Source organism: Cupriavidus sp. USMAHM13, assembly GCF_001854285.1.
Lineage (GTDB): Bacteria > Pseudomonadota > Gammaproteobacteria > Burkholderiales > Burkholderiaceae > Cupriavidus > Cupriavidus malaysiensis.
Window position 1 is genome coordinate 2,544,642 of the sequence record NZ_CP017751.1, and the last position, 57,671, is coordinate 2,602,312.

Genomic DNA, 57,671 nt, shown 5'->3' on the forward strand with positions numbered 1-57,671 from the left:
GCGCGGGAAATGCACGTTGAGGGCGCCGGCGCGCGGGTCCTGGCGCCGCAGCGTCACCATGCGGTCGTCCAGGGACACCAGCGTGCCGGACACCGGATCGCGCGCATAGTCGGTCGGCGTGACGCAGACGCCGTCGCCGACCGCAAACCCGCTGTCGGCCGAGGCCTGCGCCGTCAGCGGCTGCGGCACCGCGGCCTGCGCGGCGGCCAGGGCCGTGGCGCTGTCGATGACACGCACCTCGCCATGACCGAAGGCCTGCATGCGCGCATACCAGGACTGGATGGCCGGATAGCCTTCCAGCCAGGCCGTCTGCACCGGCGCGCGCTTGAGAAACCAGAGGTTGTGATAGAGCGAGAAGTCCGCCAGCGACAGAGCCGCGCCGGCCACGTGCGGCACGCCGCCGGCCATCTGCACTTCGAGCCGGGCCAGGGTGTCGCGCAGCAGCGCGGCGGCCTCGCCCAGCGGCACGCCGAGCGCATTGCCGTCGCCGCGCATGGCCTTGCGGTCGGCGCGGAAGGCCTGGATCTGCTCGGGCGTCATGCGGCCCAGGATCTCCTGCGCGCCGCCGGTCTGGAACAGGTAGGACGCCACCGCGCCGAACAGGACCGTATCGAACCAGCTGGCGAGCAGGCGCGCGGCGCCCGCCTGGGCTGGCGGGTACAGCGGCGCCGGGGACGGCGCCAGCGCGTCGATCACGTCGCAGATCAGCGCCGTGTCGCAATAGACGTCGGCACCGATCTGCAGCACCGGCGTGCGGCGGTAGCCGCCGGTCAGCGCGATCACGTCAGGCTTGGGCAGGATGGGCGGGATCTCGACCGCCTGCCAGGCCAGGCCCTTGGCGCCCAGCAGCAGCCGGACCTTCTCGGAAAACGGGGATGTCGCGTATTGATGCAGGATCAGCTCAGCCATGTCCTCTTCTCGTTGTTTCTTCATCCGCTCGCGCCGGGCCGCGCGTGCCAACCGGCGGCACCCGCCGCCGGCGGGTGCCGCCCTCCTTGTTGCTAACGTCCTGCCTGCTTGAGCGCGCGCAGGGCCATGCGGTCGACCAGCCCCGGCGCCAGCAGCTTGAGCCAGAGCCCGAGCCGCCCTTTCGCCGTCATCACCAGCTCGCGCCGGCGCGCGGCCATGGCGGCCAGCATCTGGCGCGCGCACTCCTGCGCGCTCATGGCATCGTCCTCGCGCAGCCGGCTCTCGCCCAGCGGCCGGCCGTCGGGCCCGAAGCCCGCCACCCGCGTGGCCGTGGCCACCACGCCGGGAAAGACCACGCAGACGTCCACCCCGCTGCCCTGCAATTCGCAGCGCAGCGCCTCGCAGAAACCCGCCAGCGCGAACTTGCTGGCCGAGTAGGCGGTGCGGCCCGGTACGCCGACCTTGCCGGCCAGGCTCGATACCGCCACCACCAGGCCGCGGCGCTGGCGCAGGTGGGGCAGCGCCTCGCGCGTGCACCACATGGCGCCGAAGTAGTTCACGCGCATCACGGTCTCGTAGTAGGCGAAGTCGGAGACCTGCTCGAAGTAGCCATGCGCCGAGACGCCGGCATTGTTGACCAGCACGTCGATGCCGCCGAAGTGCGCGGCGACCTCGGCCACCAGTTGCCGGCAGGCGTCCTCGCTCGACACATCGGTCCGCCAGGCCACCGCGTCGGCGGCGGGATGCTCGCGGCGGATGCGCGCCACCAGCTCGTCCAGGCGCTCCAGCCGCCGGGCCGCCAGCGCCAGCCGCGCGCCCTGCTGCGCCAGCAGCAGGGCCAGTTCCGCGCCGATGCCGTCGGAGGCGCCGGTGATCAGCACCACCTTTCCGGTGAAGGGCGCCACGGCTCAGTCCAGCAGGTCCGGTTGTTCCTTGACGATGCGCGCATAGAGCGGCTGGAACTGGAACCAGCCCGCCTGCGACGTGCCGACGATGGAGTAGGCCTGGCGCGCGGCCGCGTCCGAGATCACCTTGAGCGGTGCATTGGTGCGCGCCGCGGCGGCCTCGGCCAGCAGCTGCACCTGGCAGGAGCGCTCCATGGTGATGAACCACCAGGCCGCCTCGTCGACCGTCTTGCCGACGGTCAGCAGGCCGTGGTTCTGCAGGATCGCGGCCTTGTTCTGGCCGAGCGCGTTGGCGATGCGCTGGCCTTCGTCCAGTTCCACCACCACGCCGCCGAAATCGTCGTAGACGGCGTGGTCGTTGTAGAAGGCGCACACGTCCTGCGTGAGTGCGTCGAGCGGACGCCCCAGGGTGGACCAGGCGCGCCCGTAGGTGCTGTGCGAATGCGCGGCAGCCACCGCATCGGAGCGGGTCTGGTGCACACGCGAATGGATGGCGAAGGCGGCCGCGTTGACCGGGTAATCGCCCTCCACCACATTGCCGTGGTGATCGCAGCGGATCAGGTTGGAGACCTTGACCTGGCTGAAGTGCACGCCGAAGGGATTGACCCAGAACGTGTCGGTGAACTCGGGATCGCGCGCGGTGATGTGGCCGGCCACGCCCTCGTCGAAGCCGAAGCGCGAGAACAGCCGGAAAGCCGCCGCCAGGCGCTGCTTGCGGTGCAGGCGTTCCTCGGCAGCGGTGGCGAACTGCGGCGGGCGCGGCAGCATGCGGTAGCGCGCCTTGATCTCTTCCGACAGGCCGGCGGCCATCTCATCATCCCTGGCGGGCATGGCAGGTGCATTCATAGGGTGTCTCCTCTTGTTGTCCGGGCCGCGTACGCGGCCTCCTGTGCCTGGCATGCGGGGCGGCGCGGCCGCCCCGGCGCGCCGGCTTACACCAGCTTGACCAGCTGCTTGCCGAAGTTCTTGCCCTTGAGCAGGCCCATGAAGGCCTCCGGCGCGCTGGCCAGGCCCTGCGCCACGGTCTCGCGGAACTTGATCTTGCCCTGGGCCACGCCCGCGCCCAATTCCTGCAGCGCCTGCGGCCAGAACTCCATGTGCTCGGAGACGATGAAACCCTCCACCGTCAGGCGCGAGACCAGGATCAGCTGCGGATTCTTCAGCGGCAGCGGCTGGCCGTCATAGCCGGCGATCATGCCGCACACGGCGATTCGGCCGAACGGGTTCATGCGCGACAGCACCACGTCGAGCACGTCGCCGCCGACGTTCTCGAAGTAGCCGTCGATGCCGTCGGGCGTGGCCTCCTTCAGCATCATGTACAGCTCCTTGGCATCCTTCGCCGCCTTGTAGTCGACGCAGGCATCGAAGCCGAGTTCATTGACCACGTAGTCGCACTTGTCCTTGCCGCCCGCCACGCCGACCGCGCGGCAGCCCTTGAGCTTGGCCAGCTGGCCGACCACGCTGCCGACCGCGCCCGAGGCGGCGCTGACCACCACGGTCTGGCCGGCCTTGGGCTTGATGATCTGGTTGAGGCCGTACCAGCCGGTGACGCCGGGCATGCCCACCGAGCCGAGGTAGGCCGACAGCGGGATGTGGGTGGTGTCGACCTTCTGGATGCCGGTGCCGTCGCTGACGCCCATTTCCTGCCAGCCGAACATGCCCACCACCTTGTCGCCGGCGCTGAACTTCGGGTTCTTGCTGGCCACCACTTCGCCCACCGTGCCGCCGATCATCACTTCGCCGAGCGGCTGCGGCACCGCATAGGACTTGCTCTCGTTCATGCGCCCGCGCATGTACGGATCCAGCGACAGATAGTGGTTGCGCACCAGCACCTGGCCGTCGGCCAGCTCGGGCACCGGCACGGTCTCTAGGCGGAAGTTGTCCGGCGTCACCGCGCCGGTCGGTCGGGAAGCCAGCACGATGCGTTGGTAGGTCTGCGACATATTCATTTCCTTTCAGGGGAATAGACAGGATAGGACAACGACGGGCCGCCGCGTCCGTCTCCTGCCGCCATTTCACTGCTGCTTCATCAGTTCTTGTGCCAGCGCGCGGAAGGCCGGCAGCGTGACCGGGTCGTTGGCGCCATTGGCCGCGATCGGGTGCGAGGCATAGCGCACAATCGTCATCTGCGCCTTGGGATCGACGTAGATGGCCTGGCCGTGGATGCCGCGCGCCTCGAACGCGCCGTGGTCGTCGTTGGCCACCCACCACATATTGCGGTAGCTCCAGCCCGGCAGCGTGGCATAGCCTGCCTTGGCGAACTTGGCCGGATCGCCGCCGCGGCGGATATCCGCCACCACCGCGGCCGGGATGATCTGGCGGCCGTTGAAGCGGCCGTCGTTGCGCATGGTCTCGCCGAAGCGGGCCAGGTCGCGCAGCGCCGTGTTCAGGCCGCCGCCGCCGGATTCATTGCCGATGCTGTCGACGATGAAATAGGCATCCTGCTCGGCGCCCATCGGTTGCCAGATGCGCTCCGACAGCACGGTCGAGAGGTTCTGTCCGCTCACCCGCTTGACGATCCACGCCAGCAGCTCGGCATTGACCGTCTTGTAGGCGAAGGCGGTGTCATGCTCGCCGTCCTTCTGCAGCGTCTTCAGGAAGGCATAAAAATCCTTCGGGCCGGCGTAGTCGGCCGGGCGCGGGATCATGCCGCCTGCGCGCGAGTAATCCCAGATCTCGGCCTTGGGATCGGCGTAGTTTTCCGAGTACTTGACGCCGACGGTCATGTCCATGACCTCGCGCACCGTGGCATCGCCATAGGCGGTGCCCGCCATCTCCGGCAGGTAGCGCGTGACCGGCGCCGACGGATCGAGCTTGCCTTCGGCGGCCAGCATCGCCGCCAGCGTGCCGACGAAGGACTTGGTGACCGACATGGCGATGTGCTGCGTGTGGTCGTCCAGCGCGCCGAAGTACTTTTCGTAGATGACCTTGCCCTTGTGCATCACCAGGATGCCGTCGGTATAGGTCAGCGCCAGCATCTCTGCGAAGGTGTGGCGCTGCCCGTTGGCATCGGTGTACGGCACCTGACCGATATCGCGCGGCGCGTGCGGCAGCGCGCTGGGCGCGCCGCGCCCGCGCCAGACCGCCGCGGTCGGCATCAGCTGGCGCACATGGGAGAAGGTCCAGCGGGTGACCGGGAAGCGGTTGCTGGCCAGGTCGAAGCGGATGATCTTGTCCGGCGCCGGCGGAAAGCCCTGCATCCAGCCCAGCGCGAGCGGATCGCTGTCGGCCGCGCTGGCGAAGGTCGGTGCGGCCGGCGCGGTGGCGGCGGAGGCGGGTTGGGCAGCGGTCTGCGCCTGCGCCGGATGGTTCATGGCAATCACTCCCGCGCCAGCCAGTGCCAGCGTGCTCAAGGTATGCGAAAAACGACCGCCGCGGCGCTTGCCGCGCTGGCTGCTCGTCATCTTGTCTCCTCCGTGCGTGTGCAATCGGATCGCTGTGTTTGTTGTACCGCTTGTTTTTATTGTGCTGCTGCTGGTGGTGCTGCTGGTGCGTGCCGGACTGCCGGTGGCGGCCCTGCTTGTCCCGCAGGTGCCGCCCGTCCTCCCCGCCCGGCGTCAGCCGTCGCCGCCCGGCTCCTCGGCACGCGGGCGCTGCGGCGGCTTGCGCTTGACATACTTGAAGGTGCCCGAGCCGCGCGACACCGTCTTGCCTTCGCCGTCGACGATCTCCGCCTCGCAGAAGGCCATGGTCGCGGTGCGGTGCACGCACAGGCCGCGCGCGGTCAGCTTGCCGCGCCCCGGCGCCATGAAGCTGGTCTTCATCTCGATGGTCACGACGCCGCGGTCCTCGCTGTCGGCCGAGCGGCCGGCCATCGCCATGGCGACGTCCAGCAACGTCATCAGCACGCCGCCGTGGGCCATCTCGAGGCTGTTCTCGTGGTGGGGGCGCAGGTCGAGTTCGATCTCGCTGCGTCCCTCGCCGAACTGGTTGCACAGTACGCCGAGGGAGGCGAGGAAGGGAATCTGGATGGGAAAGCCGTTCTTCTGGGTCATGGTCCTACGTGTGGCGAAAAACAGGGGGGCGCCTTGGCGCACCACCGCTATTAGAACCCATTCCGGTGGCGCAAAGCGCGATCAGACCGCGCTCAGACCGCGCTGACGCCGCCATCCACCGCCAGGATCTGCCCGGTGATGTGCTTGCCCGCCTGGCTGGCGAACAGCACGGCCGCGCCCTTCAGGTCCTCGTCGTCGCCGAGCCGGTGCAGCGGCACGCCGGCGCACATGGCGTCGACGCCCAGCCGCTCCAGCGAGCCCTTGGTCATCTTGGAGGGGAAGAAGCCCGGCGCCAGCGCGTTGACGGTGATGTTGTGCTCGCCCCACTCGCCGGCCAGGGTGCGCGTGAAGTTGACCACCGCGCCCTTGGAGGTGTTGTAGGCGATGGTCTCCATCGAGCCCGGCGGGTTGCCGGCCAGGCCGGCGATCGAGGCCACGTTGATGATGCGGCCATGGCGGCGCGGGATCATCGACAGCTTGCCGATGCGCTGGGTCAGCAGAAACAGGCCGCGGATATTCAGGTTCATCACCTTGTCCCAGGCCTCGACGGGATGGTCTTCGGCCGGTGCGCCCCAGGTCGCGCCGGCATTGTTGACCAGGATGTCGACGTGGCCCAGGCGGCCCAGCGCTTCGTCGGCCAGGCGCGCGATCTCGGCTTCCTGCGCGCCGTCGGCGGCGATCCAGTCGGCCTCGATGCCGCGTGCCTTCAGGTGGGCCTGTGCCGCCTGCAGTTCATCGGTCTTGCGTGCCGACAGCACCACGCGGGCGCCCTGCTCGCCCAGTGCCTCGGCGATCTGCAGGCCCAGGCCGCGCGAGCCGCCGGTGATCAGGGCGGTACGCCCGCTGAGGTCGAACAGTTCCTTCACGGTACTCATGGTCTTGTCTCCGCTGCTTGCTCAGGCGCGCTCCGGCGCGCCGTGTGGTTCGTCTTGAGTTCGTGTGGGGGGCTCGTATGCCGCCCCGGCCCGGTCCGCTCAGAACCAGGCGTCCTGCATGTCGAGCGTGGTGCGGTCCAGCGAGGCCAGCAGGTCGAGCTGCGGCCCTACCTTGGGCAGTTCCCATTGGAAGAAGTAGGCGGCCGCGGCCAGCTTGCCGCGGTAGAAGTCCTGCTCCTGCGCGCTGGCGCCTGCGGCCAGGGCCGCCTGGGCGATCAGCGCTTGCTCCAGCCAGATCCAGGCCACCACTACGTGGCCGAAGGCCTCCAGGTAGACCGAGGCATTGGCCAGCGTCACGTTGGGATCGCCCGCCGCCCACAGGGCCTGCGTGACCTCCGCCAGGCGCGCGGCAGCCTTGCCCAGCGCCTTCCCCTGCGCCGCCAGCGCGGCGTCGCCGCTGGCCTGCGCGCGGCCGATGGTGGCCGCCAGTTCCTGGGCCAGCGTCTTGAAGGCGGCGCCGTCCTTCATCACCACCTTGCGGCCCAGCAGGTCCAGGCCCTGGATGCCGTGCGTGCCCTCGTGGATCGGATTGAGGCGGTTGTCGCGGTAGAACTGCTCGACGTTGTATTCGCGCGTGTAGCCGTAGCCGCCGTGCACCTGGATGGCCAGGCTGTTGGCTTCCAGGCACCATTGCGAGGGCCAGCTCTTGGCGATCGGCGTGAGGATGTCCAGCAGCAGCGCCAGGCGTCCGTGCGCGGCGGCGTCGCCGGCCGCGGCGGCGGCACGCTCGCGGTCGACCAGCTGCGCGCAGTACAGGTTCAGCGCCAGGCCGCCTTCCACGTAGCTCTTCTGCGCCAGCAGCATGCGGCGGATGTCGGCATGCTCGACCAGGCGCACCTGCGGGCTGGCCGGATCCTTGCCGCCGGGGCCGACGGGGCGGCCTTGCGGGCGGTTGCGGGCATAGTCCAGCGCATGCAGGTAGCCGGTGTAGCCCAGCATCACCGCGCCCAGGCCGACGCCGATGCGGGCCTCGTTCATCATGTGGAACATGCAGGCCAGGCCCTGGTGGGGCTCGCCGACCAGGTAGCCGATGGCGCCGGCCTTGCCGGCCGGGCGGTAGCGGGTGCCTTCGCCGAAGTTGAGCAGGCAGTTGGTGGTGCCGCGGTAGCCCATCTTGTGGTTCAGGCCGGCCAGCGCCACGTCGTTGCGCTCGCCAAGCGAACCGTCGGGGTTGACCAGGTACTTCGGCACGATGAACAGCGAGATGCCCTTGACGCCGGGGATCAGCTTGCCGTCCGGGCCCGGGATCTTGGCCAGCACCAGGTGCACGATGTTGTCGGACAGTTCGTGCTCGCCGGCCGAGATCCACATCTTGTTGCCGCGCAGGCGGTACTGCGCGCCCAGCGGCGACTCGCCCTCATAGTCGGCACGCGTGGTGATGTCGGACAGCGAGGAACCGGCCTGCGGTTCGGACAGGCACATGGTGCCGAAGAAGCGCCCGTCCAGTTCCGGCTTGACGAAGGTGTCGATCTGCGCCGGCGTGCCGTGCGCCATCAGCAGGTTGGCGTTGCCGATGGTCAGGAAAGGATAGGAGCTGGTGCCGACGTTGGCGCCCTTGAAGTAGGCGAAACCGGCCTTCTCCACCACCACCGGCAGCTGCATGCCGCCCAGTTCGAAGTCCTGTCCGGCGGCCATCAGGCCGGCCTCGCAGAAGGCCTTCAGCGCGGTCGAGACCTCGGGAATGATGGTGACCTTGTCGCCGTCGAACTCGGGCTCGTGCTGGTCGTTCTTCTTGTTGTGCGGCGCGAACAGGTCGGTGGCGATCTTCTCGCAGGTGTCGAGCGCGGCGTCGAAGGTCTCGCGGCTGTGCTCGGCATAGCGGGGAATGCGGGACAGTTCCTCGACCCGCAGCCATTCATACAGCAGGAAATTCAGGTCTCGGCGGGATAGGATCAGCGACATGGCAGGATACGGCTCCCAGACGGATGGGTGGGAAATACGAATGCGCGCGGCGCACGGGGCACCGCGCCAGTCTCCGGACCGGCGCGCCGGGATGGCTGGCCGGTTCTCTGTATTGGATCGTTGCCGGACCGGGCTTTGCCCGGTTCAGCGGGTCTGCAGTGGAAAAAAGGCGCTTGCGCGCCCTTCGTCCGTGTCGATCAAGCCGCCTCGCCCAGCCTGGCGATGGTGCCCTGCGCCACCGCGCAGAGCTTCTCCTCGCCATCCTTGACGACGAACACGTCGCAGCGCACCACCGCCTGCTGGCGGCCGTGGCTGACGCATTCGGCGCGCGCGACCAGCAAATCGCCGATCGCGGGACGTACGTAATTGATCTTGAACTCCGAGGTCACCACGGGCGCCGCCATGGCCGCGCCGCCCGCATAGGTCAGCGCGTTGTCGGCCAGGTAGCTGACCACGCCACCGTGGGCGAAGCCGTGCTGCTGGCGCAGCGCCTGCCGCAGCGGCAGGCGCAGCTCGGCCCGCCCCGGCGACATCGCCGCCAGCTCGGCCCCCAGCAGCACCGAGAAGGGCTGGTCCGCCAGCACCTCCCGGCCCCAGGCCAGCATCGCGTCCGCGGTGGCCGGCGCTCCCATCAGAGCACTTCGAACAGCCCGGCCGCGCCCTGGCCGCCGCCGATGCACATGGTCACCACCACGTACTTGACGCCACGGCGCTTGCCTTCGATCAGCGCGTGGCCGACCAGGCGGGCGCCCGACACGCCGTAGGGGTGGCCCACCGCGATGGCGCCGCCGTTGACGTTCAGGCGGTCCATCGGGATGCCCAGCGTGTCGGCGCAGTACAGCACCTGCACGGCGAAGGCTTCGTTCAGCTCCCACAGGCCGATGTCGTCGACCTTCAGGCCAGCCTTCTTCAGCAGCTTGGGCACCGCGAAGACCGGGCCGATGCCCATTTCATCGGGCTCGCAGCCAGCCACGGCGAAGCCGCGGAACACGCCCAGCGGCTGCAGGCCCTTGGCCGCCGCCACGCGGGCATTCATCACCACCGCCGCCGAGGCGCCGTCGGAGAACTGCGAGGCGTTGCCGGCGGTGACCACGCCACCGGGCACGGCGGTGCGGATCTTGGCCACGCCTTCCAGCGTGGTGTCGCCGCGGATGCCCTCGTCGGCCGAGATGGTGACTTCCTTGGTGACGAGCTGGCCGGTGGCCTTGTCGGCCACGCCGGCGAGCACGGTCATCGGCACGATCTCATCCAGGAACTTGCCGGCTTCCAGCGCCGCGAAGGCGCGCTGCTGGCTGCGCACGCCGTACTCGTCCTGGCGCTCCTTCGAAATGTTGTAGCGCTTGGCCACGTTCTCGGCGGTCTGCAGCATGTTCCAGTAGATTTCCGGCTTGTTCTTCGTCAGCCAGCTTTCCTGGACCATGTGGCGGTTCATTTCCTGCTGCACGCAGGAGATGCTCTCCACGCCGCCGGCGACGAAGATGTCACCCTCATCGGCGATCACGCGCTGCGCGGCCATGGCGATGGTCTGCAGGCCGGACGAGCAGAAGCGGTTGACGGTGGCACCGGGCACGGTCACCGGGCAGCCGGCGCGCAGCGCGATCTGGCGGGCGATGTTGGCGCCGGTGGCGCCTTCCGGGTTGGCGCAGCCCATCAGGATGTCTTCCACCTCGCCCGCCTCGATCTTGGCGCGCTCGATGGCGTGCTTGACGGCGTGGCCGCCCAGGGTGGCGCCGTGGGTCATGTTGAAAGCACCCTTCCAGCTCTTGGCCAGGCCGGTCCGTGCGGTCGAAACGATCACTGCCTCGTTCATGTCTTGCTCCTCGGTATCTCTTGGTGTCTTGCGGTATGCGGTTGGCGCGTCGGTTTGCGCATCGGTCTATGCATCAATGGGCCGGACCGGGCCGGGCTGGCTGCGGCAAGGCATCGGACTGGGCGCGCACCACGCCGGCCGCCGCCATCTGCTGCCAGGCGCTCGCCAGCGAGCCCTGCAGGTCGATGGCACGGCAGGCATCCTCGACGACAACCGCCTCGAAACCGGCGGCACGCGCATCGAGCGCGCTCCAGGCCACGCAGAAGTCCGTGGCCAGCCCCACGCAGAACACGCGGCTCACGCCCTGCTCGCGCAGGTAGCCGGCCAGGCCGGTGCGGGTGGCACGGTCCGCCTCCAGGAAGGCGGAGTAGCTGTCCACCTGCCGCTGGCAGCCCTTGCGGACCACCAGCCGTGCGTGCGGTATCGCCAGTCCTGCGTGCAGCGCGGCGCCCGGCGTGTCCTGCACGCAGTGCACCGGCCACAGCACCTGCTCGCCATATGGCAGCGGCAGCGTCTGGAACGGCTGGGCGCCGGCGTGGTTGGCGGCGAACGACACATGGTCGCCCGGATGCCAGTCCTGCGTCAGCACCACCTGCGCGAAGCGGCGCGCCAGCCGGTTGACCACGGGCACGACCTCGTCGCCATGCGGCACGGCAAGCGCGCCGCCCGGCATGAAGTCGTTCTGCACGTCGATCACCAGCAGGCAATCACCGGGGCCGTATTCGAAGCCGTCTTCGAATACATTGCCGGAGCCCTTCGCGGTATCCATCTCGCTGCCCTTCCTTGCCGCCGGCCGCCCGGCGCGCGGAGAGTCCCCGCACGCGCCCGGACGCGCCAGCCGCGCTCAGTCGTTAAAGCCCTTGCCTTCGGCCGCCAGCTTCTTCAGCAGCGGCGCTGCCTGCCACGCTTCGCCGTGATAGCCCTTGGCATAGCGGGCCATCGCCAGCGCGACGTTGTACAGGCCGACCTGGTCGGCGTACAGCATCGGGCCGCCGCGGAACAGCGGGAAGCCGTAGCCGGTCAGGTAGACCATGTCGATGTCCGAGGCCTTGGAAGCGATACCCTCTTCCAGGATCTTGGCGCCCTCGTTGACCAGCGCGAACACCAGGCGCTCGACGATCTCCTCGTCGGAGATCTTGCGGCGGGTGATACCCAGGTCCTTGGAGTGCTGCACGATCATGTCGTTGACCTGCTGGTTCGGGTACGGCTTGCGGTCGCCCGCCTTGTAGTCGTACCAGCCCGCGCCGGTCTTCTGGCCGAAGCGCCCCATCTCGCACAGCAGGTCGGCGGTCTTCGAGTACTGGATGTCCGGCTTGTCCACGGCGCGGCGCTTGCGGATGGCCCAGCCGATGTCGTTGCCGGCCAGGTCGCCCATGCGGAACGGGCCCATGGCGAAGCCGAACTTCTCGATGGCCTTGTCGACCTGCTCGGGCAGCGCACCCTCGTCGAGCAGGTAGCCGGCCTGGCGGCTGTATTGCTCGATCATGCGGTTGCCGATGAAGCCGTCGCACACGCCCGACACCACCGCGGTCTTCTTGATCTTCTTGGCGACCTGCATGACCGTGGCCAGCACGTCCTTGGCGGTCTTGGCACCGCGCACCACTTCCAGCAGCTTCATCACGTTGGCCGGGCTGAAGAAGTGCATGCCGACCACGTCCTGCGGGCGCTTGGTGAAGGATGCGATCTTGTCGACGTCCAGCGTCGAGGTGTTCGAGGCCAGGATGGCGCCCTGCTTGACGACTTCATCCAGCTTCTTGAACACGGTTTCCTTGACGCCCATCTCTTCGAACACGGCCTCGATCACGAGGTCAGCGTCCTTGATGTCGTCATAGGTCAGGGTGGTGGTCAGCAGGCCCATGCGCTGCTCGACCTTCTCCTGCGTCAGCTTGCCCTTCTTGGCGCTGTTCTCGTAGTTGCGGCGGATGGTGGCCACACCACGCTCCAGCGCGTCAGCCTTCATTTCCAGCATCGTGACGGGGATGCCGGCGTTCAGGAAGTTCATGGTGATGCCGCCGCCCATGGTACCGGCGCCGATCACCGCGACCTTCTCGATCTTGCGGATCGGCGTGTCGGACGGCACATCGGGGATCTTGCTGGCGGCACGCTCGCCGAAGAAGGCATGGCGCAGCGCGCGCGACTCCGGCGTGCCGACCAGGAACATGAAGCCTTCGCGCTCGGCCTTCAGGCCTGCCTCGAAGGGCTTGAGCGAGGCCGCCACGGCTTCCAGGCACTTGACCGGCGCCGGGAAGTTCTTGGCCATCGCGGTGACGGTGTTGCGGGCGAAGCCCAGGTAGCCTTCCGGGTTCTCGTGCTTGACCTTCAGGTCGCGCACCTTCGGGTAGGGGCCGGGCGCGGCCGCGGCGTTCCTGGCGAACTGGACGGCGGCGGGCAGGACATCCCCTTCCACGATCTCGTCGAACAGCTTGGTGCCGGCGAACTTCTCGCTGGGCACGGCAGCGCCCGAGACGATCATATTGGCGGCGGCCTCCAGGCCGATCACGCGCGGCAGGCGCTGCGTGCCGCCGGCGCCGGGCAGCAGGCCCAGCTTGACTTCCGGCAGCGCAATCTGCGCGCCCTTCGAGGCCACGCGGTAGTTACAGCCCAGCGCCAGTTCCAGGCCGCCGCCCATGGCGACGGAGTGGACAGCGGCGACCACCGGCTTGGTCGAACCCTCGATCACGCGGATCACCGAATGCAGGGTCGGCTCCTGGGTCGCCTTCGGCGTATTGAACTCGCGGATGTCCGCACCGCCCGAGAAAGCCTTGCCGGCGCCAGTGATGACGATGGCCTTGACGGCCGCATCATCCAGCGCACGGGTCATGCCTTCGACGATACCGAGCCGGGTGCTGTAACCCAGGCCATTGACGGGGGGATTGTCGAGCGTGATGACGGCTACGCCGTCCTGAACCTGATACTGCGCTGTCATGCTGGTTCCTTTGGTGTCTTGAAGGTTGTCTCGGGATTCGAATTCTCGAATTATTGTTTTGCCGCCTGCCGCCCCAACGGTGGCGCGTCCTGCCATCCGTTCCCGGCGCGCTGCGCGCATGCCTCGCAGAGGCGCCGCCGGGCGGCCTCCCATCGTCCCTCAGGGCGACGAGCGAGACAAGCATACACAAAATAGCACGGTCGTTCAATTTCATTTTCTGCGGCCTGGAAGCCGCTATTCGCGGAGTTCATGGCCGCCTGCGGCGCCGTGCATGCGGCGGCGGGAAAGCCGCCTGGAACTGTGGCCACGATGTCCTATCGGGCACTTCCTGCGCCCCCGGATCGCATTCGAGGCCGCCCTCTAGTCTCCGTGGCCCGATATTTGCCGGGTTGGCGGGCCCGCCCTCGCCCAAGGACTCCAGGACAGGGTAGACTCGCGCCTTTCCGAATCGACGCCCCACCCGCGCGCCAGCCCACGAAGCCGGCCCGACCGGCCGGGGCCGCCACTTGATGTCGTCCCGCCGTTCTTTCCCCTCCGCACCCGACGCCACCGCCTCGGCCCCCGCATCCCTTGCCCCGGCCACCGGCCTGGCCGGCACTCAGGCCGAAGACCTGCACCGCACCCTCAAGGCCCGCCACCTGACCATGATCGCCCTGGGCGGCGCCATCGGCACCGGCCTGTTCGTCGCCTCCGGCGCTTCGATCGCCCAGGCCGGGCCGGGCGGCGCCCTGCTGATGTACGCCCTGATCGGGCTGATGGTCTACTGCCTGATGACCAGTCTCGGCGAGATGGCGGTCCACATGCCGGTGGCCGGCTCCTTCGTCACCTACAGCGGGCTCTATGTCGAGGAAGGCTTCGCCTTCGCGCTGGGCTGGAGCTACTGGTTCAACCTCGCCGTCACCATCGCGGTGGAGCTGGCCGCCGCCCAGATGGTCATGCTGTACTGGTTCCCCGACGTACCGGGCGTGGCCTGGAGCGCCGGCTTCCTGGTCCTGATGCTTGCGATCAACGCTTTCTCGGCGCGCGGCTTCGGCGAGTCCGAATACTGGTTCGCCCTGATCAAGGTGGCCACCGTGGTGATCTTCCTCGCGATCGGCTCGCTGATGATCTTCGGCATCCTGCACGGCGGCCCGCAGTCGGGATGGCACAACTTCACCGTGGGCGAGGCGCCCTTCGTCGGCGGCCTGCCGGCGATGTTCGGCGTGGCCATGATCGCCGGCTTCTCTTTCCAGGGCACCGAGACGGTGGCGGTCGCCGCCGGCGAGGCGGCCGATCCGGCCCGCACCATCCCGCGCGCGATCCGGCAGACCTTCTGGCGCATCCTGCTGTTCTATGTGCTGGCCATCCTGATCATCGGCGTGCTGATTCCCTACACCGACCCCAACCTGCTGCGCAACGACGTCACCGACGTCGGCGTCAGCCCCTTCGCGCTGGTGTTCGGCCGCGCCGGGCTGGCCTTTGCCGCCGGGGTGATGAATGCCGTGGTGCTGACCGCGCTGCTGTCGGCCGGCACCTCCAGCATGTACGCCTCCACCCGCATCCTGTACGGCATGGCGGTCAGCGGCCGCGCCCCGCGCGCCTTCGCCCGCCTGACGCCGCACGGCGTGCCGCGCAATGCCCTGCTCGCCACCACGGCGGTGGGCGCGCTGTGCTTCCTCAGCTCGCTGTTCGGCGACAAGGTCGTCTATATGTGGTTGCTGAACACCTCGGGCATGACCGGCTTCTTCGCCTGGCTGGGCATCGCCGTGAGCCACTACCGCTTCCGCCGCGGACTGGTGCGGCAGGGCTACGACCTGGGCCGGCTGGCCTACCGTTCGCCGCTGTTCCCGTTCGGCCCGCTGTTCGCCGGCGCGCTGTGCCTGGTGATCGTACTGGGACAGAACTACCAGGCCTTCTCCGACGTGCGCGCGCACTGGGGCGAGATCCTGGCCACCTATATCGGCGTACCGGTGTTCCTGGCGCTGTGGCTGGGCTACCGTGCCGTGCGCAAGACCCGGCTGGTGGCCTATGGCGACATGCGCTTCCACCTGCCGCCGCCGGCCACCGCGGCAGGCGCGAAGGCGGGCGGCAGCGAAGCCCTGGCGGCAGCCGAGTAGGCCCGAGGGCGAGCGCGCACAGGCGGACCGGGCGCCGGGCGCAGATGCGGAGCCGGCGGATGTCATGCACGCGTCACACGGCTCGGGCATCGTGTGCGCCTCTCCATTGCCACGATCCCGCCCATGCGCCTGCTTCCGCTCGCCGCCGCCATCGCGCTGACCGCCTCGGCCTGGTCCGCGGCCGCCCAGACCCCGGCACCCGCCTATCCCGCCACCCTCGCCGGCCACGCCGTGCTGCCGGCGCAGAGCTACATCCCCGCCCCCAAGGATGCGCCGGCCGACCTGCAGGTCAGCGGCAAGTTCACCACCGGCAGCCGCGTGGAAAAGGTCGGCAGCGTGGAGGGCCAGTCCAACGGCCGACCGACCGGCATTTCCCTGCCGTTCCAGGGCCAGCCGCTGCAAGGCCATTCGGGCATCAAGCACATGGCCGACGGCACCTTCTGGGTGCTGACCGACAACGGCGCGGGCAGCAAGGCCAACTCGCCGGACTTCATGCTCTACCTGAACCACTACAAGGTCGACTTCCAGAGCGGCAAGTTCCAGCGCCTGGCCACCGTCTTCCTGCATGATCCCGACAAGAAGGTGCCCTTCCGCATCGTCCACGAAGGCACCAGGCAGCGCTACCTGACCGGCTCGGACTTCGACACCGAGAGCTTCCAGTTCGCCGGCGGCTCACTGTGGATCGGCGACGAGTTCGGGCCCTTCCTGATCCAGGCCGACCTCAAGGGCAAGGTGCTGACGGTCTACGACACCCTGGTCGACGGCAAGGCGGTGCGCTCGCCCGACCACCCCGCCGTCACCACGCCGGGCGTACCCGGCGGCACGGTCGATTTCCAGGTCAAGCGTTCCAAGGGCTTCGAAGGCATGGCCTCGTCGCCCGACGGCAGCCGCCTGTACGCGCTGCTGGAAGGGCCGCTGTGGAAGGCCGACGCCAAGGACTATGAGCGCCTCGACGGCAAGGAAGCGCTGCGCATCCTGGAATTCGACACCCAGGCGCGCAATTGGACCGGCCGCTCCTGGCTGTATCCGCTGGAAGCCAACGGCAACGCCATCGGCGACTTCAATATGATCGATGCCGGCACCGGCATGATCATCGAGCGCGACAATGGTGAAGGCACCGCCGACAAGGCCTGCCCGCAAGGCCAGAAACGCAACGACTGCTTCGCCGACATCGCCCGCTTCAAGCGCGTCTACAAGATCGCGCTGGACGACAGCAACGCCGGCGGCGCCGTGCGCAAGATCGGCTACATCGACCTGCTGAACATCGCCGACCCCGGCAAGCTGGCGCGCAAGCCCCTCAACGAGGGCGTGCTCAAGTTCCCCTTCTTCACCATCGAGAATGTCGATGTGGTCGACGCCAGCCACATCGTGGTCGGCAACGACAACAACATGCCGTTCTCCAGCAGCCGCGAGCCGAACAAGGCGGACGACAACGAGCTGGTGCTGCTGGAAGCCGGGGAATTCCTGAAGGCGAAGTAAGGAAGCCGGCTGCGCCAACCCCGATCGCCAAGCACACGGTCTTGGCTCCCTCTCCCCGCACGGAGAGGGTTGGGGAGAGGGGTGGTCTAGCAAGGCGCCACGCACGAACGAAGCCGTCTGTGTCGTCCAGCACGTCGCCGTTCGCCAGCGCCTGCCCTCTCCCCCAGCCCCTCTCCCGCAAGCGGGAGAGGGGAGCAAACCAGCGGGAGCAATCCCGCGCGGCGCGAAGCCGATCGCGCCGCAGCCCCCTTCCCTTACACCTCCAGCCACTCCTTGCGCACCTGCGCATTGGCCTTCAACTCGGCGGGCGAGCCCTCGAACACGATGTGGCCGTGGCCCATCACGTAGACGCGCTGCGAGATGTCCAGCGCGATGGCCAGCTTCTGCTCGATCAGCAGCACCGAGATGCCGCGCTCCTTGAGCGCCTTCAGGTACTCGCCCACCAGCGCTACGATCATCGGCGCCAGCCCCTCGGTCGGCTCATCGATCAGCACCAGGTCGGGGTCGCCCATCAGCGTGCGGCACAGCGTCAGCATCTGCTGCTCGCCGCCGGACAGCACGCCGGCGGCGGTGTGCTCGCGCTCCTTCAGGCGCGGGAACAGCCGGTACATGTCCTCGACAGTCCAGCGCGGCTTGGCCTGGCGCGGGTTGCGCTTCTCGCCCAGCAGCAGGTTCTGCCGCACCGTCAGCGTCGGGAAGATGTCGCGGTTCTCCGGCACGTAGCCCACGCCCAGGTGGGCGATCTCGAAGGTCCGCCGGCCGAGGATCTCCTCGTCGCGGAAACGCACCGAGCCTTCGGCCCGCACCATGCCCAGGATGGCCTTGGCCAGGGTCGAGCGGCCCACGCCGTTGCGGCCCAGCAGCGCCACGATCTCGCCTTCCTCCACGTGCAGGTCGACGCCATGCAGGATGTGGCTCTTGCCGTAGTAGGCGTGCAGGCCCTGCACGTTCAGCATGCGCTTGGCCATCAGTGCGCTCCTTCGGTGGCGGGTTCGTCCAGCGTCGTGCCCAGGTAGGCTTCCTTGACCTTGCGGTTGTTGCGGATGGCTTCCGGCGTATCGGTGGCGATCACCTCGCCGTAGACCAGCACCGAGATGCGGTCGGCCAGGCCGAACACCACGCTCATGTCGTGCTCCACCATCACCAGTGTCTTGCCCACGGTGACCTTGCGGATCAGCTCGACCGCGTGGTCGGACTCGGAGCGGCTCATGCCGGCGGTCGGCTCGTCGAGCAGGATCACCTCGGCGCCGCCGGCGATGGTGATGCCGATCTCCAGCGCGCGCTGCTCGGCATAGGTCAGCAGGCCGGCCTGGGTGTCGCGGCGGTGATGCAGGCCGATCAGCTCCAGCACCTCCTCGGCCCGCACGCGCGCGTCGCGCAGTTCCGACAGCCGGTGCCAGAACGAGTACTTGTAGCCGAGCGACCACAGCACGGCGCAGCGCAGGTTCTCGAACACCGACAGGCGGTGGAAGATATTGGTGATCTGGAAGCTGCGCGACAGCCCCATGCGGTTGATGACGAAGGGCTGCAGGCCGCCGATCTCCTGGCCGTTGAGCTGGACCGAGCCCGAGCTCGGGGCGAAGCGGCCCGAGATCAGGTTGAAGGTGGTCGACTTGCCGGCCCCGTTGGGGCCGATCAGCGCGTGCCGCTCGCCCTTCGGGATGCTCAGGTTGACGCCGCGGATGATCTCCGTCTGGCCGAATTTCTTGCGCACATCGCGCAGCTCGAGTGCCGCCGTCATGCCTTGCCTCCCGCGATTTCCATCTGCACCTTGTCCCACGCCGCGCGCACCTTGCCCGTCGCCACCCGCCACGCGAGCGCACCCACCAGCCAGATCGCGGCCGCCACCGCCCAGGGCGTGAAGGTGGCGGCATCGAAGCCGATGCCCGCCAGCGTCATGTCGGTCCCGTTGGCGCTGTCGACCTGCAGCTTGTAGACCAGCTCCACCGTCAGGATCAGCGCGCACAGCAGCACCAGGCTGGCGGCGCCGGCCGCCGCGTACGACGGCAGCATGCGGCGCAGCTTGCCCTTGGCCAGCAGCGGCACCTGCATCGTCAGCAGGCTGGCGATGCCGCCCGGCACGAACATCACCATCAGCACGAAGAACAGGCCCAGGTAGAGCAGCCAGGCCTTGGTCAGGTCCGACAGCGCCACCGCGAACAGCACGAACACCACGGCGCCGATGACCGGCCCGAAGAAGACGCCCGCGCCGCCGATGAAGGCCGCCAGCAGCACGCCGCCGGAGCGCACCGCGCTGACGTTCTCGGCCGAGACGATCTCGAAGTTGATCACCGACAGGCCGCCGGCGATGCCGGCGAAGAAGGCCGACAGGATCACCACCAGGTAGCGCACGCGCTGCGTGTTGTAGCCGATGAACTCGACCCGCTCCGGGTTGTCGCGCACCGCGTTGGCGATGCGCCCCAGCGGGGTCTGCGTCCACGCGTACATGGCGGCCATCGACAGCAGGCACCACACCGCGATCAGGTAGTAGACCTGCCGCGCCGGGCCGTAGGTGATGCCCAGCACCGCGTCGCCGACCATGCGGTTGGTGGAGATGCCGCCCTCGCCGCCGAAGAAATCAGGGAACATCAGCGAGCTGGCGAACACCATCTCGCCGATGCCCATGGTGATCATGGCGAAGGTGGTGCCCGACTTCTTGGTGGTGACGTAGCCGAACAGCACGCCGAAGAAGGCGCCCGCCACGCCGCCCACCAGGGGCAGCAGCGAGACCGGCACCCACAGCTTGCCGGCGCCCGCCATATTGAGCACGTGCACGGCGATGAAGGCGCCCAGGCCCGAATACACGGCGTGGCCGAAGGACAGCATGCCGGTCTGGCCGAGCAGCATGTTGTACGACAGCGCGAAGATGATCATGATCCCCATCTGCGACAGCAGCGTGATGGCGAAGCCGCCGGGGAACAGCAGCGGCAGCACCGCCATCAGCAGCGCGGTCACGCCCCAGAGGATCCAGCGCGCCAGGTTCAGGGGGCGATAGCGCATGGTACGGCCGGTCCTGGCCGGCTCGCGGGGTTGTTGCATCGTCGACTCCATGGCTCAGCTCTCCCGGGTACCCATCAGGCCGCGCGGGCGCACGATGAGCATCAGCACCAGCAATACATAGGGCAGCACCGGCGCCACCTGCGACACCGTCAGCTTCCACAGCGAATAGAACGGCGTGCTGCTGGTCACCTCCACCCCGAACGAGGCGAACAGGCCGGCCAGCGAGCCGTCGAGGGTGACCGCGAAGGTCTGCAGCAGGCCGATCAGGATGGAGGCGATAAAGGCCCCCACCAGCGATCCCATGCCGCCCACCACCGCCACCACGAAGACGATGGACCCCACCGCCGCCGCCATCGACGGCTCGGTGACGAAGGCATTGCCGCCGATCACGCCGGCCAGCCCGGCCAGCGCGGCGCCCCCGCCGAACACCATCATGAACACGCGCGGCACGTTGTGGCCCAGCGCCTCGACCATGTCGGGGTGGGTCAGCGCCGCCTGGATCACCAGGCCGATGCGCGTGCGCGTCAGCACCAGGTAGATCGCCACCAGCATCGCCAGCGACACCAGCATCATGAAGGCGCGGTACTTGGGGAAGGCGGAGGTGAACACCATGAACAGCGGCCCGTCCAGCTCGGCCGGGATGCGGTAGGGCACGGCCGCCAGCCCCCACACCAGCTTGACGCCTTCCTCGATCAGGTAGGCCAGGCCGAAGGTGAACAGCAGCTCGGCGACGTGGCCGTACTTGTGCACCGTGCGCAGGCCGAAGCGCTCGACCAGCGCGCCGGCGCCCGCCACCAGCAGCGGCGCCAGGATCAGCGCCGGCCAGAAGCCCACCTTGCTCGCGATGGTGTAGGCGAAATAGGCGCCCAGCATGTAGAAGCTGGCGTGCGCGAAATTGAGCACGCCCATCATGCTGAAGATCAGGGTCAGCCCCGACGACAGCATGAACAGCAGCAGCCCGTAGCTGATGCCGTTCAACAGGGAAATGATGAAGAATTCCACAACCAGTCCTTCCGTCTTGCGCCGCCGGCACGCGGGGAGCCGCACGGCGATGGGGATACGGGCAATGCCGGCGGGCGAGCGCCGCCGCGCGGGCCGCCGGCAGGGGTCGGCAGGCCCGCGTTTCCAGATCCGCAGTATGCAGGAAGGAAGCGGCGCCGCGCGGCACCGCCTCCTATGCCACCTCCTGCGCCGTCTTCAAGGACGCTTCATCTGGCAGGAAGTCGGCTGCGCCGCCACGTACTGGTCCAGCAGGGCATCGGTCTTCCAGCCGTAGCCGGTGTTCTCCTGGTCGAAGCGGATGTCCTTGCCGTTGGTCTTGGTCCAGGTGGCGACCACCAGTTGCTGCTGGGCCTGGTGATCGGAGGCGCGCATTTCCACCGAGCCGTTCAGGCTGTCGACCTTCATGCCCTCCATGGCCTTGGCCACCTTCACCGGATCGGTGCTGCCGGTGTCCTTGAAGGCCTTGCCCAGCATGGCGATGCCGGTGTAGGCCGCCATCACGTAGAAGTCGTCGTTGTACTTCTTCTTGAAGCCCTCGATGACGTCCGCGCCCTTGAAGCCCTGGTTGTTGGTGTTGTAGTAGCCGACGTACTTGACGTGCTCGGCGCCGGCGGCGCCCATCGCGGTCGGCACGCCGGTGGTCGAGGCGTAGTAGGTGTAGTAGTTGACGTTGAGGCCGGCGTCCTTGCCCGCCTTGATCAGCAGGGCCAGGTCGCTGCCCCAGTTGCCGGTGATCACGGTGTCGGCGCCCGAGGCCTTGATCTTGGCCACGTAGGGCGCGAAATCCTTGACCTGGGCCAGCGGGTGCAGGTCGTCGCCGACGATCTGGATGTCAGGACGCTTGCGCTTCAGGTAATCCTTGGCGGCGCGCGCCACCTGATGGCCGAAGGAGTAGTTCTGGTTGATCAGGTAGACCTTCTTGACGTTCGGGTCCTTGGCCAGGTAGGTCGTCAGCGCCTCCATCTTCATGTCGGAGTTGGCGTCGAGACGGAAATGCCAGTAGTTGCACTTGCTGTTGGTCATGTCCGGGTCCACCGCCGCGTAGTTCAGGTAGACGATCTCCTTGCCCGGATTGCGCGCATTGTGCTTGGCCACCGCGTCCTCCAGCGCCAGGCCGACGGAGGAGCCGTTGCCCTGCACGATGTAGCGGATGCCCTGGTCGATGGCCTGGTTCAGGATGGTCAGGCTTTCCTGCGGAGACAGCTTGTTGTCGAAGCCGACCACCTCGAACTTGTGCGGCCCGCCCCAGCCCTTCTGGTTGGCCACGTCGGCAACGAACTGCCAGCTCTTGAGCTGGTTCTGGCCGACCGGCGCCATCAGCCCGGAAAGCGGATCGATGAAGGCGATCTTCACCGTATCCGCGCCTGCCGCGCCGGACCCCAGGGCGGCGAACAAGGCGGTGGCGGCCACCAGCGGACGCATCTTGATCATATCTGTCTCCTTTGTCTTTTTTCGTTGGCTTACCTGGTCCTGACGGCCGGCGGCAGCCACCCGCCCGCACCGGTGCCGGCCCGCGCCGCGGGCCGGCGGGAATACCCTGCCACCGCGGCCTCAGGCCGACGGCAACCGGTAGTCCTTGAACTGCTCGCGCAGCTTCAGCTTCTGCATCTTGCCGGTGGCCGTCAGCGGGATCTCCGTGGTGAACACCACGTCGTCCGGAATCCACCACTTGGCCACCTTGCCTTCGAAGAAGGCCAGCAGTTCCTCGCGCGTCACCTCGGCGCCCGGCTTCTTGACCACCACCAGCAGCGGGCGCTCATCCCACTTCGGATGGAAGGCGGAGATGCAGGCCGCCATGTGCACCGCCGGGTGGGCGGCCGCGACGTTCTCGATATCGATCGACGAGATCCATTCCCCGCCCGACTTGATCACGTCCTTGCTGCGGTCCGTGATCTGCATATAGCCATCCGCGTCGATGGTGGCCACGTCCCCTGTGGGGAACCAGCCATCCACCAGTGGCGAGGCATCGACACGGAAGTAGTGGTCGATGACCCAGGGCCCGCGCACATGCAGGTCGCCGAAGGCCTTGCCGTCCCACGGCAGTTCCTCGCCATCGCCGTCGACGATCTTCATGTCCACGCCGAACACCACGCGCCCCTGCTTCTCCAGGATCAGGTGCTTCTCGTCGTCCGGCAGCGCATCGTGCTTGGCCATCAGCGTCCCGGCCGTGCCGAGCGGCGACATCTCGGTCATGCCCCAGGCGTGCACCACGTCGACGCCGAGTGCCTCCAGCGCGCGGATCATGGCCGGCGGCGCGGCCGAACCGCCGATCACGGTGCGGTGGAAGCTGGAGAATTTCAGGCCATTGCCCTGCACGTGCTGCAACAGGCCGAGCCAGACGGTCGGTACGCCGGCCGAGAAGGTGACCTGTTCCTGCTCGAACAACTCATAGAGCGAAGCGCCGTCCAGCTTGGCCCCGGGGAACACCAGCTTGGCGCCCACCAGCGGCACCGAGTACGGCAGGCCCCAGGCATTGACGTGGAACATCGGCACCACCGGCAGGATCACGTCGCGCGCCGAGCAGTTCAGCACGTCCGGCAGCGCCGAACCGTAGGAATGCAGCACGGTGGAGCGGTGCGAGTAGAGCGCGCCCTTGGGATTGCCGGTGGTACCCGAGGTGTAGCACAGGCTGGAGGCGGTGTTCTCGTCGAAGGTCGGCCACGTGTAGCCGCCGTCCTGCCCGTCGATCAGGTCCTCGTAGCACAGCAGCGGCACCTTGGACTCGGCCGGCATGTGGGCACGGTCGCTCATCAGCACCCAGCCCTTGACCTTCGGGCAATGCGCGGCCACGCCTTCGACCAGCGGCAGGAAGGTCAGGTCGAAGAAGACATAGCCGTCCTCGGCGTGATTGATGATGTAGGCGATCTGCTCGGGGAACAGCCGCGGGTTGATGGTGTGGCAGACCGCCCCCATGCCCGACACCCCGTAGTAGATCTCCAGGTGGCGGTAGCCGTTCCAGGCCAGTGTGCCGATGCGATCGCCCTGCTGCACGCCGAGCGCGGCCAGGGCCTGGGCCAGCTTGCGCGAGCGCAGTTCGCACTCGCGGTAGTTGTAGCGGTGGATGTCGCCTTCGGTGCGCCGCGAGACGATTTCGGTGTCACCGTAATAGCGTGCAGCGTGCTTGATGATGGAGGAAATGAGCAGCGGTGCGCTCATCATTTGACCCATCAATGCCATGAACTCGTCTCCTGTCTTCTCATTGGTTGCCGGGCACCCGTCAAAAAAGCGAACAATCGTGCTATTTTTTTGCGATTCTTCCCATCCGTTGCATCAACGTCAACGGGATCCCTGGAATGGTGATGCGACTGCCGCCGCCGCTCTCACCTCCACGCTGGCTCCTCGCCAGCCCCTCCCACCGATCACATCAGGCATCGACGGGGACCGGGCGGTGAGCTTTCCGTGAAGGCTGTCAGACAAGAGCCGGTTTTCGGCGTCCAAGTACAATACTGCGTGGCATGTTGCGCCTCAACATGTCGTTTTCCCTAGCCTGCAAGCGCACTTGCAGACAATGCACGGCCCCGCGCCGCTGCGCCGCCCCCAAGAGAGACCATGGCCACGGACCTGAGCGCCCCTCCCACCGAACCCGCAGGCAGCGACTTTGCGCCGCTGCACACCGAGGACGGCTTCGCCGCGCTCGGGCCGCAGTTCTTCACCCGCCTCGCGCCCACGCCGCTGCCCTCGCCTTACCTGGTAGGGGTAGCGCCGGCCGCCGCCGCCCTGCTCGGCTGGGATGCCGACATCGCACGCCAGCCCGGCTTCGTCGAGACCTTCGTCGGCAACCGCGTGCCGGACTGGGCCGACCCGCTGGCCTCGGTCTACTCGGGCCACCAGTTCGGCGTCTGGGCCGGCCAGCTCGGCGACGGGCGCGCCATCCGGCTGGCCGAGGCGGCCACTGCGGCGGGCCCGCTCGAGATCCAGCTCAAGGGCGCCGGCATGACACCGTACTCGCGCATGGCCGACGGCCGCGCCGTGCTGCGCTCGTCGATCCGCGAGTACCTGTGCTCGGAAGCCATGGCTGCACTGGGCATCCCGACCACGCGCGCGCTGGCCATCGTCGGCTCCGACGCCCCGGTGCGGCGCGAGACCATCGAAACGGCGGCGGTCGTGACCCGGTTGGCGCCGACCTTCATCCGCTTCGGCCACTTCGAGCATTTCGCCGCCCACGACGACGTGGCCTCGCTGCGCGCGCTCGCCGACTTCGTCATCGACCGCTTCCTGCCGGCCTGCCGCGACGATGCCCAGCCCTACCAGGCCCTGTTGCGCGAGGTGACCCTGCGCACTGCCGACCTGGTCGCCCAGTGGCAGGCCGTGGGCTTCTGCCACGGCGTGATGAACACCGACAATATGTCCATCCTGGGGCTGACCATCGACTACGGCCCCTTCGGTTTCCTCGACGCCTTCGACGCCAACCACATCTGCAACCACTCGGACAACCAGGGCCGCTACGCCTACAGCCAGCAGCCGCAGGTCGCCTTCTGGAACCTGCACTGCCTGGCCCAGGCCCTGCTGCCGCTGTGGCGCGACCCGCAAGCCGGGGAAGCCGGCAAGGAAGCCGCCATCGCGGCCGCCCGCGCGGCCCTGGACCCGTTCCGCGAACGCTACGCCAGCGCCTTCTTCCGCCTCTACCGCGCCAAGCTGGGCCTGCGCCGGCTGGGCGAGCGCGACGAAGACGACGAACCGCTGCTGACCAGCCTGTTCCAGCTGCTGCACGGGCAACGCGTCGACTACACGCTGTTCTGGCGCCACCTGAGCCGCATCTCGTCGGCCGACGGCAGCCGGGACGCGCCGGTGCGGGATCTCTTCCTGGACCGTGCCGCCTGGGATGCCTGGGCCGATCAGTACCGGGCGCGCCTGCGTGCCGAACAGTCCGACGATGCCGCGCGCGCCGCGGCCATGCTGGCGGTCAACCCCAAGTACGTGCTGCGCAACCACCTGGCCGAGACCGCCATCCGGCACGCGCGCGACAAGGATTTCAGCGAGGTGGAGCGCCTGCTCGCCGTGCTGTCGCGTCCCTTCGACGAGCAGCCCGAGGCCGAGGCCTACGCCGCGCTGCCGCCCGACTGGGCGGCCGGACTGGAGGTAAGCTGCTCCTCCTGAACCCGTCCCCGGGACTGTAAGGTCGGGCCCCTGCCGTCCGACTCATGCTGACGCCGGGCCCGCGCGCCCGGCAACACCGCCAATCGTGGCGCGCTCCGGCTGGCCCGGGCCGCACCTGGAGAACGACATATGACCGTCAAGAAAACCGACGCCGAATGGCGCCAGCAACTCTCCGACATCGAATACCGCGTGACCCGCGAGGCTGCCACCGAGCGCCCGTTCACGGGGCGCTACTGGGACCACTGGGATTCCGGCATCTACCACTGTGTCGCCTGCGGCACGCCGCTGTTCGAATCGGCCACCAAGTTCGACGCCGGCTGCGGCTGGCCCAGCTATTTCCGCCCGATCAACGGCGAGGTCATTGCCGAGCACACGGACCGCTCGCACGGCATGGTGCGGGTGGAAGTGCGCTGCAAGGAATGCGACAGCCATCTCGGCCACGTCTTCGAAGACGGGCCGGCGCCGACCGGGCTGCGCTACTGCATCAACTCGGCTGCGCTAAAATTCGACGACCGCGATCCGGCGCAGCGGGAAGCCGACGGGAACCATCCGTCCGGCGCCACGCCGCCGGACGCCTCCCGCTGATCTGCTGCGGCGCCGGGCCTGCGCCCGGCGACGCCACGGAAACCGCCGGAAGCGCGGAAACCGCCGGCGGGGGACCATCCCCGGCCGGCGCCGATCCTCAATCCTGACCAGCCTGCATGAAATTCCTGTTCGACCTGTTCCCGGTCATCCTGTTCTTCATCGCCTTCAAGTTCCAGGGCATCTACGCCGCCACCGGCGTGGCCATCGTCGCCACCGTGGTGCAGATCGCCTGGACTTTCGCGCGCCACCGCAAGGTCGAGCCGATGCAGTGGATCAGCCTGCTGATCATCGCCGTCTTCGGCGGCGCCACGCTGCTGCTGCACAACGAGACCTTCATCAAGTGGAAGCCGACCGTGCTCTACTGGCTGTTCTCCGTGGCCCTGCTGGGGTCGGTGATCGGCTGGCGCAAGAACCTGATCCGCGCCATGATGGAAAAGCAGGTCACGCTGCCCGAGGCCATGTGGGCCCGCCTGAACGCCGCCTGGGCCGGTTTCTTCGCCGCCATGGGCGTGCTCAACCTGTACGTCGCCTACACCTTTTCCACCGACGCCTGGGTCAACTTCAAGCTGTTCGGCAGCATGGGGCTGATGCTGGTGTTCATCGTGCTGCAGAGCATCTGGCTGTCCCGCCATATCCAGGAAGACACCCAGGACAAGACGCCCGACTGAGCGGCCGCAGCGAACCACCCGAGACTTTCCAGCCATGGCAGCCGATCCCGCCACCCTCGACGCGCTGCTGCGCGCCGCCCTCGCCCCCACCACCCTCGCCGTGCGCGACGACAGCGCGCTGCATGCCGGCCATGCCGGCGCGGCCTCGGGCGGGGGCCATTATCACGTGACCATCGTCAGCGAGCGCTTTGCCGGACAGAACCGCGTGGCGCGGCACCGCATGGTGTATGATGCGCTGCGCAGTCTGTTCCCGGCGCAGATCCACGCGCTGGCCGTGACCGCCTACACCGAACAAGAATACCGATCCCGCGACTCTTCCCGCGATTGATTCTTCACGCAATTCACGCAACTCTCCGACCTGATTCCATGAAGACCTCCGTCCTCTCGTTCAGCCTGGCGGCTGTGCTTGCCGCTGGCAGCCTGCCCGCCTTTGCCCAGAACGCCGCCGTCGTGAATGGCAAGGCCATCCCCTCGGCCAAGGTGGACAAGCTGATCGCCAGCACCGGCCAGCCCGACAATCCGGAGCTGCGCGACCGTGCCCGCAGCATGCTGATCGACCGGGAACTGCTGCTGCAGGAAGCCAACAAGCGCGGCGTGACCCAGCGCGACGACGTGCAGGAACAACTGGAGCAGGCCAAGCTGAACGTGCTGGCCGGCGCGGTGTTCGAGGACTACGTGAAGACCCACGGCGCCAGCGACACCGAGCTGCGCAAGCAGTACGACAAGATCAAGTCGCAGTTCGGCAACGGCAAGGAATACCACGTGCGCCACATCCTGGTGCCGAGCGAGGCCGAGGCCAAGGCGATCATCGCCAAGATCAAGGGCGGCGCCAAGTTCGAGGACCTGGCCAAGGCCTCCTCCAAGGATCCGGGTTCGGCGGCCAACGGCGGCGACCTCGACTGGGCCAACAGCAGCAGCTACGTGCCCGAGTTCTCGGCCGCGATGACCAGCCTGAAGAACGGCCAGCTGACCGACACCCCGGTCAAGACCCAGTTCGGCTGGCACGTCATCCAGCTGCTGGAAACGCGCGACGCCAAGGTCCCGACCTTCGAGGAAGTCAAGCCGCAGCTGCAGCAGATGCTGATGGGCGACCAGAACTGGCAGCGCGAGCAGTTCCAGGCCATGATGAAGTCGCTGCGCGACAAGGCCAAGATCCAGTAAGCCTCCCCATCCCGCATGCCGCCACACGCGCGGTAATGCACACAGCCTGGCGGCACCGTCTCGCGCTGCCAGGCTGGAAAAGGGGCTCCCCGCCCCTTTTTTCTTTCCTGCGGCAGATTCCCCTGCCGACTTCCCAGCCGGTTGCTTGATCATTTCCGCCGCCACATCTCCGGCGCGACTGTGCGCTGCCCGCCGGCAGCCGACAATGGCTCAGATTTTTCCACGTTCGATCGGGATTCATTCCTAATCCAATCGGATTCGTCTCATAGAAGGCACGAGCTGTTCCAAGGAATATGTCGTCATATTCCCTAAACGCATTGATCCGTGCCTATCCAACGCTCACTACTTTCCTATAACCGCCCCCTTCCGCCACGCAACGCCACACCGCGCCATGCCGCGTGCCCGCCGGCCAGTGTGGCGGTGCATCCGTCCGCCGCACTGGCACTGGCCTCAGCGACGGCACCTACGCTTGACGACATCCGGCGCGGCCTTGACGCCGGCGAGTTCGTCGCCTATTTCCAGCCCAAGGTGGACCTGCGCGATGGCAGCTGGCACGGCGCCGAGGTGCTGGCACGCTGGCAGCACCCGCGCCTGGGGCTATTGACGCCCGGCGCCTTCCTGCCGGCCATGGAAGCCGCCCCCGCCAGCTCGCGGGCCCTGTTCACCGAGCTGTTCGCACGCATGTTCGGCCAGGGGCTGGCACTGCAGCGTGAGCTGTCAGGGCGCGCGCAAGCGCTGGCGCTGGCGTTCAACCTGCGCCCCGAGCAGCTCGCCGGGCCGGGCTTCGCCGACGACGTCGGCCGCGCCGCTGCGGCGGCGGGCCTGCCGCTCTCGGGCCTCGCCTTCGAGGTGGTCGAAGCCGACGCGGACGGCGTTCCCGTCCTGGGCCCGGCCGCGCTGGAAACCCTGCGCGCGCTGCGCCGCATGGGCTGTGCGCTGGCCATGGACGACTTCGGCCAGGGCCACTCGTCGCTGGCACGCCTGTGCGAGTTCCCCTTCGACCAGATCAAACTCGATGCCGCCTTCGTGCGCGCGCTGGAACACAGCCGCGCCAGCCGCGCGGTGGCGCGCGCGTCCTTGCTGCTGGCGCGCGAACTGGCCGCTGAACTGATCGCCGAAGGCGTCGAGACATCGGCACAGCGGCAGCGTCTGCTAGCCATGGGTTGCCGTATCGGCCAGGGGTTCGGCCTGGCGCCGCCGATGGCGCGCGAGGCACTGCTGCGACGGTTTGCCCCTCGCGCCGCCGCGCTGGCGGCACCGGCCCGCGCCAAGGGCGGGACGTCTTCGCCCGCGCTCTGATCGCCGCTGCGGCGGGCACCGCGCTCCCGCCACCCGCACGCCCTGCGCAACGCGCACGGCGCCCTTCGTTGCCGACCCGGATTCCCGCCATGCCTGAACGACGCGTCCTGCCGCCGCGCACGCTGCACGCCTGCCGGCCCTCCACCCTTGCGCTGCTGCTGGCACTCGCCGCCGCCATGCTGGCCGCCCTTGCCCTGGCGCCAGCCCCTGCCCTGGCCCAGGATTGGGACGACAACACCTCGTCCCTGTCCCTGCAGAGCCACCTTCCGCTCGAACGCCGCACGGTGCCGCTCGACGCGGACGACTGGCGCTGGCTGCGCGACAAGCGACGCCTCGTGCTCGGCGTACCCGCTCCGGGTCAGCCACCGCTGGACATCGTCCACGGCAGCGATTACGAAGGCATCACGGCAGATGTGACCGCCTTGCTGCGGCAGCAACTCAATGTCGACATCGAGATCCGCCGCTTCGCCGACCGCGCCCAGGCCACGCAGGCCCTGGAAGCCGGCACCATCGACCTGCTTGCGAGCGCCGGCCGTGCCGCGCGCGCGAACGGCAGCCTGGTGGTCAGCCGGCCGTACGCGCCCGACCTGCCTGCCCTGTTCCAGCGTCAGGGCGAAGCCGCCGCGCCGCCCGACGACATGTCGGGCCTGACGGTGGCCCTGGCGCAGGACTACCTGTCCGGCCCGGCGCTGCAGGCGACCTATCCGGACGCCCGCTTCGTGCGTTACCGCAGCCATGCCCAGGCCATGGCCGCGGTGGCGTTCGGCCAGGCCGACCTCTATCTCGGCGACCTGCTATCGGCTTCGCTGCTGGTGAGCCAGAGCTTCTTCAACTACGTGCGGCTGGCGCGCTTCCTGCCCGCCGAGCCGAGTGGCTTCGGCTTCGGCATGCGCCGCGACGGCACGCCGCTGGCGCGCATCGTCGACAGCGCGCTGGCCTCGCTCGGCCAGGGCAAGCTGGACCGCATCGCCATGCGCTGGAGCGGCGACAGCGTGCTGCTGCCCGGCCAGCGCGTCGAGCTGGACGAAGCGGAGCGGCGCTGGATCAGCCGCCATCCGGTGGTGCGGCTGGCCGTCAACGACGACCTCGCCCCCGTCGCCTTCTTCGATGCCAACGGCAACTTCAACGGCATCCTGGCGGACCTGCTGCAACTGGTCTCGCTGCGCACCGGCCTGCGCTTCGAATTCACGCGCACCGGCAGCTTCGACAGCCTGCAACGCGCCCTCACCGACGGCAAGGCCGACCTCACCGTGCTGAGCCCGACCAGCGAGCGCGAGGAATGCCTGCGCTTCTCGCGGCCGTTCACCTCGGACTACTTCGTGCTGGTCGCGCGCAAGGACGCGCCGGTCGAACCGGATGCCCTGCAGCCGCCTTCCGCCAAGCGGCTGGCCATCGCGCGCGGGCACATCGCCACGCAACAGGCACGGGCCGCCTACCCCTCGGTGCCCATCGACACGCCGTCGACCATCCTCGACGCGCTGCACATGGTGTCCGAGCGCCAGGCAGACGCCACCGTGCTGTCGCTGGGCGCGGCGCGCTACTACATCACGCGCCTGTACGGCGACAAGCTGGCCGTCAGCGGCCTGATCAGCCCGGACAGCACCCCGCTGAGCCTGGCCATGCGGCGCGGCGACACCGAGCTGCAGTCCATTCTCGACAAGGCCCTGCTGGCCTCGGGCCCGCACGAGCTGCAATCCATCGTCAACCGCTGGCGCCCTAACGCCGCCATGACCGGCCAGACCTGGCGCGACTACCGCCAGACCATCGCCTGGATCGTCGCCGGCGCCGTCGCCCTGCTGGCACTGTCCGCCGCCTGGGTGTTCCACCTGCGCCGCCAGGTACGCAAGCGGCTGCGCGCCGAACGTGCGTTGAGCGACCAGTTGCAGTTCCAGCAGACCTTCACCGACGGGCTGCCCGACCCGGTCTATGTGCGCGATTGCACAGGCCGGCTGCTGTCCTTCAATCGCCGCTACGAAGAGGTGCTCGGCATCAGCGCGCACGATGCCCTCGGCAAGACCGCCGCGGCGCTGCCTGCCAGCCTGTTCAAGTCCGCCCCCGACTTCCACGCCGGCTACCTGCGTGCGATCGCCGACGGCCAGCCGCAGCGGCGCCAGCTCGCCGTGCGCATCCACGGCGAGGCACGCTGGATCGACCATTGGGTGCAGCCCTATCGCGACGCCTCGGGCACGCTCAAGGGCGTGGTGTGCGGCTGGCAGGACATCACCGACCAGCGCCGCCTGATCGACGCGCTGCAGCAGGCCAGCCGCGCCAAGACCACCTTCCTGGCCACCATGAGCCACGAGATCCGCACGCCCATGAGCGCGGTCATCGGCACGCTCGAACTGGCGCTGCGCCGCGCCCGCGCGGGCGAGATCGACCGCGCGGCCATCGAAACCGCCTATGCGTCGGCCAACGGCCTGCTGGCCCTGATCGGCGACATCCTGGACATCGTGCGCATCGAATCCGGCCATCTCAGCCTGACACCGGTGCGGGCCCGCCTGCGCGACCTCGCCGAATCCGTCGTGCGCGTGTTCGACGGCCCGGCCCGGCAGAAGGGACTGGCGTTGACGCTGGAAATGGATTCCAGTGTCGGCGCGGACGTGCTGGTGGATCCGATGCGCTTCAAGCAGATCCTGTCCAACCTCGTCAGCAATGCGATCAAGTTCACCGCGCACGGCTATGTGCGCATCCACCTGGGCGGGGAGCCGGCCGGTGCCGAACGGATGCGGGTGAAGCTGTCGGTAGAAGACAGCGGCATCGGCATCGCGCCGGTCGATCAGGCGCGCCTGTTCCAGCCATTCTCCCAGGTCGCGCCATCCGGCGACGTGGATGAACACGGCGCCGCACATGGCGGCGCCGGCCTGGGGCTGTCGATCTGCCGCTCGCTGTGCGAAATGATGGATGGTTCGCTGCTCATGCACAGCGCCGCCGGTGCCGGCACGCGCATCGAGGTCGTACTGACCCTGCAGACCTTGCCGGCTTGCCAGCCCGCGACGCCGGACACCGCGAGCGCCGCCGCGCAGGCCGCGCCGATGCCGGCACCGGCCCGCAGGCTGCATGTACTGGTGGCCGACGACCACGCGGTCAACCGCTTGCTGCTGTGCCAGCAGCTTGCATTCCTGGGCCATCGCACCACCTGCGTCGAGAACGGCCGGCAGGCCTTGCAGGCCTGGCACGAGGACCGCTTCGATGCGGTCATCACCGATCGCCATATGCCGGAAATGAACGGGCTGGCGCTGGCCAAGGCGATCCGCGACGATGAGCGGTCGCGCGGGCTCGCACCTTGCCTGGTGCTGGGCCTGACCGCCGACGCGCGCAAGGAGGAAATCGCCGCCTGCGTCGAGGCGGGCATGGACGACTGCCTGGTCAAGCCGCTGGGACTGGACCGCCTGGAGCAAGTGCTGGCCACCGCGGCAGTGCGCACGCCCGGCGGGGCCGCCGCCCTGCCCGCTCCCGCGCAGCCGGCAGCCGATACGAATGCGGATACGAATGCGGATACGCAGGCTGATGCAGCCGGCGCCGACGGCCTTGCACTGCCGGCCCTGCCGGACGTTCCCGACTCGCGGGAGGCGGTGACGGCTGCGCTCGAGCCCACGCCGCAGGCACACGCCGATGACCCACGCATGGCGCGGGAACTGAGAGAACTGGCCGGCGGCGACGCGGCACTGGTGCAGCGGCTGGTCGACGCCATGCTGCACGCCAATGTGCAGGATCGCCGCACCCTCGCCAGGCTGCGCCGGCAGCCGGACACCGAGGCCCTGGGCCGCATCGCCCATCGCATCCGCGGCGCCGCCGAACTGCTCAGGGCAGCGCAGCTCGTCGATGCCTGCTCAGGCCTGCAGGCCGCGTGCCGGGCGGTGCCGCCTTCGCGGCAGGCACTGCGCGCCGCCATTGCGGCCGTCGAAGCGGCCACACAGGCGCTCGACGCGCAACTGCTGCGCGTCAGCAAGCCGGACTGAGGCAGCCCGCCGGAGCTCAGGCCACGCCGTTGCGCTTGGCCAGCTCCACCAGCGCGACCAGGTTCGATACGTTGAGCTTCTGCATCAGCCTCACCCGGTAGGTGCTCACCGTCTTGTGGCTGATCAGCAGGTCCCTGGCAATCTCCTGGTTGCCCAAGCCGCGCGCCAGCAGCCGCAGCACCGACAGCTCGCGGTCGGTCAGCGCGGCCACCTGCACCTGTTCCTCGCTGGCCGCCTTGGCGTTCTCCTGCAAAGCGATCAGCGCGTCCTCGGGGAAATAGGTATAGCCGGACAGCACGGCCCGCACGGCGCCCACCAGTTCGTCCAGATTGTCGTCCTTGCAGACGAAGCCGGCGGCGCCGGCCTGCAGGCAGCGCATGGCGAAATTGCGCGAATCGCTCGAGGTCAGGATCAGAACCTTGACGCGCAGGCCCGCGGACTTCAGGTGGGCGATCACGGCGAAGCCGTCCATCTTGGGGATGGACAAGTCCAGGATGAGCAGATCGGGCTGGTGCTCGCGCACCGCCTGGATGCAAGCCGTGCCGCTGTCGCATTCGGCGACGATCTCGTGGCCTTCCTTCTCCAGCATCAGGCGCACGGCAAGATGGATCAGCGGGTGATCATCGACGACGATGATTCGGCTCATGTCTAGGATTCCTGGGCGGCGGGCGGCAGGGCTCCGCAGAATAGGAATTTCCTGCGGGCATATGCCGATCTTTCTAACTATGTATAGAGAAAAAGCTTAGCACAGGCGTGCGCCGCCCTGCACCCGACCGACGGCGGACTCTATCCTGTCGAGCAAGGCCTGCAGCGGCGCATCGCCGGCCAGCGTGCGCCCCTCGGCCAAGGCCGTTTCTTGCTCGCGGCAGGCAGTCACGAGGTCAGCCCCACGCGCTACCGACAGTGCGCCGCGCATGCGATGCAGCAGCTGGCGCAACAGCACGGCATCGCCCTTGGCGAGCGCGGCCCGCGTGGCGGCCAGGTCCTCCGCCATGGTGGACAGGAACAGCTGGCGCAAGGGGGCGGGCACGTCCAGGGCGTCATCCGCTACCGCTCCTGCCGCATCGGCCACATCGGCCCCATCGGCCCCATCGGCCCCATCGGCCCCATCGGCCACCGCAACGGACTCCATTGCCCCGACTGCCGCTGCCCCCCCCACTGTCCCTGCTGCCGCCACCGCCGCACCAGCGGCCTTCGCCGCTGCGTGCAGCCGCTCATAGAGCGTCAGCAGGCTGATCGGCTTGGTCATCCACGCGTCCATGCCGGCGGCCAGGCAGCGCTCGCCTTCGTCGCGCATGGCGTTGGCGGTCACGCCGAGGATGGGCAGCGAGGCACCGCGCGCGCGCAGGGCGCGCGTCAGCGCATAACCATCCATCACCGGCATATTGACGTCGGTCAGCACCACGTCGAATTGCCCCGTCTGCGCGCAGCGCAGTGCCGCCTCGCCGTCGGCCGCCACCGTCACCGTGCAGCCGAGTGCCTCGAGCTGCTCCTTCAGCAGGGTCCGGTTGATCGGGTTGTCCTCGGCCGCCAGCACTCGCAGCCCCAGCGGCGGCCGCTGCGTCGCGGCATCGTCACCGCCGGCCGCGGGAAGGAGGCCCGGGTCCAGCCCGGCCGCCGCCGCCAGGGCCTGCAGGATGCCCGCGCGGCTATGCAGGTTGACTTGCCAGCCGCCCGCGACGGACTCGGGCCGCAAGGCCGCGTCGTGCCGCGCCGTCACGCGCGCTCCGGCCCAGGGCAGCGGCGCCAGCCACGCCGGCAGCACGTCGAGCAAGAGCGCGTTCCCGGTGTCCGCGCCGCCCTCGCCCGGTGCTTGCTCCGGCACGCCATCTGCCGCCAGCGCATGCGCGTCCCAGCCGAGCGAGACCAGCCAGCGGCAAAGGCTGGCGGTCAGATCCGGCGCAGGCGAGCGCACGCAGACAGGCCGCGCTGCCACGGCCACGGCGGCGTCCGGCTGCGCCGGCAAACGCGGCACGGCGGCCAGCGGCACCGTGAAGGCAAACTGGCTCCCCACGCCGGGCACGCTGACCACCTCCAGCGTGCCCCCCATCAGGTCGCTCAGGCGGCGGCAGATCGACAAGCCCAGCCCGGTTCCGCCGATCGGGGCAGGGGTGGCGGGCCGATCCTTGCCGCGGCCATCGAGGCGGGCATCGGCCTGGTTGTCAGCCTGATAGAAGGGCTCGAACAACCGCTCCTGCTGGGCCTTCGACAAGCCGCTGCCGGTATCGACCACTTCCCAGCGCAGGCGCACCACGCCGTCGTCTGCCTCCCGCTCGCGCCGCAGGGTCACGGCGACGCGGCCGGCGCCGGTGAACTTGATGGCATTGCTGACAAGATTGGCAAGGACCTGCCGGATGCGCATGCCGTCGCCGACCACCGACTGCGGCACGTCGGCGTCCAGGCAAGCGTAGAACTGCAGGCCCTTCTCCTGCGCACGCGCCGCGTAGCTGCGCAGGATGTCCTCGGTCAGTGCCTGCGGGTCGAAGGCCTCGGCTTCCAGCGGCATCTGGCCCGCTTCGATCTTGGAAACGTCGAGGATGTCGCTGATCAATTGCAGCAAGACGTCGGAGGAACTGCGGATGGTGTGCAGATAGCCCTGCTGGCGCGCATCGAGCGGGGTCAGGCCGAGCAGTTCCAGCGTGCTGACCACGCCGTACAGCGGCGTGCGGATCTCATGGCTCATGGTGGCCAGGAAACGGCTCTTGGCCGCATTGGCCTCGTCCGCCGCGGCGCGCGCCCCGCGCAGCGCCGACAGCGCCTCGCGGTGGGCACTGATGTCGTTGAACGCGCAGAGCAGCACACTGGCGCCGCCATACTGCGCCGGCGCCCAGCGTGCATGCAGCGATAGCCCGCCGGCCACCACGCAAGCCTCGCCGGGCACCAGCCGCCCGGCCTCGGACCAATGCCAATCGCGCACCAGCGGCGCGACGGCCTCGGGGCCGCCCAGCCATGCCTGGGCCAGCGCGTTCTGGATGATGACCTCGCGCCCGTCCTGGTCGAGCACGCACAGCGCGACGGGCGCCGTCGCGAAGATGGCGCGATTGAAGGCGTGACTCTCCTGCAGCGCGCGATGCGCTTCGCTGGCCGGCGCCACCACGCGCCGGCGATACCAGCGCAACAGCGCCCAACCCGAGCCGAAGATGGCCAGCAGGGACAGCGCCAGCGCAAGGATGATCCCGCGCTCTTCTCGGAAAAGTTTGCCGTAGGAGATGTGGTAGACGGCCTGCCAGCCCGGCTCCCCATTGTCGCCGCACTTGATCACCAGCCCGCCTGCGGTCAGGTGAACCCCATCCTCGTACTGATCGCCCCCTTCCCGGGAGCCCAGCAGCGCGTGGCCATCCGGGCTCAGCAGGTCGAAGGATGGCGTGTATTGCAGACCCCGTTCGCCGAGGATGCCGTCGAGCTCCAACACGGTGGCCACTGTCACGCGCCGCGGCGCGGCCTGCTGCCACCATAGCGCGTCCGGCACGCTGTCATAAATGTAGGCCAGCAGTTCCGGCTCGTTCCCACCGAAATAGCCGGTGCCGACTTGCCAACGCACCTTCAATACGCCGGGCGGCGGAGGGTCCTGGCGCACTTGCCCGCGGGCGCTGTCGAGCACACGCACCAAGCCCTGGCGCGTTCCGACCGGCAGGTCCGGCCTGGCCTCGATCGAAGGCAAGGCCAGGCCTGCCACACTATCCAGATCGAACAGCAGCATCTGCGGCGCCACATAGCGCGAGTGGCTCCAGAAACTGCTGTAGAAGCTGCCCGCCATCACCCCCAGCCTGAGCTGGCGCTCGCGCGCTTCGGGCACCGGCATCGCCTGACCGCCTGGCAAGACCAGAGCGAACAACGGTGAGAAGGCGAACTGCTGCCCCTCGTAGATATCCACCTCCCCGCGCGGCATGGTCTTCAGCGTGGCCAGTTCGGCACGCTGCTGGATAGGCACGTCCATCGCGTTCGGTGACGGCAGCTTGGTCGCCGGTTCGGTCGCGCGGATGAACTGCAGCAGGAAGCGCTCGTGTTCCTGGATCGTTCCGACCAGCCGCGCGAAGTGGAAAGAGGCCTTCGTCTGCTCGATCCGGAGCACGCGCATTACGCCCCAGTAGGTGGTGCCTAGAAAAAAGGCGGCCAGCAGGATGATGGCCAGCAGGCCGACATTCAGGCGCAGCGTACTCTGCGCCAGTTTCTGGACTTTCGAACTTCGAGTGTTTTCCATTGGCGCCGACCGCAAGCATTCGCTTTTGAAGGGCGGCACGCAGCAGGTCTGCCGGCCTCTGTCTCCGGGTTCGTACCACCGTCAGCGGGATTGTAGCCTTGAGCGCCACTTGTCGCGACAAGTGGGCATGGCCTGGGAACGCCGGAACGGCAGGGGTGGAACGACGCGGTGCTTGTGTTCGCCTTGGGTCGGCACGGACTTGGCGACGGCGAAGCGGTGGGCACCAAGGCCGCAACCGCTACTCGCTACTCGCTACTCGCTACTGATAGGAAAACGTGATCGTGCTCTGCGCCTCAACCGAACCCGGCGTGACCGTCGGCCCGGTCTTGGCGTACCTGGCCACAAAGGAAAGCCCGACCGCTCCATTCGCCCCTGCCGTATCGACGTACCATTGATTGGAATTCCCTTTCGCCGACGAGTCCGGCCCGTAGCTGACCGGCGCCGTTTCCTTCTCGCGATAGATCCGGAGACCGACACCGCCCGCCGTCGAACCCTTGCCAAGGCCGAGCGTATCGCTTGTGTTCAGGGGATTCGATGCGTCCGTCATCGTCGCGTGGACCTTGACGCCCGGATCGCACTGCAATCCCAGCGAGAACGGGGCAGAGGATTCTGCTGACTCGCCCCCCTGCTGATTCAAGCTGTGAGCCGACACCTTTGGCAGCAAAACGGTCTGCTTCGCACCGCTGGTCAGCTTGCATGAACCGGCCTTGACGGTAGCGTTCCCTTTCACTCCCAAAGTCGTCGTCAGAATGGCCTTTGAGTTCGATTTCTGCCTGATATAATTAACCGGACTCATGGTGAAGCTATAGCTCCCGGACTTCACACGCCCCGTGAAAACCAAAGTTGCCCTGAGCTGCAAACCTATATAGAAAATCCCGCTCGTTGGATAACTCAGCGAGCCGATATCCTGCTCCGCGGATTTGATCGGGACCCAATCAGCCGTATTGCTCAACCTGGCCGCCATGGCGATCCCGATACCCGGCACGCTAGTCTCCCAGACGGCATGCTCCACGCCATTCTGCGTATAAGTGACAGTGGATTTTTTAACCGTCTCAGGAATGACGATCGACCCATTGACTCCCGACCTATCATTGCAGGTCAGGCTTTCATTGATCTGAAATATCGAGTAGCTGAAAGAATTGTTAGTGGCGCCGGAAGACACCGCCATCCCCGGGGCCATGGCATCCTCCGCACCGGAAACCGTTTGCGCAGGAAATGATATGGTCGGGCTACCGCTCACCGACCAGCAGATCTCCGCCGCATGAGAGGAAAGTGAAAACGCAGAAAATATAAGAAACAATAATATTCTTGTTGCCATCCCTTACCCCTAAGCAGCGCCAATCAAAAACACGCACCGCATAACGCCCGCGCTGATGCTACCGACCGTCCCGCCGCGTACACGGCTCATCGCTTGTCGCGCGTATGCCAGCCTCCCATTCCCCGCATCCGACCGGACATGACCCTGTCACCCCAGCGTGCAGCAATGCCGCTCCAGTGCCCAATGCGATCCAGCTTTCAGCAACCGGAAACCCGCCCGCTCATTGATAGCTCATGGTGAACGTGGCAGTGCCATTCGCCGTGCCTGGCACGATGGAGGAGGACGTTCGCACATAGCGAGCCTTGAAAGGAATGGTCACGTTGACATTGCCGAAGCTGCCGACCTTCCATTGATTGGTATTGCCTGCCGCCGCAGAGTCCGGGCCGTAACTGACCAGCGTGTCATCCGAGGCCCGCAGGACCTGAATGCCGAAGCCTTTGGCTTGCGAGCCGGATGCCAGCGAGAGCGTATCGGTTTCATTCGCGGGGTTCGCCGAGTCCGTCAGCGTCATGTACATCTTCGTCGACGTGCCCGGGTTGCCACCAGAGCATTGGAGGCGCACCTCGAAGGATTTCGGTGAAGACGTTGCGCCGACGCTCTTCAGCTCGCTGGTTGTTGCCTTCCCCAGCTCAACTCCCACTTTCGGGGTCAACACATTGCAGGTCGGAACTTTCGGAACGATATTGATCGAGCCATTCGTCACAATGGAGCGGATCTGCTTTTCATGCATGACGATATAGGTCATACCAATCTCCCCGCTCAAAATGCCAGCCGCCGTGATATCGCCAGTCTTTACGAGCTCGATCGTAAATTCCGTCCCTGCGGCCAGCCCATAGTCAGTACCGGTCCCGCTAGTCGATTGCGGCCACCACTCAGTCGTATTGATACCCCCTCTTATGCGAACCCCTACTCCGGCAACTGGCGTGGGATAGGTGTTGTACTTTCCGGGGGCGGGGCTTGTCGAGCCGAAATACCCGACGAGACCAACGGTTGAATCGCAATACGCCCTCCCGCCCGATCCGGTCGAGGTCCCCGACGACGTGAAGATCACCGCTCCCTCCTTGACATTGGGATCAAATGGAGGCGGAGAGAATTTCGGCAGCGTGACGACAAGATAGTCCACCTCTTTGCCGGCATCGGTCTTGACCGTGCATTTTGCATTCGCATAGCTGGACAGAAGAGCCAGGATCGCGACCCCGATGAGTTTTATTTTTCCCTTGTTCATACTTGACTCCTTGTTTTCCGATCGTCCCGCTCGCCGCAGGCCCGGACCGCACGATGCGCGGCCCGGATGGCGATCACTTGACGGTGGTGACCATCGCGCCGCGGACACAGCTCGCTACCTGGCGCTCATACATCAGCGCCTTGTTCTGCGGCTTCAACGCGTAGCCGATCGTGCACTGCTCGTCACCCCAGCGCACGTCGATGTTGCCCTTGTCCTCGATACCGAACACCAGCAGGCGCGACTGGCTGTCCACCATGCCGAGCGGCCTGCCCTTGGCGTCATAGGCGTGGGCGCCGAACGGCACCTTGCCGGCCTGGTCCAGGCTCAGCTCGAACTGCACGCGGCGGCCCGTCTCGGCCTCGAAGCGCGTCTTGACCACGGCGCCGCGGGTGGGCACCACCATCTTGGAGTTCTCGGTGATCTCGGTCTCGACGCCGGTGCTGGACGGATCGACGTTGAGCCAGTTCACGCGATAGGGCTGCAGATAGGGCACCACGGCATAGCCGCTGCGGTCGGTGCGGACCGACGGCGAATTGCTCATCGACACGCCGGCCACCTTCGGCACCTCGACCACGGCAAAGGTCTCGCCCAGCGGCTGGCCCAGTGTCACGCCGCCGCCGTGCAACACCACGGAGCCCGAGGCGCTCGCATCGACGTGGCTGCCGAAGCGGTTCTGGCTGGCGTTGCCGCTCAGCTTGGCCGTGGGCGTATCCCAACCCAGGCTGACGCCGCCCGAACCGCCGCCGTCGCGGCTGTAGCCGGCCTGCACGCCATAGTTGACGGTATTGGCATCGTTCAGATAGCCCGTCACGCCGGACTGCAGGTTGTAGTCGCCGCGCACCGACGACACCGCGTTGGCGTAGGCCCGATGCGTTCGCCCCACCTTGCCCAGCGGAATGCTGAGCGACACGCTGAACTGCGTTTCGGGCCGGGCGGCCAGGCCCGAGTCCCGCGTATGCGACACCGACAGGCTGTAGCTGATGTCCTTGTAGCTGCTGCTGTAGCCGAGCTGCACGCGCCGGCTGCGGCCGTCGCCGCTCCAGTAGCTGGTGTCGCCCACGCCGAGGTACAGCGAGCCGCTCGACAGCGGCTGGCTGATATTGACGTCCACCCGGCTCTTCTGCCGGCGGAAGCCCTGCCCGTCGGGGCGGTCGGTCTCGTCCACGTGCTGGCTGAAGGTACGGTAGCCGTCCGTGGAATAGCGGTAGCCCACCATGGTGAAGGTGGTGTTGGTGGGATTGACCGTCTTCGAATACAGGAAGCGGACGCTCTGCCCCTGCCGGGTGCCGTTGGGCGTGCGCGAGCGGCTGTGCGTCACGTCCAGCGACACACCGCCGATACGGGTGTTCACGCCCACGCCGAGGTTGGCCGCCGCGTAGTCTTGCGACGCCTGGATGCCGCCATAGGCCGTCCAGTCTTCGGACACGCCGTAGACCATGGTGCCCTGCAGGAACTTCGGGCGCGACGAACCTTCGCCGCGGTACTGGCCGCCGGCCAGCGCATAGCGCAGGCTGCCGTGGCGCACCATCACCGGCAGGTAAGAGTACGGCTGCGTAAAGCGGCGCACGCGTCCGTCGGCCTCGGTGATACGGATCTCGAGGTCGCCGTTGGAGCCGCTCGGATAGATGTCATTGATCTCGAACGCGCCGGGCGGCACCGCCGTCGAATAGATGACGTAGCCGTTCTGGCGCACCTCGACCACGGCATTGCTCTCGGCGATGCCGCGCACGGTCGGTGCGAAGCCCATCTCGCCGTCTGGCAGCATGGCCAGGTCGGTGCCGATCTGCCCGCCCAGGAAGCGCACGCTCTCGAAGATGTCGCCCGGCGTGTACAGTTCGCCCGCCGACGCCTTGCCGCGCAGGCTGGCGAAATTCCGCTCCACGTAGGTGCGGTTGCTGGAGAAGCGGCTGCCCGTCTCGGAGGAGCCCGACAACGAGGATTCGTTGCGGAAGCGCCAGCCGCCGATATTGAAGCCGCTGCGCAGGCCGAGGTAATAGTAGTCGCTGTGCTGGCCGTTGCCGTCATTGCGGCTGTAGGTGGCCTGGTAATCCGTGTAGAGGGCCGGCACGCCGTCATCCCACAGCGACGGATCCACGTAGCCGCGCGCGGTGCGCAGCACATAGGCCTGCGGAATGCTCAGGAAAAGCGAGAGCGTGTTCGCCTCGAAATCCACCGCCGCGCCGTCCGCCAGCGCGGACAGGTCAACGGCAGCGTTGTCATCGGTGCCAGCGGGGATGCGGCCCTCCTTCGCCAGCTTGGCCACGTCGACACCGATCGCGCGCAGCAGCCCGAGCGGGATGGCGGGCCGGACCAGGCCTTCGGCATCCGGATTGAACTGCACAGTGTGGCGCCGGGTCAGCGACTGGTTCAGGTAGACGTCGACGTCGTAGCTGCCGGGCAGCACCGCGTTGCCCTTCTCGAAATAGTGCAGCGCGACCGGTCCATCACCCTTGCGCAGGAAGGACTCGTTGAATTCCACGGCATGGCCCGCGGAGGGCAGCACCAGCCCGAGCATAACCAGCCAAGGCACGCTGATCTGCGCGACGTTGCCGAGTTCACTGGACTGCCTGATGACTTCCTTCCTGACGATGACCATAACCGTTTTCTCTTGTGATTCGCTTCCCAGCCCGTTCCGCGGGCGGGCGCAAAGCGCCCTCTCCCCCCATCCATGAACGGGGGTGGCGGAGATCAAGGGGAAGCGGCGTGTTAGGCGGCGGCTGTGAGGCGACAGCCTCAGTTGCCGGTGGCGCCTTCGTGCGACTGGATGGCGCCGTAGTCGTTGATGGTGTCGAAGCGAACCTTGGCGTCCGCGTTGGCGGCGCCCGCCGGCAGGCCCTTCACTTCGAACCGGCGCGTTCCGGCCGGCGGCACCATTTCAGGTGCGGCCTCGTAGTCACGGCCGCCGCTGTGCAGCTTGACCCCGGCCAGCGAGACGTGGAATGCGGTGGGATTGCTCACCTCCAGCTGCGCCTTGCCATCGTGCGGAACCAGGCGCCAGCGCAGTTGCGCGGGGGCCTTGGCCACATCGCCGGGCAGGCCGGCAGGCCGGTAGAAGAGCTTGATGCGCTGGCGCAGCGCGATCTGCAGCGTGTTCTCGTCCTTGGGCTTCTGCGGGATCTCCTGCACGTTGACCCAGAAGACCGATTCACGGTCGGTGGGAAGCCCTTGGCCGTAGTAAAGAATGCGAAGCGTCTGCTGTTTCTCCGCACCCAGGCGGCCAAGCGTCGGCGTGATGGCGAACGGCACGTCCGCCTTGTCGTCGGCGCCGTCGATCCAGGCCTGGATCATGACGTCCGCCGCCGCACGGTTACGGACCAGCACCGACGCCTCCTTGCTCGGCGCGGCCAGCACGACGCGGGTACCGTCGAGCGTGATGCCGGCGAGCGACGCGCCCGAAGCCAGCCCCAGAGAACCGGCCAGGGCCAGCCCAGCAATGTGAGAGCGTTTCATATTGGATTCCGTGATGCCCGGACGGGCGGGAGGCCGGAGCCCCCCGCTCAGCCCGGAGGGTTGGGGGGGATTACTCGTAGGTCAGCGTGAAGGGCAGCGTGCCGTTGGCGTCGCCGGGGCCGATGGCGTCGCCGTTCTTCACGTAGCCCGCGCGCAGGGCCAGCTTTGCCGTGTACTTGTCGCCGTCCTTGACCAGATCACCCTCGATCACGCTGTTGCCGCTCAGGTCCAGCAGCTCGTTCTTGCCGTTGTACAGGCCGATGCCCACGCCGGTGGCCGGGCCGGTGATGGCGAGCAGCTTGTTGTTGTGCTTGTCGATACCCGAGCCGGAGACCGGGTCGAAGCGGACCTTGACCGTGTTCAGGCCTGTGGCCGAGTTGTCGCAGTTCAGGTCGAGGTTGATCGCGGTGCCGGCGATGATGTTGCCGCCCGCGGTGCCACCCAGCGAGTCAGTGGTGACCTTGCCGAGCTTGACGTCGATGGTCTGATTGCCCTGGCTGCCGCCCACGTTGGTGCCGCTGCCGCCGACGAGGCTGCAAGAGGCGGCGATGATGCTGCCGGTGAAGTTGATGGTGCCGTCGGCGGCCATGGCCGAGCTGGCGCCAAAGGTGGCGGCGGTGGCGGCGGCGGCGATGAGGGCCATGCGGATCTGCTTGGACATATTGTGCTCCTGTGAAGGTTGGTAGTGAGGTTCTCTCGAAAGAGGACCCCATTATCTCGACCGAAGCACATTCCGATAAAGCAGCCGAATCCTAAGATTGGATCAGAAAAATCCGATTATGGTCAGACCCCACCCTTTCCGCCCCCCCGACACCATTTGAGAGAAAGCATGACGCCAACCTGGGGTATAGTATGGATTAATCCTGGCCACTCCCCAGCGGGAAACGACTCCACCAACCTATGAATGTTCTGAATATGCGAAAGCCTTTGCGCTCTCTCTTCGCAGCCACCCCACGCCCAGCCGCCCCACGGCGGTCCGAACGCCCAAGCACCGCCGTCGACGCACACGGCGATGGCACGCAGGCACTGCCACGGCGCAAGCCCTGGCAGATCTGGCGCCTGCAATCGGCCGGATGGGGCTACTGCGCCCTGGCGACAGCCATTCCGCCGCAACTGCAGGCCGGCCGCAAGGCGTGGCGCGGGCAGCTGCCGGCGCGCGATCGCTATGGCGAGGCCAAGGTGGCACGGCTGGGCTGGGCCACCTTGCAGGTCGTCGGGCGTGCGCCCGCGGCGGCCGGCGTGATCGGCGCCAAGCGTGCGCTGCGCTGCCTCTATCAGCCATGGAGCCTGCAGTTCCGCGCCGGCTGAGCCCGCCACGCCGTCGGCAGCCACACCTCGCGGCACGGATTTATCGGAAGGGTATTTTCCAGCGCTTCACCCAGCACTTTCACCGCACTCCTCGCCGCCACCACGTACCCTAATTGGGAAAGGAAGACCTTGTCCAACGGGGGAGACATGATAATCCGGCCGCCATCCGAGAGATCGAGGCATCAGAATCCGCATCGGAAAAAACGGATTCTAAATGAATATCCATTAATACATCGAATCCAGTCTCCGCGGCGCTCCCGGGCTTCTTTCAACCATGGCAGGGATGCCGACGCTGGCATGGGCGGCGGCCATGGGTGGGCGACCCTGATGAAACACTGGGCGGCGGCCTGCCGGGCCGCCGCGGAACGTGCTGCCCTTGGCTGCCTCAGCCGATACGCACCCGCGCCTGCAGAGCGCCACCCGTGCCATGCATGCGCCCGGACAGTTCCAGGGCCAGGCCGGAAATCACCGCATCGCCATCGCTCAATTCTGCGATGGCCTGCAGCAGCGCATGCAGGTGCCCGCAGTCAGCCCGGAAATGGCCGTGCGCCTGGAAATCGCGTTCGGCAAGAGCGCCGAATCCTGGCTCGCGCACCAAGCCGCCTATGACCTCTGGCTCGTCGAGCAAAGGCGTGGTGAGTTGCACGTCCATCCGCTGAAGCACGCGGCCTGAGCCTCAAGGCAACGCGGCGCCATCAAGGCGCCGCGTCATACCAACAGCAATCGCAACAGCTGCCAGCTGCCAGCTGCCAGCTGCCGCTACTGTCTTACCCCACCCACTTGCGCGCGTTGCGGAACATGCGCATCCACGGGCTGCCGCCGTCGGCCACCTGCTTCCAGGCGTCCGGCGCCCAGCTCATGGTGGCGGCGCGGAAGACGCGCTCGGGGTGCGGCATCAGCACGGTGAAGCGGCCGTCGGTGGTGGTCACCGAGGTGATGCCGTCCGGCGAGCCGTTCGGGTTGAGCGGATAGGTCTGGGTGACCGCGCCGCGGTTGTCGACGAAGCGCAGCGCCACGTCGACCTTGCCCTGGTCGCCCTGTTGCGAGAAGTCGGCGAAACCCTCGCCGTGCGCCACCACGATGGGGATGCGGCTGCCTTCCATGCCGGCGAAGAAGATCGACGGCGAGGACTGCACTTCCACGGTGACGAAGCGCGCTTCGTACTGCTCGGACTGGTTGCGCGTGAACTTGGGCCAGGCACCGGCGCCCGGAATGATCGGGGCCAGGTTGCTCATCATCTGGCAGCCGTTGCACACACCCAGCGCGAAGGTGTCCTGGCGGTTGAAGAAGGCGGCGAACTGCTCCGCCATCTGCGCGTTGAACAGGATGGTCTTGGCCCAGCCCTCGCCCGCGCCCAGCACGTCGCCGTAGCTGAAGCCGCCGCAGGCCACGAAGCCGGTGAAATCGGACAGCTTGGCGCGGCCGGCGATCAGGTCGCTCATGTGCACGTCGTAGGTGTCGAAGCCGGCGCGGTCCATGCTGTACGCCATCTCGATCTGCGAGTTCACGCCCTGTTCGCGCAGGATGGCCACGCGCGGACGCGCGCCGCTGGCGATGAAGGGCGCGGCGATGTCTTCGGCCGGATCGAACGTCAGCACGGGCGAGATGCCGGGGTCGGCGGCGTCGAGCACGCGTTCGTATTCGCTGTCGGCGCAGGCCGGGTTGTCGCGCAGGCGCGCGATGCGCCAGCTCACTTCGCTCCAGTTGCGCTGCAGTTCGCTGCGCGGCGCGCTGTAGACCTTCTTGGCGTCGCGGAAGATCTCGAACTGGTCGCTCGTGTTGGGCTTGCCGACCACATGGCTGCAGGCCGACAGGCCCGCCTCGCGCAGCACGGCGAAGACCGCGTCGCGCTCGTCGCGGCGCACCTGGATCACCGCGCCCAGTTCTTCCGAGAACAGCGCGCGCAGGGTCTGGTCGTTGCGGCGCTCGGCGATCTGCTGGGCCCAGTTCTTGGCATCGCCGTAGTCCTGTTCCTGGCCCGGCTCCAGCGTCAGCATGTCGACATTGAGCGACACGCCGGTGTGGCCGGCGAAGGCCATCTCGGCCAGCGTGGCCAGGAAGCCGCCATCGGAACGGTCGTGGTAGGCCAGCAGCTTGCCTTCGCGGTTCAGGCGCTGGATCACGTTGAAGAACTGCTTCAGGTCTTCGGCGCTGTCCACGTCCGGCGCGCTGTCGCCGACCTGCTGCGTCACCTGCGCCAGGATGCTGCCGCCCATGCGGTTCTTGCCGCGGCCCAGGTCGATGGCGATCAGCACCGTCTCGCCCTGGTCGGTGCGCAGTTGCGGGGTCAGCGTGCGGTCGGTGTCATCGACGGCGGCGAAGGCCGAGATGATCAGCGACACCGGCGCCACCACTTCCTTGTCCACGCCCTCGTCCTGCCACTTGGTGCGCATCGACAGGGAATCCTTGCCCACCGGGATGCTGATGCCCAGTGCCGGGCACAGGTCCATGCCCACCGCCTTGACGGTGTCGTACAGCTTGGCGTCCTCGCCGGCCACGCCGCAGGCTGCCATCCAGTTGGCCGACAGCTTGACCTTGCCCAGGTCCTTGACGGAGGCGGCGGCCAGGTTGGTCAGCGCCTCGCCGATGGCCATGCGGCCCGAGGCGGGCGCGTCGATCACGGCCAGCGGGGTGCGCTCGCCCATGGTCATGGCCTCGCCGGCGCGGCCCTTGTAGTCGAGCGTGGTCACGGCCACGTCGGCCACCGGCACCTGCCACGGGCCGACGAACTGGTCGCGCGCGTTCATGCCGCCCACGGTGCGGTCGCCGATGGTGATCAGGAAGGACTTGCTGGCCACGGTGGGATGGCGCAGCACGTCGCGCACGGCCTGCTCCAGCGCCACGCCGGTGACGTCGACCGGCGGCAGCGCCTGCTCGACGTGGGTGACGTCGCGGTGCATGCGCGGCGGCTTGCCCAGCAGCACGTCCATCGGCATGTCGACGGCGTAGTGATCCTTGAGGGCGGCGTCCACGCTGGAATCTACCAGCTGCAGCTGCTTTTCCTCGGTGGCCACGCCGACCACGGCGAAGGGCGAGCGCTCGCGTTCGCACATGGCCTGGAACAGCGGCAGCGAATCCGGCGCGATGGCCAGCACGTAGCGCTCCTGCGACTCGTTGCACCAGATCTCGGCCGGGCTCATGCCCGACTCTTCCAGGTGCACCTGGCGCAGGTCGAAGCGTGCGCCGCGGCCGGCACCGTCGACGATCTCGGGGAAGGCGTTGGAGATACCGCCGGCACCCACGTCGTGGATCGACAGGATGGGGTTGGCGTCGCCGAGCTGCCAGCAGGCATTGATGACTTCCTGCGCGCGGCGCTCCATCTCGGGGTTGCCGCGCTGCACGGAGTCGAAGTCCAGGTCGGCGGTATTGGTGCCGGTGGCCATCGAGCTGGCCGCGCCGCCGCCCATGCCGATACGCATGCCGGGGCCGCCGAGCTGGATCAGCAGCGAGCCGGCCGGCACGCCATCCTTGTGCGTGTGGCTGGCGTCGATGTTGCCGATGCCGCCGGCGATCATGATGGGCTTGTGGTAGCCGCGCACCGTGCCGCCCACGTTCTGCTCGTAGACGCGGAAGTAGCCGCCCAGGTTGGCACGGCCGAATTCATTGTTGAAGGCGGCGCCGCCGAGCGGGCCGTCGATCATGATCTGCAGCGGCGAGGCGATGCGCTCGGGCTTGCCGGTCACGCCCGGCTTGTCGTCCGGATTACGATGCGCCAGCGGCTGGGCCGCGTCGCGGTCGTTCTCCCACGCCTCGAGCGCATCCGGCAGCATCAGGTTGGACACGGTGAAGCCGGTCAGGCCGGCCTTGGGCTTGGCGCCGCGGCCGGTCGCGCCCTCGTCGCGGATCTCGCCGCCGGCGCCGGTGGAGGCGCCCGGGAACGGGGAGATGGCGGTCGGGTGGTTGTGCGTCTCCACCTTCATCAAGGTGTGCGTGAGCGCCTGGTGACGGCCGTACTGCTGGCCCTCGCCGCGCGGGAACCAGCGCTCGGCCACGTCACCTTCCATCACCGCCGAGTTGTCCGAGTAGGCCACGATCGAGCCCTGCGGATTGAGCTGGTGCGTGTTGCGGATCATGGCGAACAGCGACTTGTCCTGCTGCACGCCGTCGATGGTCCAGGTGGCGTTGAAGATCTTGTGCCGGCAGTGCTCGCTATTGGCCTGCGCGAACATCATCAGTTCGACGTCGGTCGGGTTGCGGCCGAGCTTGGCGTAGGCGTCGATCAGGTAGTCGATCTCATCTTCCGACAGCGCCAGGCCCATTTCCACGTTGGCCTGCGCCAGTGCCGGGCGGCCGCCCGCGATGTCGATGAAGCGCAGCGGCTTGGCCGGCAGTTCCTCGAACAGGCCGGCGGCCTCCTCCCGCGTGGCCACCACGGTCTCGGTCATGCGGTCGAACAGGTGGGCGGCGACAGCCGCGCGCGTGCCGGCGTCCAGCGCCTTGCGGCCGCGCAGCAGCCCCTTCTTGCAGACCACCGTGATCTCGATGCCGCGCTCGATGCGGTGCACGTGCGTCAGGCCGCAGTTGTGCGCGATATCGGTAGCCTTGCTGGCCCAGGGCGAGATGGTGCCGAAACGCGGAATCACGACGAAGCGGTCACCCTCGGGCTGCGCGGCGAACGGTGCGCCGTAAGTGAGCAGCGCTGCGATGCGGCTTTGGTCTTCGGCCGAGAGCGGCGCGTTGCTGTCGACGAAATGCACGAATTGGCCGTGCACCGATTCGATGTCGGCGTCGATCTGCTTGAGGGCCGTGAGCAGGCGTTGCTGGCGGAAGGCGGAAAGCGCCAAAGCGCCGGGGAAGCACGAGAAATGCGCCATGATCTGAGCGGTCGGGAGGCGTAGGAGGAGTGGACTGCAGCCGGCGGGCGCCGCTGAGTGGGGCGTCCGGCAGCGAAAGCATGGAATTATACCTTAGCGAGGGGCGTTTCCCGCAGTGCGGCGACGCATCCAGACCTGCCCGGATCCGCCTGCCGGGCCGTCCGCAGAGAAGGGATGTGCAGGGAACGTCCCGCGCCCGTGCTGACTGCTGCCCGGGCCCGTGTGGCGCGCCTCCGCCTGCACCCTGCTCCGCGCGCGTCCGTCGCGCCGGTCGCGGCCGGCGCGGCGTTACCGCCCGGCCCGCTCTGCTACAAGGAGGTCGCGGAGCGCGCTGCCTGCTCGTACAGGCCGGTCAGCACGCGCAGCAGGCGCGCCAGTTCGCCGATCTCCGCGTTCTCGGCACTGCCAGGCGTCATATTGCTGGTCAGGCATTGCTCGCGGATCTCGCGGTAGCGGGCGCAGGCCTCGGCACCGGCAGGCGTGGTCGAATAGGTGGCCTCCTTGCCGACCCGCTCCCCCGCCACCAGGCCAAGGCCCTGCAGCTTCTTCAGGGCGTAGGTGACGAGATGGGTGTCCTCCACGTTCAGCACGAAGCAGATGTCGGCCAGCCGCTTGGCGCGGCCGCGGTGGTTGACGTGATGCAGTACCAGCACGTCGAGGAAGGTCAGATCGTGCACACCGGCCGCCCCCATGCAACGCACCACCCAGCGGCTGTAGGCGTTGTAGGCCGTGTTCAGGCCGAACTCGAACTCCGACAGTTCCGGGCTGCGCGCCGAGACCAGGTGGGCCGAGGAAACGATGTTGGGACCCACCGCGCGCTGCAGCGGGATGGGCGCCGCTTCCGGGGTGACGGCCGGGACGGCGGCCGGGTCGGCCTGGACTGGCTTGCGTGCCATCGAAATACTCCTGAATGCGATCTGCGCGGCGTGCCTGCCCATGCCGGCACGCGAGGCGGAAACAAGGACTGCCGCCGGCACCACCGGCCGGACCCGCCTGCCGGCGGCTCGCTGGCGGCACACTGGTGGCGGCGCTGGCGTCGGCACCGGTGGCAGGCTGACGGTGGCTTGGGGGGTGGATCGAGCGTTGATTGGCGGCAGTTTTCTTGACAGTTTATTGGCAATTCGCCCACATGACCACCGCGGGCCACCGCTGCCAGCCCTCTCGGGCAGGCGGTCCCCGGGGCATGGTTGCGCACGCTGGCGCACCTCGCTAGACTCGACCGATCCGCTCCGGTTCCGCGAGCCCCGTCAATCCAGGCCTGCGCGCCTGCCGCTCTCCCGCCATGATGCTGCCCGACCTCGATACCCTGCAAGCCAGCCTGCGCGCCGGCACCACCAGCCGCACCGCCATCGTCGAAGCCGCCCAGGCCGCCGCCGCCGGACCGGCCGCGCGCTCCGTGTTCCTGCAGACCAGTTTCGACGAGGCCCTGCGCGTGGCCCGCGCCGCCGACGCCGCAGCGCTGGCGGGCCAGCCGCTGCATCCGCTGGCCGGCCTGCCGGTGTCCATCAAGGACCTGTTCGATATCGCCGGCGAGGTCACGCGGGCCGCCGCCATCGCGCGCGACGACGCCGCGCCGGCCGATGCGGACGCGGCGGTCGTGGCACGCCTGCGCCATGCCGGCGCCGCGCTGGTGGGGCGCACCAATATGAGCGAGTTCGCCTTTTCCGGCGTCGGCATCAACCCCCATTTCGGTACCCCGCGCAATCCGCTCGACCCCGCCGTCGCGCGCGTTCCCGGCGGGTCCTCCTCGGGTGCCGCCGTCTCGGTGGCGCTGGGGCTGGCGGTCGCCGGGCTCGGCAGCGATACGGGGGGCTCGATCCGCATCCCGGCGGCACTGTGCGGTCTCACCGGCTTCAAGCCGACCACCCGCCGCGTCCCGCTCACCGGCGCCTTTCCGCTCTCGTACACGCTGGACACCGCCTGCGCCATGACGCGCAGCGTGAGCGGCTGCGTGCTGGTGGACAGCGTGCTGGCCGACACCCCGGCCATGCCGATCGGCAAGGCTCCGGCGGCCATCCGCCTGGCGGTCGCGCGGCAATACCTGCAGGATGACCTGGAACCGGTGGTGGCGCAGGCCTTCGACCGCGCGCTCGGGCGCCTGTCGGCGGCCGGCGTGCGCATCGAGCACATCGAGCTGCCGGAGCTCGAGGAGTTGCCGGGGCTCAATGCCGCGGGCGGCTTCACCGCGGCCGAAGCCTGGTCGATCCATCGCCACCTGCTGGCCACCCGGCGCGCCCAGTACGATCCGCGCGTGGCCATGCGCATCGAGCGCGGCGCCGCGATGAGCGCTGCCGACTACGTCGACCTGATGCGCGCCCGCCTGGACTGGATCGCCCGCGTGCAGGCGCGGCTGGCCGGCTTCGACGCCATCGTCTGTCCGACCGTGCCGATGGTGGCGCCACCGCTGGATCCGCTGCTCGCCGACGATGCGCTGTTCTTCCGCACCAACGGCCTGCTGCTGCGCAACACCTCCGCCTTCAACTTCCTGGACGGCTGCTCGATCTCCCTGCCCTGCCACGCGGCCGGCGAACTGCCGGTCGGCCTGATGCTGTCGCACGGTCCGCTGCACGACGCCGGGCTGCTGGGCATCGCCCTGGCGCTGGAAGCGATCGTGCGCCCGGCGGCCTGAGCGCGGGCCCGCCATGTCCCACGCGCCGACCGCCACCGACGACTGGTTCGCGCTCGACGCTGCCAGCGCCACCCGCATCCCGCTGTACGACACGGCCGGCGTGCGTGCCATCGAGCACGCCGCACAGGCCGCGCTGCCGCCCTTCACGCTGATGGCGCGTGCCGGCACCGCCGCCGCCGGCTGGCTGGCGCGGCATATGCCGCAAGGCCCGCTGCTGTGCCTGGCAGGCCCCGGCAACAACGGCGGCGATGCCCTGGTGGCGGCCACCGTCCTGCACCGCGCCGGCCGGCAGGTCGAGGCCTGGCTGGCCGCCGATCCGCTCAAGCTGCCGGCCGACGCCGGCCGTGCCTGGCAGGAGGCGCGCGCGGCCGGGGTGCCGCTGCGCGAGTTCGGCACACAGGTGGGCACCGATGCGGCTGCGCAGCCGGGCGCACTGCCCGACTGGCCGGCCGGCACGGCGGCCATCCTGGACGGCCTGCTCGGCATCGGCCTGAACCGCCCGGCCGGCGGACGCATCGCCGACTGGATCGCCCACGTCAACGCCTCCGGCCTGCCGGTCTTCGCGCTCGACGTGCCCAGCGGCCTGTTCGCCGACACCGGTGCCGGCAAGCCGGCCGTGCAGGCGGCGCGCACCCTCACCTTCCTCGCCGCCAAGCCGGGGCTGCTGACCCTGGACGGGCGCGACCGCGCCGGCGCGGTCGATATCGCGCCGCTCGGCCTGGCCTATCCCCCGCCCGGCCTGCCGGCGGCCTGGATCAACGGACCCGCCGTGTTCGCCGCCGCTCTGCCGGCACGGCGCCACGACAGCAACAAGGGCACCTTCGGCTCGCTGGCGATCATCGGCGGCAACGCCGGCATGGTGGGCGCGCCGCTGCTGGGCGCGCGCGCGGCACAGTTCCTGGGAGCCGGCCGCGTCCATATCGGCTTCCTCGCGCCCTCGGCGCCGGCCTTCGACCCCATGCATCCCGAACTGATGCTGCACGCGCTGGCCGACCTGGACCTCGCCGCCATGTCGACCCTGGTGATCGGGCCGGGCATGGGTGCCGGCGCCACCTCGCGGCAACACTTCACGCAATTGCTGCATGCCCTCGCCGGACTGCGGGCGGCGCTCGTGCTCGATGCGGACGCCCTGAACATGCTGGCCGCCGATGCCGGCGCAGCGCAGGCGCTGCGGGCACTGGCATCGCCCCGCGTGCTGACACCGCATCCGCTGGAAGCCGCGCGCCTGCTCGGCAGCAGCGTCGAGGCGGTGCAGCGCGACCGGCTGGCGGCTGCCAGGGCATTGGCTGCGCAGTGGCAGGCCACGGTGGTGCTCAAGGGTTCTGGCAGCGTGATCGCGGGGACCGACGGCGCCGTACCGGCGCTCAATCCGAGCGGCAATGCCGGCCTGGCCAGCGCCGGCACCGGCGACGTGCTGGCCGGCATGATCGGCGCGCTGCTGGCGCAGGGCATGTCCGCCATGCAGGCCGCCTGCGCCGGCACCTGGATCCACGGCCGCGCCGCCGACCGTCTGACAGCCGCCGGCGAAGGCCCTGCCGGCCTGACCGCCAGTGAACTCTACCTGCCCGCGCGCGCCATCCTCAATGCACTGCTGCGGGAGCCCGTGCGGGCATGAGCGGCGCCGGCGGCATTTCCCTGAGCAGCCCCGCGCGGCGCCAGTTGCTGACAGGCATCGCGCTGCTGGTGATCGGGCAATGGGTGCTGAGTCTGCTCGACGCTACCAGCAAGACGCTGACGCAGCAGGGCCTGCCGGTGATGGCGGTTGCCTGGGTACGCTACGTCGGCCATGTCGCGGCGGTCTTCCTGCTGCTCGGACCGGCCGGCTGGCGCCGGCAGTGGCGGCCCGCGCGCCCCGGCCTGCAGTGGCTGCGCGGCGGGCTGATGCTGGTTTCCACCGTCGTCTTCTTCAGCGTGCTGCGCTTGATGCCGCTGGCGCAGGCCACTGCCCTGAATTTCTGCGCCCCGCTGTTCGTGGTGGCGCTGTCGCCGTGGCTGCTGGGAGAACGCCCGGGGCGCCATGCGCGCTGGAGCCGCTGGGCCGGCGTGGCGGTGGGTTTCGCCGGCATGCTGGTGGTGGTGCGCCCCGGCGGCGAGCTCAGCCCGGTCGGCATCGCGCTGGGGCTCTTCTCGGCCCTGGTGTTCGCGCTGATGCAGATGCTGACCCGGCGCATCGCGGCGCATGATGCGCCGCTCACCACCTTGATCTGGAGCGGCGTGACAGGCGCCTGCCTGACCTCCCTGCTGGTGCCCGCCTTCTGGTTCGAGACCATGCCGACGCCCGCCCAGTGCGCACTGCTGCTGTCGGCCGGCCTGACCGGCTCGCTCGGCCACTATTTCGTCATCCGCGCCTTCCAGTATGCCGACGCATCGTTCCTGAGCCCCTTCCTTTACCTGCAGATCCTGTCGGCCACGACCATCGGCTACCTCGCCTTCGAACAATTGCCGGACTGGACGACGGCCCTGGGCATCGGCGTGATCTGCCTCGGTGGCCTGTGCGTGGCCGGCGGCGAACCGCTGCTGCGGGCGGCCGCGACGCGCTGGCAGTCCCGGCGCTGAGGACGGCCCCTCCGATGGTCGGGTGCGAGTAGGCGGGCGAGTCACCTCTGCGCCACGCGCACGCACGTTATACTTGGCGATGCAACCACAGCGCCCGCGCAGCGGGCCCGAAGCCACTGATTGCCACGCATGCCCACAAATCTTCACGCTTGGGACGCCCTCCAGCAGCACCATGAGGCCATTCGCGAGCAGCAGATGCGCGACTGGTTCGACGCGCCCGATGCCGGCCAGCGCGTCGCACAGTTCTCACTGGAAGCCGCAGGGCTGTACCTCGACTACGCCAAGAACCGCGTCACGCCGCAGACGCTCGCCCTGCTGATGCAGCTGGCCGACGAGGCCGGGCTCAATGAGCGCCGTGACGCCATGTTCGCTGGCGACCAGATCAACGCGACGGAGCACCGCGCCGCGCTGCACATGGCGCTGCGCGCCCTGCCGGAGGCCGGCTACCAGGTCGACGGCGCCCCGGTCATGCCGGCGATCCAGGCAGTGCGCGAGCGCATGCGCGATTTCTCCGAACGCGTGCGCGGCGGCCAGTGGACCGGCGCCAGCGGCAAGCGCATCACCGATGTGATCAATCTCGGCATCGGCGGCTCGGACCTGGGACCACGCATGGTCTGCCGGGCCCTCGCGCACCTGCCGGGCAATCGCCTGCGCCTGCACTTCGTTTCCAATGTCGACGGCACCGAGCTGGCCGAGACCCTGTCGCGCGTCGACCCCGAACACACCCTGGTGATCGTCTGCTCCAAGACCTTCACCACGCTGGAGACCATGGCCAACGCCGGCAGCGCGCGGCGCTGGTTCCTCGACAACGGCGTCGCGGAAAACCAGTTGTCCCGGCATTTCGTCGCGGTCTCGACCAATGTGGAGGCCGTGCGCGCCTTCGGCATCGACCCGGCCAATATGTTCGAATTCTGGGACTGGGTCGGCGGACGCTTCTCGCTCTGGTCCTCGGTGGGCCTGTCGATCGTGCTGGCGCTCGGCTACGATGCCTTCGCCGAACTGCTGGCCGGCGGGCGCGCCATGGACGAACACTTCCGCACGGCCCCGCTGCCGGCCAACATGCCGGTCGTGATGGCGATGCTGGGCATCTGGTACCGCAATTTCTGCGGCATGTCGACCAGTTGCCTCGCGCCCTACTCGACTTCGCTCGAACTGTTTCCGGCCTTCCTGCAACAGCTGGAGATGGAGAGCAACGGCAAGTCGGTCCAGCTGGACGGGCGGCGCGTCCACGCCCACACGTCGCCGGTGGTATGGGGCAGCGCCGGCACCAACGGCCAGCACGCCTACTTCCAGATGATCCACCAGGGCTCGCAGATCGTGCCGGTGGACTTCATCGCGCCGTTGCGGCCGCCGCGCGCGCTGCCCGGGCACCACGCCAAGCTGCTGGCCAACTGCTTCGCCCAGGCCGAGGCGCTGATGCGCGGCCGCACCGCCGAAGAAGTCCGCGCCGGCGGCACGGCAGACGATGCCTGCGTCTCACACATGGTGTTCGATGGCAACCGCCCCAGCAACACCCTGCTGATGCAGGACGTGACCCCGCACACGCTGGGAGCGCTGATCGCGCTATACGAACACCGGACCTTCGTGCAGGGCGTGATCTGGAATATCAATTCCTTCGACCAGTGGGGCGTCGAACTCGGCAAGCTGCTGGCACGCCCGATCGAGGCCGAACTGAACGGCGCCGCCGCCGCTCCCCACGACGCTTCCACCACCACGCTCATCGCGCGCGCCCGCGCGGCGCTGGGCAGCGCCTGAGCCTGCTTCCGCGCCGCCTTGGCGCACGCGCGGCAGGATGGGCGGCGTGGCTACACCGCGGCGCGCGGCGCGCCAGGCAAGCGAGGCATCAGACCTCGGCGGCCATCCACTCGTCGCTGGCCACGCGCCCAGCGTCGATGGTCAGGATACGGCCGCAGCGTGCCGCCACCGAGCGATCGTGCGTCACCAGCACCAGCGTCGAGCCCGCATCCCGGTTCAGTTCGAACATCAGCGCGATCACGGCCTCGCCGGTCGCCGTATCGAGGCTGCCGGTCGGCTCGTCGGCGAACAGGATCTCCGGCCGCGTGACGAAGGCACGCGCCAATGCCACGCGCTGCTGCTCGCCACCCGACAGGGTGCGCGGATAGTGGTGCAGGCGCGCCGACAGGCCCACCCTTGCCAGCATGTCGCGCGCGCGCTCCCGTACGCTTTCGCGCTCACCGCGCAGTTCCAGCGGCAACATCACGTTCTCCAGCGCGGTCAGGTGGCCGACGAGCTGGAAAGACTGGAAGACGAAGCCCACATGGCGCGCGCGCAGCGCCGCACGCTGGTCTTCGTCCAGCGCGAACAGGTCCTGCCCGTGCAGGCGTACCGAACCGGTACTGGGCAGGTCGAGGCCGGCCAGCAGGCCCAGCAGCGTGGACTTGCCCGAACCCGAGGCTCCGACGATGGCCAGCGTCTCGCCGC

43 protein-coding genes (2 of these 43 cut by a window edge) are annotated in these 57,671 nt (G+C 68.3%); 15 read left to right on the forward strand and 28 right to left on the reverse strand.

Going from position 1 to position 57,671, the window contains the following annotated elements; translation table 11 throughout:
* The 12 genes from BKK81_RS11170 to BKK81_RS11225 form a co-directional block, all read right to left on the reverse strand.
* Nucleotides 1–909 carry the 5' portion of a glutathione S-transferase family protein gene (locus BKK81_RS11170; protein WP_071012854.1) on the reverse strand. 30 nt of this gene lie to the left of the window's left edge, so the window shows 909 of its 939 coding nt (coding positions 1–909); it begins with the start codon at nucleotides 907–909; its stop codon lies off the left edge, out of view.
* 92 nt (nucleotides 910–1,001) lie between these two features.
* Nucleotides 1,002–1,814, reverse strand: a complete 813-nt coding sequence (locus BKK81_RS11175; RefSeq protein WP_071012856.1) for an SDR family oxidoreductase — start codon at nucleotides 1,812–1,814, stop codon at nucleotides 1,002–1,004.
* Between the two features lie 3 nt (nucleotides 1,815–1,817).
* Nucleotides 1,818–2,660 (reverse strand): class II aldolase/adducin family protein, encoded by an 843-nt coding sequence (locus tag BKK81_RS11180; RefSeq protein ID WP_071012858.1) that lies wholly within the window; start codon nucleotides 2,658–2,660, stop codon nucleotides 1,818–1,820.
* Between the two features lie 86 nt (nucleotides 2,661–2,746).
* Nucleotides 2,747–3,757: an NADP-dependent oxidoreductase gene (locus BKK81_RS11185; RefSeq protein WP_071012860.1), complete on the reverse strand. Its 1,011-nt coding sequence runs from the start codon at nucleotides 3,755–3,757 to the stop codon at nucleotides 2,747–2,749.
* A 72-nt stretch (nucleotides 3,758–3,829) separates the two neighbouring features.
* Nucleotides 3,830–5,128, reverse strand: coding sequence for a serine hydrolase domain-containing protein (locus tag BKK81_RS11190; RefSeq protein ID WP_231908047.1), 1,299 nt, complete (start codon nucleotides 5,126–5,128; stop codon nucleotides 3,830–3,832).
* Nucleotides 5,129–5,371: 243 nt separating this feature from the next.
* A complete protein-coding gene (locus BKK81_RS11195) occupies nucleotides 5,372–5,809 on the reverse strand; it encodes a PaaI family thioesterase (protein WP_071012861.1) in 438 nt (145 codons plus the stop codon).
* 92 nt (nucleotides 5,810–5,901) lie between these two features.
* The gene (locus BKK81_RS11200) at nucleotides 5,902–6,684 is read right to left on the reverse strand and encodes an SDR family oxidoreductase (protein WP_071012863.1); all 783 of its coding nucleotides are present in this window, start codon (nucleotides 6,682–6,684) and stop codon (nucleotides 5,902–5,904) included.
* A gap of 99 nt (nucleotides 6,685–6,783) precedes the next feature.
* Entirely contained in the window at nucleotides 6,784–8,646 is a 1,863-nt protein-coding gene (locus BKK81_RS11205; RefSeq protein ID WP_071012865.1) for an acyl-CoA dehydrogenase, read from the reverse strand.
* Nucleotides 8,647–8,843: 197 nt separating this feature from the next.
* On the reverse strand, nucleotides 8,844–9,278 hold the full coding sequence (locus BKK81_RS11210; RefSeq protein WP_231907909.1) for a PaaI family thioesterase: 435 nt from the start codon (nucleotides 9,276–9,278) through the stop codon (nucleotides 8,844–8,846).
* Nucleotides 9,278–10,456 carry an acetyl-CoA C-acyltransferase gene (locus tag BKK81_RS11215; protein ID WP_071012866.1) on the reverse strand — a complete coding sequence of 393 codons (1,179 nt, stop codon included), beginning with the start codon at nucleotides 10,454–10,456 and terminating at the stop codon, nucleotides 9,278–9,280. The genes BKK81_RS11210 and BKK81_RS11215 overlap by 1 nt, the downstream gene beginning before the upstream one ends.
* A 73-nt stretch (nucleotides 10,457–10,529) precedes the next feature.
* Nucleotides 10,530–11,225: a bifunctional nicotinamidase/pyrazinamidase gene (gene pncA / locus BKK81_RS11220; protein WP_071012868.1), complete on the reverse strand. Its 696-nt coding sequence runs from the start codon at nucleotides 11,223–11,225 to the stop codon at nucleotides 10,530–10,532.
* Nucleotides 11,226–11,300: 75 nt separating this feature from the next.
* On the reverse strand, nucleotides 11,301–13,382 hold the full coding sequence (locus BKK81_RS11225) for a 3-hydroxyacyl-CoA dehydrogenase NAD-binding domain-containing protein (RefSeq protein WP_071012870.1): 2,082 nt from the start codon (nucleotides 13,380–13,382) through the stop codon (nucleotides 11,301–11,303).
* Between the two features lie 509 nt (nucleotides 13,383–13,891).
* Between BKK81_RS11225 and BKK81_RS11230 the strand changes: the two genes are divergently transcribed.
* Both BKK81_RS11230 and BKK81_RS11235 read left to right on the forward strand, forming a co-directional pair.
* Nucleotides 13,892–15,478, forward strand: coding sequence for an amino acid permease (locus tag BKK81_RS11230; protein ID WP_083384068.1), 1,587 nt, complete (start codon nucleotides 13,892–13,894; stop codon nucleotides 15,476–15,478).
* A gap of 123 nt (nucleotides 15,479–15,601) precedes the next feature.
* The gene (locus tag BKK81_RS11235) at nucleotides 15,602–16,957 is read left to right on the forward strand and encodes an esterase-like activity of phytase family protein (protein ID WP_071012871.1); all 1,356 of its coding nucleotides are present in this window, start codon (nucleotides 15,602–15,604) and stop codon (nucleotides 16,955–16,957) included.
* Between the two features lie 254 nt (nucleotides 16,958–17,211).
* Here BKK81_RS11235 and BKK81_RS11240 read toward each other — a convergent pair whose 3' ends face one another.
* The 6 genes from BKK81_RS11240 to BKK81_RS11265 all read right to left on the reverse strand — a co-directional run bounded on the left by BKK81_RS11240 (nucleotide 17,212) and on the right by BKK81_RS11265 (nucleotide 24,136).
* Complete coding sequence (locus tag BKK81_RS11240; RefSeq protein WP_071012872.1) at nucleotides 17,212–17,925, reverse strand: ABC transporter ATP-binding protein; 714 nt, start codon at nucleotides 17,923–17,925, stop codon at nucleotides 17,212–17,214.
* A complete protein-coding gene (locus BKK81_RS11245) occupies nucleotides 17,925–18,698 on the reverse strand; it encodes an ABC transporter ATP-binding protein (protein WP_071012874.1) in 774 nt (257 codons plus the stop codon). The genes BKK81_RS11240 and BKK81_RS11245 overlap by 1 nt, the downstream gene beginning before the upstream one ends.
* Nucleotides 18,695–20,008: a branched-chain amino acid ABC transporter permease gene (locus BKK81_RS11250; protein ID WP_071012876.1), complete on the reverse strand. Its 1,314-nt coding sequence runs from the start codon at nucleotides 20,006–20,008 to the stop codon at nucleotides 18,695–18,697. Before BKK81_RS11250 ends, BKK81_RS11245 begins: the two co-directional genes overlap by 4 nt.
* 3 nt (nucleotides 20,009–20,011) lie before the next feature.
* Nucleotides 20,012–20,959 carry a branched-chain amino acid ABC transporter permease gene (locus BKK81_RS11255; protein ID WP_071012878.1) on the reverse strand — a complete coding sequence of 316 codons (948 nt, stop codon included), beginning with the start codon at nucleotides 20,957–20,959 and terminating at the stop codon, nucleotides 20,012–20,014.
* A gap of 195 nt (nucleotides 20,960–21,154) precedes the next feature.
* On the reverse strand, nucleotides 21,155–22,390 hold the full coding sequence (locus BKK81_RS11260) for a branched-chain amino acid ABC transporter substrate-binding protein (RefSeq protein WP_071012880.1): 1,236 nt from the start codon (nucleotides 22,388–22,390) through the stop codon (nucleotides 21,155–21,157).
* A 120-nt stretch (nucleotides 22,391–22,510) separates the two neighbouring features.
* Nucleotides 22,511–24,136, reverse strand: a complete 1,626-nt coding sequence (locus tag BKK81_RS11265; RefSeq protein ID WP_071012881.1) for a 3-(methylthio)propionyl-CoA ligase — start codon at nucleotides 24,134–24,136, stop codon at nucleotides 22,511–22,513.
* Between the two features lie 372 nt (nucleotides 24,137–24,508).
* Between BKK81_RS11265 and BKK81_RS11270 the strand changes: the two genes are divergently transcribed.
* The 7 genes from BKK81_RS11270 (at nucleotide 24,509) to BKK81_RS11300 (ending at nucleotide 33,728) form a co-directional block, all read left to right on the forward strand.
* Nucleotides 24,509–26,056 (forward strand): protein adenylyltransferase SelO, encoded by a 1,548-nt coding sequence (locus tag BKK81_RS11270; protein ID WP_083384069.1) that lies wholly within the window; start codon nucleotides 24,509–24,511, stop codon nucleotides 26,054–26,056.
* Nucleotides 26,057–26,185: 129 nt separating this feature from the next.
* Nucleotides 26,186–26,641 (forward strand): peptide-methionine (R)-S-oxide reductase MsrB, encoded by a 456-nt coding sequence (msrB, locus tag BKK81_RS11275; RefSeq protein WP_071012883.1) that lies wholly within the window; start codon nucleotides 26,186–26,188, stop codon nucleotides 26,639–26,641.
* Nucleotides 26,642–26,757: 116 nt separating this feature from the next.
* Nucleotides 26,758–27,309: a septation protein A gene (locus BKK81_RS11280; RefSeq protein ID WP_071012885.1), complete on the forward strand. Its 552-nt coding sequence runs from the start codon at nucleotides 26,758–26,760 to the stop codon at nucleotides 27,307–27,309.
* A gap of 34 nt (nucleotides 27,310–27,343) precedes the next feature.
* Nucleotides 27,344–27,637 carry a BolA family protein gene (locus tag BKK81_RS11285; protein WP_071012886.1) on the forward strand — a complete coding sequence of 98 codons (294 nt, stop codon included), beginning with the start codon at nucleotides 27,344–27,346 and terminating at the stop codon, nucleotides 27,635–27,637.
* Nucleotides 27,638–27,675: 38 nt separating this feature from the next.
* Nucleotides 27,676–28,470, forward strand: a complete 795-nt coding sequence (locus tag BKK81_RS11290) for a peptidylprolyl isomerase (RefSeq protein ID WP_071012888.1) — start codon at nucleotides 27,676–27,678, stop codon at nucleotides 28,468–28,470.
* A gap of 420 nt (nucleotides 28,471–28,890) precedes the next feature.
* Entirely contained in the window at nucleotides 28,891–29,769 is an 879-nt protein-coding gene (locus BKK81_RS11295) for an EAL domain-containing protein (protein WP_197523910.1), read from the forward strand.
* Nucleotides 29,770–29,858: 89 nt separating this feature from the next.
* Nucleotides 29,859–33,728 (forward strand): transporter substrate-binding domain-containing protein, encoded by a 3,870-nt coding sequence (locus BKK81_RS11300; RefSeq protein ID WP_071012891.1) that lies wholly within the window; start codon nucleotides 29,859–29,861, stop codon nucleotides 33,726–33,728.
* Between the two features lie 16 nt (nucleotides 33,729–33,744).
* Here BKK81_RS11300 and BKK81_RS11305 read toward each other — a convergent pair whose 3' ends face one another.
* The 7 genes from BKK81_RS11305 to BKK81_RS11335 all read right to left on the reverse strand — a co-directional run bounded on the left by BKK81_RS11305 (nucleotide 33,745) and on the right by BKK81_RS11335 (nucleotide 44,583).
* On the reverse strand, nucleotides 33,745–34,374 hold the full coding sequence (locus BKK81_RS11305) for a response regulator transcription factor (protein ID WP_071012892.1): 630 nt from the start codon (nucleotides 34,372–34,374) through the stop codon (nucleotides 33,745–33,747).
* Nucleotides 34,375–34,470: 96 nt separating this feature from the next.
* The gene (locus BKK81_RS11310) at nucleotides 34,471–37,929 is read right to left on the reverse strand and encodes a hybrid sensor histidine kinase/response regulator (protein WP_071012894.1); all 3,459 of its coding nucleotides are present in this window, start codon (nucleotides 37,927–37,929) and stop codon (nucleotides 34,471–34,473) included.
* A gap of 259 nt (nucleotides 37,930–38,188) precedes the next feature.
* Nucleotides 38,189–39,247, reverse strand: a complete 1,059-nt coding sequence (locus tag BKK81_RS11315; RefSeq protein WP_083384071.1) for a fimbrial protein — start codon at nucleotides 39,245–39,247, stop codon at nucleotides 38,189–38,191.
* 220 nt (nucleotides 39,248–39,467) lie between these two features.
* On the reverse strand, nucleotides 39,468–40,472 hold the full coding sequence (locus BKK81_RS34230) for a fimbrial protein (RefSeq protein ID WP_197523911.1): 1,005 nt from the start codon (nucleotides 40,470–40,472) through the stop codon (nucleotides 39,468–39,470).
* A 73-nt stretch (nucleotides 40,473–40,545) separates the two neighbouring features.
* Complete coding sequence (locus tag BKK81_RS11325) at nucleotides 40,546–43,068, reverse strand: fimbria/pilus outer membrane usher protein (RefSeq protein WP_071012897.1); 2,523 nt, start codon at nucleotides 43,066–43,068, stop codon at nucleotides 40,546–40,548.
* Nucleotides 43,069–43,205: 137 nt separating this feature from the next.
* Complete coding sequence (locus BKK81_RS11330) at nucleotides 43,206–43,922, reverse strand: fimbrial biogenesis chaperone (protein WP_071012899.1); 717 nt, start codon at nucleotides 43,920–43,922, stop codon at nucleotides 43,206–43,208.
* Between the two features lie 70 nt (nucleotides 43,923–43,992).
* Nucleotides 43,993–44,583: a fimbrial protein gene (locus BKK81_RS11335; RefSeq protein ID WP_071012901.1), complete on the reverse strand. Its 591-nt coding sequence runs from the start codon at nucleotides 44,581–44,583 to the stop codon at nucleotides 43,993–43,995.
* A gap of 266 nt (nucleotides 44,584–44,849) precedes the next feature.
* Here BKK81_RS11335 and BKK81_RS11340 point away from each other — a divergent pair, with 266 nt between their 5' ends.
* Together BKK81_RS11340 and BKK81_RS35995 are read left to right on the forward strand one after the other, a co-directional pair.
* Nucleotides 44,850–45,230 carry a hypothetical protein gene (locus BKK81_RS11340; protein WP_231907910.1) on the forward strand — a complete coding sequence of 127 codons (381 nt, stop codon included), beginning with the start codon at nucleotides 44,850–44,852 and terminating at the stop codon, nucleotides 45,228–45,230.
* A 376-nt stretch (nucleotides 45,231–45,606) separates the two neighbouring features.
* On the forward strand, nucleotides 45,607–45,903 hold the full coding sequence (locus BKK81_RS35995) for a helix-turn-helix transcriptional regulator (protein ID WP_197523912.1): 297 nt from the start codon (nucleotides 45,607–45,609) through the stop codon (nucleotides 45,901–45,903).
* 94 nt (nucleotides 45,904–45,997) lie between these two features.
* Here the strand turns inward: BKK81_RS35995 and purL are convergent, their stop codons facing one another.
* Nucleotides 45,998–50,044: a phosphoribosylformylglycinamidine synthase gene (gene purL / locus BKK81_RS11350; protein ID WP_071012902.1), complete on the reverse strand. Its 4,047-nt coding sequence runs from the start codon at nucleotides 50,042–50,044 to the stop codon at nucleotides 45,998–46,000.
* Between the two features lie 308 nt (nucleotides 50,045–50,352).
* Nucleotides 50,353–50,940: a winged helix DNA-binding protein gene (locus tag BKK81_RS11355; protein WP_071012904.1), complete on the reverse strand. Its 588-nt coding sequence runs from the start codon at nucleotides 50,938–50,940 to the stop codon at nucleotides 50,353–50,355.
* Between the two features lie 389 nt (nucleotides 50,941–51,329).
* On the opposite strand from BKK81_RS11355, the gene BKK81_RS11360 reads away from it, so the two are divergent.
* The 4 genes from BKK81_RS11360 to pgi all read left to right on the forward strand — a co-directional run bounded on the left by BKK81_RS11360 (nucleotide 51,330) and on the right by pgi (nucleotide 56,984).
* Nucleotides 51,330–52,673, forward strand: a complete 1,344-nt coding sequence (locus BKK81_RS11360) for an amidase (RefSeq protein ID WP_071016378.1) — start codon at nucleotides 51,330–51,332, stop codon at nucleotides 52,671–52,673.
* Between the two features lie 13 nt (nucleotides 52,674–52,686).
* Nucleotides 52,687–54,288, forward strand: a complete 1,602-nt coding sequence (locus tag BKK81_RS11365) for a bifunctional ADP-dependent NAD(P)H-hydrate dehydratase/NAD(P)H-hydrate epimerase (RefSeq protein WP_071012906.1) — start codon at nucleotides 52,687–52,689, stop codon at nucleotides 54,286–54,288.
* The gene (locus tag BKK81_RS11370; RefSeq protein ID WP_071012908.1) at nucleotides 54,285–55,229 is read left to right on the forward strand and encodes a DMT family transporter; all 945 of its coding nucleotides are present in this window, start codon (nucleotides 54,285–54,287) and stop codon (nucleotides 55,227–55,229) included. Before BKK81_RS11365 ends, BKK81_RS11370 begins: the two co-directional genes overlap by 4 nt.
* A 129-nt stretch (nucleotides 55,230–55,358) precedes the next feature.
* Complete coding sequence (pgi, locus tag BKK81_RS11375; protein ID WP_071012909.1) at nucleotides 55,359–56,984, forward strand: glucose-6-phosphate isomerase; 1,626 nt, start codon at nucleotides 55,359–55,361, stop codon at nucleotides 56,982–56,984.
* 88 nt (nucleotides 56,985–57,072) lie between these two features.
* Here pgi and BKK81_RS11380 read toward each other — a convergent pair whose 3' ends face one another.
* Nucleotides 57,073–57,671 carry the 3' portion of an ABC transporter ATP-binding protein gene (locus BKK81_RS11380; RefSeq protein ID WP_071012911.1) on the reverse strand. The gene runs 100 nt beyond the window's last position, so the window shows 599 of its 699 coding nt (coding positions 101–699); its start codon lies beyond the right edge, outside the window — the gene reads right to left on this strand; it ends in the stop codon at nucleotides 57,073–57,075.

Excerpts from the sequence above, each read along its gene's own strand:
- BKK81_RS11180 (WP_071012858.1), bottom strand. The coding sequence starts at position 2,660 with ATGAATGCACCTGCCATGCCCGCCAGGGATGATGAGATGGCCGCCGGC.
- BKK81_RS11185 (WP_071012860.1), bottom strand. The coding sequence starts at position 3,757 with ATGTCGCAGACCTACCAACGCATCGTGCTGGCTTCCCGACCGACCGGC.
- BKK81_RS11190 (WP_231908047.1), bottom strand. The coding sequence starts at position 5,128 with ATGAACCATCCGGCGCAGGCGCAGACCGCTGCCCAACCCGCCTCCGCC.
- BKK81_RS11195 (WP_071012861.1), bottom strand. The coding sequence starts at position 5,809 with ATGACCCAGAAGAACGGCTTTCCCATCCAGATTCCCTTCCTCGCCTCC.
- BKK81_RS11200 (WP_071012863.1), bottom strand. The coding sequence starts at position 6,684 with ATGAGTACCGTGAAGGAACTGTTCGACCTCAGCGGGCGTACCGCCCTG.
- BKK81_RS11205 (WP_071012865.1), bottom strand. The coding sequence starts at position 8,646 with ATGTCGCTGATCCTATCCCGCCGAGACCTGAATTTCCTGCTGTATGAA.
- BKK81_RS11210 (WP_231907909.1), bottom strand. The coding sequence starts at position 9,278 with ATGGGAGCGCCGGCCACCGCGGACGCGATGCTGGCCTGGGGCCGGGAG.
- BKK81_RS11215 (WP_071012866.1), bottom strand. The coding sequence starts at position 10,456 with ATGAACGAGGCAGTGATCGTTTCGACCGCACGGACCGGCCTGGCCAAG.
- pncA (WP_071012868.1), bottom strand. The coding sequence starts at position 11,225 with ATGGATACCGCGAAGGGCTCCGGCAATGTATTCGAAGACGGCTTCGAA.
- BKK81_RS11225 (WP_071012870.1), bottom strand. The coding sequence starts at position 13,382 with ATGACAGCGCAGTATCAGGTTCAGGACGGCGTAGCCGTCATCACGCTC.
- BKK81_RS11230 (WP_083384068.1), top strand. The coding sequence starts at position 13,892 with ATGTCGTCCCGCCGTTCTTTCCCCTCCGCACCCGACGCCACCGCCTCG.
- BKK81_RS11235 (WP_071012871.1), top strand. The coding sequence starts at position 15,602 with ATGCGCCTGCTTCCGCTCGCCGCCGCCATCGCGCTGACCGCCTCGGCC.
- BKK81_RS11240 (WP_071012872.1), bottom strand. The coding sequence starts at position 17,925 with ATGGCCAAGCGCATGCTGAACGTGCAGGGCCTGCACGCCTACTACGGC.
- BKK81_RS11245 (WP_071012874.1), bottom strand. The coding sequence starts at position 18,698 with ATGACGGCGGCACTCGAGCTGCGCGATGTGCGCAAGAAATTCGGCCAG.
- BKK81_RS11250 (WP_071012876.1), bottom strand. The coding sequence starts at position 20,008 with ATGGAGTCGACGATGCAACAACCCCGCGAGCCGGCCAGGACCGGCCGT.
- BKK81_RS11260 (WP_071012880.1), bottom strand. The coding sequence starts at position 22,390 with ATGATCAAGATGCGTCCGCTGGTGGCCGCCACCGCCTTGTTCGCCGCC.
- BKK81_RS11265 (WP_071012881.1), bottom strand. The coding sequence starts at position 24,136 with ATGGCATTGATGGGTCAAATGATGAGCGCACCGCTGCTCATTTCCTCC.
- BKK81_RS11270 (WP_083384069.1), top strand. The coding sequence starts at position 24,509 with ATGGCCACGGACCTGAGCGCCCCTCCCACCGAACCCGCAGGCAGCGAC.
- msrB (WP_071012883.1), top strand. The coding sequence starts at position 26,186 with ATGACCGTCAAGAAAACCGACGCCGAATGGCGCCAGCAACTCTCCGAC.
- BKK81_RS11280 (WP_071012885.1), top strand. The coding sequence starts at position 26,758 with ATGAAATTCCTGTTCGACCTGTTCCCGGTCATCCTGTTCTTCATCGCC.
- BKK81_RS11285 (WP_071012886.1), top strand. The coding sequence starts at position 27,344 with ATGGCAGCCGATCCCGCCACCCTCGACGCGCTGCTGCGCGCCGCCCTC.
- BKK81_RS11290 (WP_071012888.1), top strand. The coding sequence starts at position 27,676 with ATGAAGACCTCCGTCCTCTCGTTCAGCCTGGCGGCTGTGCTTGCCGCT.
- BKK81_RS11300 (WP_071012891.1), top strand. The coding sequence starts at position 29,859 with ATGCCTGAACGACGCGTCCTGCCGCCGCGCACGCTGCACGCCTGCCGG.
- BKK81_RS11305 (WP_071012892.1), bottom strand. The coding sequence starts at position 34,374 with ATGAGCCGAATCATCGTCGTCGATGATCACCCGCTGATCCATCTTGCC.
- BKK81_RS11310 (WP_071012894.1), bottom strand. The coding sequence starts at position 37,929 with ATGGAAAACACTCGAAGTTCGAAAGTCCAGAAACTGGCGCAGAGTACG.
- BKK81_RS11315 (WP_083384071.1), bottom strand. The coding sequence starts at position 39,247 with ATGGCAACAAGAATATTATTGTTTCTTATATTTTCTGCGTTTTCACTT.
- BKK81_RS34230 (WP_197523911.1), bottom strand. The coding sequence starts at position 40,472 with ATGAACAAGGGAAAAATAAAACTCATCGGGGTCGCGATCCTGGCTCTT.
- BKK81_RS11325 (WP_071012897.1), bottom strand. The coding sequence starts at position 43,068 with ATGGTCATCGTCAGGAAGGAAGTCATCAGGCAGTCCAGTGAACTCGGC.
- BKK81_RS11330 (WP_071012899.1), bottom strand. The coding sequence starts at position 43,922 with ATGAAACGCTCTCACATTGCTGGGCTGGCCCTGGCCGGTTCTCTGGGG.
- BKK81_RS11335 (WP_071012901.1), bottom strand. The coding sequence starts at position 44,583 with ATGTCCAAGCAGATCCGCATGGCCCTCATCGCCGCCGCCGCCACCGCC.
- purL (WP_071012902.1), bottom strand. The coding sequence starts at position 50,044 with ATGGCGCATTTCTCGTGCTTCCCCGGCGCTTTGGCGCTTTCCGCCTTC.
- BKK81_RS11355 (WP_071012904.1), bottom strand. The coding sequence starts at position 50,940 with ATGGCACGCAAGCCAGTCCAGGCCGACCCGGCCGCCGTCCCGGCCGTC.
- BKK81_RS11360 (WP_071016378.1), top strand. The coding sequence starts at position 51,330 with ATGCTGCCCGACCTCGATACCCTGCAAGCCAGCCTGCGCGCCGGCACC.
- BKK81_RS11365 (WP_071012906.1), top strand. The coding sequence starts at position 52,687 with ATGTCCCACGCGCCGACCGCCACCGACGACTGGTTCGCGCTCGACGCT.
- BKK81_RS11370 (WP_071012908.1), top strand. The coding sequence starts at position 54,285 with ATGAGCGGCGCCGGCGGCATTTCCCTGAGCAGCCCCGCGCGGCGCCAG.
- pgi (WP_071012909.1), top strand. The coding sequence starts at position 55,359 with ATGCCCACAAATCTTCACGCTTGGGACGCCCTCCAGCAGCACCATGAG.